Below are 57,480 nucleotides of genomic sequence, written 5' to 3'. Positions count from 1 at the left end.
ACCCGCTGGACGACGACGACCGCTGGCCCTGGCTGAACGGGATCCGCGACTGGTTCGCCAAGGAGCTCGCCGAGGGCAGGAGCGCGGTCGTGCCGTGCAGCGCCCTGCGCCGGAGCTACCGCGACCTGCTCGGGACCGCGGGCGCCGACACCGCCGGCTCCGTGCGGTTCGTGCACCTCACCGGCTCGTACGAGCTGTTGCACGAGCGCATCCAGGGGCGCGCCGGGCACTTCATGAAGCCCGAGATGCTCGACAGCCAGCTCGCCGCCCTGGAACCCCTGCAGGACGACGAGCCCGGGTTCGTCGTCGACATCACTTCGCGGCCGGACCAGATCGTCGAGGAGGCGCTCCGCCTGCTCGACCGCCCCGCCTCCACATCGAGCACCGAGCACGAGGACCACTGACGTTCCAGCCCACCGGACCGGTCGCGCCGCTGTGCGGAGCGTTCGGCCGAGGGCGCACCGTGGGCCGGGCTCGTCGAGCACGTCTCGACGAGCCCGGCCGATCAGTCGCCGGCGAGCCGCAGCAGCAGCCGGGCCAGCCGGTACCGTGCCCGCCCGTCCAGGGTCCGCGGGTCGTAGCCCAGGTCGTGCGTCAGGGCAACCAGCCGCCCCGCCGCCGCTGGCCGATCTTGCCGGGACGTAGGTCTCGACAAGCTCGACCAGCGGTGGGTGAAGCACCGCGTCAGTCGCAGGCCACCGCCGGGTAGGCGTGCTCGGTCGCGACGCCGTCCGCCGTCACCGTCACCGATCCGGCCTTCAGCCCGGCCTTGCGCGCGCTGAACGACTGGCGCCAGGTGTCACCGGCGGCCAGATCCTGGGTCGCCCGCTTTCCGAGCGAGCCGTCGATCCGCACGTCGAGCGGCTCGTCCGAGACGTTCCGCGTGCTGACCGTCAGGAACGCCCGCGGCCCGCGGCAGACCGACGCGGTGGTCACCTCGGTGACCGGCTCCACGCGGTGCGCCGCGAGCGGCGACACCGTGATCCGGTCCACGACCGGTGCCCAGCGGGACCGCAGCGGGAAGTCGGGCCAGACGTCCGAGGCGTAGGTGACGCCGTCGAAGTTCGGCGCCTCCTGCGAGCTCAGCGTGATGGTGTTCGCGCCCTCCTCCAGGTCGAGCACGACCGTCTTCTCCCAGAAGTTGTTCTCGTGGAACGAGTGGGGGAAGAGCACGGGGGCCGACGCGCCGCCGTTCACGGAGATGTCCGCCCGGCGGGCGATCGGGTCCGGGTTGTAGTGCGACGCCGGCGACTGCTCCGGGTTCGAGTACCGCAGCACGACGGCGTGCGGGCCGGCCTCGCCGGCGTCGACCCGGAACGTCAGCGTGCTGCCGTTGCCCGGGTCTCCCCCGACGTCGGTCACCGCCTTGCCGCCCTCGGCGAGCGACAGGTCGGACACCTTCGCCGAACCGGCAAGTTCGGCGTCCTCCGCCTGGTACTCCGCCGCCGCGAGCGCCCCCGTCCCGGGCGCGGTGGTCAGCCGGTCGACGACGACGCCGTCGGCCCCGCCGGTGATCACCACCTTGTTCACGCCACCGGTCAGGTGTGCGGCCACCTCGTGGGTCCGCCCTGCGCGGCCCGCTGCGAGGTCGAGGACCTCGCGGCCGTTCACCGCGAGGGTGCCGGCGCCCGCGCCCAGGGTGTCGACGCCGAGCGTCGCCTCGCCGTCGACGGCGCTGTAGACCCAGAACGTCGCGGTCTCGCCGTCGGCCAGCTCGACGCCGCCGGCCCCGGAGACCGTCGCCGGGTCGACGCCGTCGGGCGCCGCGTACAGCGTCTGTCCGCCGTCCAGGGTCGCGTGCTCCGCCTCGTACACGGCGGTCCCGGCGTCCGGGTTCGGCAGGGCCAGGGTGATCCGGTCGAGGATCGCGTCGCCCATGGTGGTGCGGCTGCCGTCGAGGCTCCGCGCGGCGAGCGAGATGGTGTGCGTGCCTGCCGTGAGCTCGACCTCCGTGTCAGCGTGGTCCCAGACCACCCACTTGTAGCCGAGCGGCAGGTGCAGCTCCTGCTCCGCGGCGCCGTCGACCCGCACGAACACGTTGGTCGGACCCTGCTCCGCCACGGCGTCGAACGTGTTGAGGCTGTTGGCGAAGACCGACAGGTCGTAGGTGCCGTCCTCGGGCACCGTGACCTCGAAGTCGAGGACGCCGTCGGAGCCGGTGCGCAGACCGCCGACGTCGTACCCGCCGGAGGTGTAGAACTTGCCCACGTCGGCCGGCGAGCCCTCGGGCCCGTTCAGGCTGTAGCCCGACCCGGTGTAGGTGGCGTCCTCCGCCTCGTAGCTGCCGTCCCAGAGCGTCGGGGCGCTGCTCGTGGCCTCACCGGCGCCCGCGGGCGTCACGACGATCTCGTACGCCGACGACTCGCGCAGCAGCGGCAGCGACTCGCCGTCGAAGTCGACGACCACCTTCCCGTCGGTGACCGGCATGGTGGTCTCGGCGATGTGGCGCGGCTGCGCGGAGTCGCCCAGCTGGCCGGTCCAGGAGATCTCGCGCACCGTGACGCGCACGTCCTCGCCGAACACCGCGTCGGGCACGTTGACGAGCTCGACCGGGGCGGCGCCGTCGGCCCCGCCGATGATGGTGCGCGACAGCGCGCGCCCGGTGTCCAGGGCAGAGACGCCCTGCAGCGTGTAGTTCTCGCCGGGGAACGGCGGCGTGACCTTGACGGTGTTCCCGCTCATCTGGGCGTACGCGTTGAACAGCCACCACTGCCCGTTGCCGCGGTCGGACTGGACGGCGGAGTCGGAGAGGTTGCCGTCGATGTTCCAGTACGCGATGTCGGCGTCGACCTTGGAGTCCTCGATGGCCGAGATCCACTGGATCATCTGGCCGGGAACCGAGGTGTGGTAGTTGAACGCGTACTCGTTGATGTTGATCGGCAGCTCGGTGCCCGCCAGCTCCGTACCGGCGAAGACCTCGGCCTCCCAGTCACGGTAGGTCGCCACGGACTCGCGGATCTTCTCCGGGTGTGACAGCTCGTGCCAGGTGATGATCTCCGGGACGGTCCCGGCCTCGACCGTGTGCTCGAGGAAGCCCTTGACCTGGCCGTACAGGATGCTGGTGTTCGGGCCGGCGATCCGCGCGTCGGGCATGCGCTCCTTGATGAGCGCGTGGACCCGGTCCCAGGCAGCAAAGTAGTCCGTGGGGTCGTCGAGCCACGACGTGCCGTCGTAGCTCCACCGGCCCGTGCCGAACATGTTGCCCTCCGGCTCGTTGAACGGCACGAAGACGACGTTGTCCTGGTACTCGGCCGGCATCTCGAGCACCTGGTCGACCTGGGTGCCTATCTTCTCCACGAAGCCGTCGAGCTTCTCCGCGGGCGTGTCGCCCGGCCACTCGTACGGGAAGCCGCGGTGGATGTCGGTCATGTAGATGTAGACGTCCCCGTCGGTGGCGTCGGCGAGCGGCCGGACCACCTCGAGCGCGTCGGCGCCCGGGTGCTGCGGCCCGTCCTGTGCCTTGGTCGAGACGGTCCGGATCCCCATGCCCTCGATGAGGTTGTCGCTCGGCAGCCCGTCGCCGTAGAGCCCGTACAGCGTGCCGGACGCCCCGCCGTGGAACGACCCGGTCTCCGCGCCGAGGTCGACCCGAAGCTCGCCCCGGTGCACGGTGACGGTCGCGGTCACCGGAGTGCCCGCCGCGTCACCCGAGACGGTGAAGTCCCCCGGCTGCGCGTACTGCGCCGGGTCGATCTCGTCCCAGACCACCGGGACGTCACGGTCGTAGCCGTCCGTGAACGAGGCACGTACCGCAGCCGGGAGATCAGGCGCCGCCGCGATCGTCGTGCGCACCTCGAAGGTCTTCCTGGTGAGCTCCACCAGTTCCGGCCGCTCCTCCACGAGCTCGGCCACCTGCTCGGTGCTCAGCGCGGCCCGATACACGCGGAAGTCGTCGATCGCACCGTCCAGGAGCGGGTCCGGGTAGAACGACCTGCCGAGGTACCCGGCGGACTGCGCGGCGGACGTGAGCAGGTCACCGGCCGCCACGGTCGACCGGGCGGTGCCGACGGCCACGCCGTCGAGATAGGTGGTGAGCCGGTCCGCCTCCGCGTCGAGCGTGACCGTGAGCGTCACCCAGTCGCCGGCGCGCAGCGGGCTGTAGCCGCTGTTCTGCGCCTCGCCGCCGCCACCGTTCGTCGTCAGCGCGGTGCGCAGGCGCCCGTCGCCGTTCGACGGCGTCGCGAACAGGTAGCGCGTGGTGTCCGTGCCGAGGTCGAAGACCCGCTGCCACGCCCCGCCCGTGCCGTCCCAGCGGACGCGCGCCGACACGGTGACGTCGGTGGCGCCCTCCAGAGCACCGCGCGGGATCGTCACGTAACCGCCGCCGGTCCCGCCGGGCAGGTCGAGCGCCGTGCCGCCGCCCTCTACGTCGACCAGGCCGGTGGTGCCGGAGATCGCGCCGTCCAGCCCGTTCCCGGAGGCATCGGGCACGACGGCGCCCGCGACGTCGTCCATCGTGTAGTGCAGGTGCGGCGCGGGCAGCTCCTGGGCCGCGTTCGTGTCGGTCGCCAGGCCGGTGCTCGCGGTGGCCGGCGCGGCGAGTGCCGCCCCCGCCGTGCTCCCGGCGAGCGCCAGGACCGCGAGCGCCGCCACGGCGGTGCGCCGAGGCCTGCGCGGTGCGGGTCCGTGTGGAGCTGGTCCGTGTGGAGCTGGTCCGGGGTGTGCGGGTCCGGAGGGTGCTGCTCCGGAACGTGCTGGTCCGCTACGCGGATCGCCGCTCGCTGAAGGTGTTGTGCTCATCGTTGAGTGCCTTCCTTCTCATCGTGGGGTGGAACGGGGTTCAGAGGAAAAACAGGGCTCGGTCGCTCCGAGCGACTGGCGTGACCTGGCGTGACTGGTCGAGATCGGTCCCTTGCTCTGAGATCGGTCCTTCAACCGACCGATCTCAGAGCAACCGACCGATCTCAGATCTGACGCGGTGCATGTGACCGAACCGAGCGAGACAGGCGCGTGACCGACCGTGCGGTGGAGCCTGTCGAACCGCGGCCAGGCGAACCGGTTCGACGATGCGCAGCCTGAGGGCACTCTGGCAGCTGAGCCCCGACGTGGGCAGTCCGCCGCGGCTCTCCCGCCGGGTCGGTGGTCGGCATCAAGATCCAACCACCGGACCAGGCGCCACCGACCCGCCGGCGGGCGCACCCGGCACCACGTGCCCGGCCACCCGCCCCGTCGTGCGGCCGACCACCTGCGGCAGCGCGCCGTCGCGCAGGAACACCGGCACGACGTCGAGCGGGGCGGCGGCGCGCACGGTGGTGCCGCCGTCGTGCACCTGGCCGGTGGCGGCGTCGGTCCAGCGGGCGCCGGCGGGGAGGTAGACGTCGCGCTCGCGCACGCCTGCCGCGAGGACGGGCGCGACCAGGACGTCCGGGCCGAGCAGGAACTGGTCGTCGACGTCCCACGCTCGCGCGTCACCGGGGAAGTCGTGGAACAGGCCGCGCATGACCGGCTGGCCGTCGGTGTGCGCGGCGCGCATGGCGTCGCGCACGTAGTCGCGCAGGGTCTCGCGCAGATGGACGTAGCGTTCCAGCACGCCGTACACCTCCTCCCCGAAGCTCCACAGCTCGTTGGGCCCGCCCGAGGGCAGGCGGGGCGAACCGTCGGCGGCGGCGACGTCCTGGCGGGGCAGCCGGTCGCCGTGCAGCCGCATCACGGGGCTGAACGCGCCGAACTGGAACCACCGCACGAGCAGCTCGTGGAACGCGGGGTCGGTGACGTCGCCCCGGTGGAAGCCGCCGATGTCGGTGGTGAACCACGGGATGCCCGCGACGCCCATGTGGATGCCCGCGGTGACCTGGCGGGCCAGGTCCTCGAACGTCGAGGAGATGTCGCCCGACCAGACGAGCGCGCCGTACCGCTGGCTGCCCGCCCACGCGCAGCGGACCAGGTTGACGACCTCGCTCTCGCCGTCGGCGACCTGGCCCTCGTAGAAGGCGCGCGCGAACGCCTGCGGGTACACGTTGCCCACGCGCAGGGCCGGGCCGAGGTGGTACCGGAAGGCGTCGTAGTCGTAGACGCCGTACTCGGGCTCGGCCTCGTCCAGCCAGAACGTGCGGATCCCGTGGGAGCCGTAGTTGCGCCGGCAGGTCTCCCAGAGCCAGCGCCGGGTCTCGGGGTTGGTCACGTCGAGGAAGGTGCTCGGGCCCTGGAACGACATGTGGACGTCGAGCCCGCGGTCGGCGCGCACCAGCAGGTTGTTCCGGCGCAGGTACGAGTCGTTCTCGGACTCGAGCGACACCTGCGGCCAGACGGAGACCATGAGCTCGGCACCGAGCTCCTTCAGCTCGTCGACCATCGCCGTCGGGTCCGGCCAGAACTCGTCCTCGAACCGGTAGTCGCCCATCTTCGGCCAGTGGAAGAAGTCCGCGACGATGACGTCGAGCGGCAGCCCGCGCCGGTGGTGCTCGCGTGCCACCTCCAGGAGCTGCTCCTGGTTCCAGTAGCGCAGCTTGCACTGCCAGAAGCCGAGCCCGCGCTCCGGCATCATCGGGGCGTGCCCCGTCGCCTCGGCGTAGGCCCGCGAGATGTCCGCGGGGGTGCGCCCAGCGGTCACCCAGTAGTCGAGCTGCTTGGTCGACTCGGCATGCCACTCGGTGCGGTTGCGCGCGAACGTCGCCCGCCCGATCGCCGGGTCGTGCCAGAGGAACCCGTACCCACCGCTCGACATGACGAACGGCACGCTGGCCTGGGAGTTGCGGTGCGCCAGCTCGAACGTGGAGCCCTTGAGGTCCAGCACGTGCTGCTGGTACTGGCCCATCCCGTACAGCTTCTCGTCCGGGTCCGACTCGAACGACGCCGTGAGCGTGTGCCCGTCGTCGCCGAGCCGCGGGCGGAAGTTCCGGGCGCGCAGCTGGAGGGAGCCGCCGCGGTCGAGCTCGCGCAGCAGCAGCCGGCCGTCGGCGTCGTAGAAGGCCAGGTCGCAGTGCGACACCTCGTAGCCGACGATCTCGCTGAACCCCGTGCTGGTGGTGAGCTCGACCCGGATGCCGCCGTTGACGAGGGTCGCGCCGTCGGCCCGGAGCTCGACGCGCGGGGCGTCGTGGGCGACGCCGTCCGCGACGGCGGGCGGCAGGAGCGCCCAGTCGGTGTCCTCGACGTCGCCCAGGACGGTCGCGCGCACGCGCACGCTGTCCCGGCCCCACGGCTCGACCACCAGGGTCTCGCCGCCGCTCCGCCAGGTCAGGCGGGCGCCGTCCGCGCGGACCGGCGAGTCGACGGCGTCCGTCGCGGGGGCCGGTGTGCCCGGCGTGGTGGGGTCGGTCATCGGGTCTCCTCGTGTCGGGCCGTCGGAACAAAGACGCGCATGGTCGACGGGCCGCGCTCGGCCCAGCGGTGGTAGGGCACCAGGGTCAGGTCGAACGCGGGTGCACCGGCGTCGGGCGTCGGCGCGAAGGCGCTTCCCGGACCGCCGGAGCCGAACGGCGGGGTGCCCGCCCCGCCCTCGAGCAGGGGCACGGTGACGGCGCGGACCACCGCGCCGTCGCCCTGCGCACGGGGCGCGACCCCGGCATCGAGACGCACCTGGTCGAGCTGCACACCGTCGGGCAGGTCCACCGACTCCAGCGCGAGCACGAGCGGGCCGCGCTCGACGGCCGCGGTCCCGCGCACGGCGTCGACCCGCGGGTCGGGCCAGGTCAGACGGGGGTCGACGGGCAGATCGAGCGTGACGACGTCGCCCACGGCGAGTGCGGCGCTCACCCCGGCGTCGGTGCCGGCAGCATCAGTCCCCGCGGCGCCGGCCGTCACCCAGCCCGGTCGGACGGCGGTGGTGGAGCCGTCCGGGCCGGTGAGCGTGGCGCCGTCGGCCCAGTGCGGTACGCGCAGCCGCAGGGTGACCGGCCGCTCTGGGACGGCGGTGACCTCGACGCGGATGCGACCGTCGTGCGGGTACTCGGTGGTCACCCGCAGGACGAGCTCGCCGTCCGGCGCCGAGCCTGCCGAGGAGCGGTCCAGCGCCACACGCAGCTCACCCGCGGCGTACTGGGCGAGCGACACGACGACGCCGCCGTCGGACACCGCCTCGCGCGCACCATCGGACAAACCCTCGGGCGGCTCCTCGACGAACGCCGCGTACGCCTGCCACGAGGCGAGCGTGCGTGCCACGTTGGTCGGGCAGCACGACACGTCGAACCACGGCGCTCGCACCCCGCCCTCGGCGCGCGGGTTGACGGCGTCGGGCCGCACGTCGGCGCCGGGCTCGCGCTGCTGCAGCGGGTTGGCGTAGAAGAACGCGCGCCCGTCGGTCCGGGGCGAGGTCGCCACCACGTTGTAGAGCGTGCGCTCGATGAGATCGGCGTAGCGGACGTCGCCCGTGGCGAGCAGGAGGCGCCACGAGACCATGACCGAGGCGACCCCGGCACAGGTCTCGCAGTACGCACGGTCGGGCGGCAGCTCCCAGTCGTCGCCGAAACCCTCGTCCTGGTGCCGCGAGCCCATGCCGCCGGTGAGGTAGGTGCGGCGCTCCACGGAGCGCGCCCACTGCCGTTCGACGGCGGCGCGCAGGCCGGCGTCCTGCGTGTCCACGGCGACGTCGACCGCACCGGCCGCGAGGTACAGGGCGCGCACGGCGTGGCCGCGCCAGACGTCGGCGTCGCGCACCGGTACGTCGTCCTGGAAGTACGCGGGGCTGAGCAGCGCGATCGGCGCGAGCGTGCCGTGCCCGCGGCGCTCGACGAAGAGCCGGGCCTGCTCGGTGTAGCGGGGCTCGTCGAGCGCGCGGCCGAGCTCGGCGAGGCCGAGCTCGATCTCGGGATGGCCGCAGATGCCGTCCCGGCCGTCGCCGCCCCGGCCGTCGGCGCCGAACTCGCGGCACACGTGGTCGGCGGCGCGGCGGGCGACCTCGACCAGGAGGTCCTCGTCCGTGCCCCCGGGCGTGCCCGTGGTCCGCACCCGTGCGACCGCCGCCTGCAGCAGGTGGCCGGTGCAGTACAGCTCGTGGCCCGTCGAGAGGTCGCTGTACCGGCCGGCCTGTCCGGCGTGGCCGAAGCATGTGTTGAGGTAGCCGTCCTCGTCCTGCGCGGCGGCCACCCGGTCCACCACCTTGCGCAGGAGCGCATCGACCGCCGGGTCGCCCGTGCGGCCGTGCTCCCAGGCCAGCGCCTCCAGCAGCTTGTAGACCTCGGAGTCGGAGAACTGCCAGCCCGGCCGTCCCCCGCCCGTGGTGCCCTCGGCGACCCGGTCGAAGTTGCCGATCCAGCCGAGCTGCTCCATCCAGTCCAGGCAGTGCTGCAGCGTGGCGCGCGCGTTCGTCTCCTGGAGCGCGCCCCAGAATCCGCCGTCGAGCCGCAGCTCGCCGACGCCGAGACCGCGGCGCGGGCCGCGCGGCACGACCGGGCGCGCCCGGGCCGCCTGGCGCTGCGACGCGGTCGTGCGCGTCGAGTGGTGCTGTGTCACAGGTTTCCTTCGTCTCTCTGGTCCATCGGCGTCAGTCGGTGCACGTCAGTCGGTGCGTCAGTCCTTGACCGCACCGGCCGTGACGCCCGCCGCCACGTAGCGCTGCGCCACGACCAGCAGGATCGCCGCGGGCACCGACGCGACGACGGCGGTCGCCATGATGGCGTTCCACTGCGTCGTGTTGTTGCCGATGTAGTTGTAGATGCCGAGCGTGATCGGGATGAGCTCGCCGTTGCGGTTCAGGGTCGACGCGAAGATGAAGTCCGACCATGCCCACAGGAAGGCGAACAGCGAGACCGTGAGCGTGGAGTTGCGGCTCACCGGCAGCACCACGGACCGGAACGTGCGCCAGGCGCCCGCCCCGTCCACGCGCGCGGCCTGCAGCAGCTCGCGCGGGATGCCCGACATGAACGCGGTGTACAGCAGTACGCCGAACGGCACGGCGACCGTCGAGTCGGCGATGATCAGGCCGCCGACGGTGTTGAGCAGGCCCAGGCTGTTGTAGACCGCGTAGAACCCCATGGCCATGACCACCGCCGGGATCATCTGCGCGACCAGCAGCAGGAAGTTCAGCGTGCGCCCGCCACGCAGGTTGAGCAGCGCGAGCGCGTACCCCGCCGGTGCGGCGATCACGACGGTGAGCGCCACGCAGCCGAGCCCGACCAGCAGGCTCGTCCCGAGAGCCGGGAGCTGCTGCTGGAACACGGCCGTGTACCCCTCGAACGTGGGGTGCAGAGGGAACCAGTGCGGCGGGTCCGACCGCAGGTCGCTGGTCTGCGTGAGCGAGACGTTCACCATCCAGTAGACGGGGAACAGCATGAAGGCGGTGAGGACGAGGCCGAGGGCGGTCTTCCACCACGGCTTCTGCGCGAGACGACGGCCGGTCATGAGTCCTCCTGACGGCGCTGGAGCTGCAGGTGCAGGAATCCGAAGACGAGGGCGATGAGGATGAGCAGGTTGCCGACCGCGGCGGCGGGCGAGAAGTCCGGCTGGCCGGTCCCGAAGGCCTCCCGGTAGGACCAGATGGCGAGCGTCGTCGACGCGTCGCCGGGCCCGCCGGTGGTCATGATCCAGATGACGTCCACGACCTTCAGCGTGTAGATCAGCCCGAGCAGGAGCGTGATGGCGGACACCGGGCGCAGCAGCGGGAACGTGATGCTCCAGAACTGCTTCCACGGGCCGGCGCCGTCGAGCGATGCCGCCTCGTACACCTCGCCCGGGATGTTCTGCAGCCCGGAGTACAGGATCACGAGGTTGAACGGGATGCCCAGCCAGATGTTCGCGATCGTCACCGACAGGAGGGCGGTGTCCGGGGAGGTGAGCCAGTTGATCTGCTCCGCGCCGAACGCCGCGAGCACCGAGTTCACGATGCCGTTGTCGCTGTTGAGCATCCACGACCAGGTCGACGCCGACACGATGAGCGGCAGCAGCCACGGCACGAGGAACATCGCCCGCAGCAGGCCGGACAACCGGAACCCCGAGCGGAAGAACACCGCCAGCGCCAGGCCGATCGCGTACTGGAACACGATGGAGACGACGGTGAAGACCGCGGTGTTCCACAGTGCCGTCGGGAACGTCGACGAGCTGAACACCTCGGCGTACTTCTCGAACCCGACGAACTCGGCGTTGCCCTGGACGAACGCGCGGATCGTGTAGTCGTGCACGCTGAGGTCGATGTTGCGCCACAGCGGGTAGACGTAGAAGAGGATCAGGTACACGAGCAGCGGCGCGGCGAAGCCGACGGCGGCCCACTGGGAGACCGCGGGGCCGCGCCTGCGGCGCGGTGTCGGCGGCTGCCGGTCGGCGCCCGGTGGTGCGCCCGCCGTGGCCGGCGCCTCGGTGGTGGTCATCAAAGCGTCCTCAAGTCTTTCAAGTTGAGTGCTGGGTATTTGTTGCCCGAGAGGTGCTTACGGCGCAAATACCCAGCACTCAACGACGGCGGGTGGTTAGCTGGTGGCCGTTTCGGCTTCTGTCTGGGCCGTCGTGAGGGCCTCTTCCGGCGTCGCCGCGCCCGAGAGGGCGTTCTGGACCGCCGTCCAGAGGGCCTCGGAGATCATCGGGTAGTCGGCGCCGAGGTCGTCGCTCGTGCGGCCCTTGGCGTTGCGCACGGCCTCGACCCAGGGCTCGAGCTCCGGCTTCTCCTCGATGAGCGCAGCCTGGCCGTCCGCCGTCGGCGGCACGTAGTAGGCGAACGTGTTCGCCGTCTCGACGAAGCCCTCGGGCGTCGTCATGCACTCGACGATCTGCCGGGTGACGTCATAGCGCTCGGTGTCCTCCTGCACGGGCGCCATGATGAACTCGCCGCCCGTCGGTGCCGGCGCGACGCCGCCGTCGCGCGCGGGCAGCTGGACGGTGCCGGCCTCGAAGTCGGCCCCGGCCGCGCTGTCGACCTGCCAGGTGCCGTTCACGGCGAAGCCGAAGTCCCCGGTGAGGAACTCCTCCCACACGGTGTTCTGCGAGTTGTTGATCACCGAGTTCGGCGCGTAGCCCTCGTCGAGCCAGCCCGTCCACAGCTCGAGCGCGGCGACGGCCTCCGGCGAGTCGAGGTCACGCAGGTCGGCGCCGGCGCCCCAGAACCAGGGCAGGAACTGGAACGAGCCCTCCTCGGTGCCGATGCCGGCGAAGGTGATGCCCTTGTCGCCGTTGTCCGTGACCGCCTTGAGGGCCGCGGTGAGCGAGTCCCAGTCGGTGATCGAGGCCGGGTCCACGCCCGCGGCCTCGAGGACCTCGGCGTTGTAGTAGAGCGACAGCGTGTTGGCGCCGATCGGGATGCCGTACGTCTCCCCGCCGACGACGCCCGCCGCGAGCAGGTTCTCGTCGATCGCGGACGTGTCCAGGCCGAACTCGTCGACCGTGGTGAGCATGCCGGTGTCCGCGAGCGTGGAGACGGCCGGGTTGTCCAGCAGGATGACGTCGGGGGACGTGCCCTCCTGCGCGGCGAGCAGCGCCTGGTTGGTCAGCGCCGTCGTGTCGTAGGCGGTGCGCTCGATGGCGACGCCGGCCTCCTCGCCACAGGCCTGGACGCGGCCCGCCCAGTCCGACGAGTCGTCGTGCTGGGGGTACGGGTCCCACCAGGTGTAGGTCGCGTCGTCGCCGCCTCCGGTCTCGCCGCCCGCGGCGGCACCGCCGGACGAGCAGGCGCTGAGCACGCCGACGAGGGTGAGCGCGCCGACCGCCGCGAGGGTGGTGGGCTTGCGCCGGGAGTGGTGCATGGTTCCTCCTTGAACGGGTCCGGGCGACGACGCCGTCGTCCGGCTGGGGGGTGCTTGCTTGCTGGGGGGTGCTGGGGGGTGCTGCTGAAGGGCTGGTCCGTGGTGGCGAACGGTCAGGCCGGCCGCGGCACGCCGGTGCTGCCGCGGTCGACCAGCTCCGGTGTCACGAACCGCACGACGTGCGGCTCGTCGGCCGCCACGTCGCCCTCGATGCGGCGCACGAGCTGGCGCACGGCCATGCGGCCGAGCCGGTCGGGTGCGCTCTCGATCGAGGAGTAGGGCAGCGAGAAGGTGCGGGCGAACTCGTCCGAGTACCGGCCCACGACCGACAGGTCGCTGGGCGCGGTCAGCCCGCGCTGGTGCAGGACCGTCGGCAGGGCGGCGGCCGCCGCCTCGTTGTTGATCAGCAGCCCGGTCACGCCGGGGCGTGCGTCGAGCAGGGCGTTCAGGTCCTGCCCGACGTCGGGCTGGTGGGACGACGCCGACACGGTGTGCAGCGTGATACCGCGCGCCCTGGCCGCCTCGAGGGCGGCGTTCTGCAGGCGCCACACGTAGGCGCCACCGCGCTCGATCACGTGCTCCGGCTGCGACACGAGCGCCACCTCGCGATGCCCGAGGCGGTGGAGGTGGTCGACCATGAGGCGGCCCGCCTCCTCGAAGTCGAGGTCGAAGACGTCGACGCCGGTGCAGTCGGCGGGCAGGCCGACGAGCGCACCGGGCTGTGCGGCGGAGCGGAGAATGGGCAGACGTTCGTCCCGCTCGGCCACGTTGAGCAGCACGATGCCGTCGACCATGCGCGAGTCCGTGATGCGGCGCAGGGCGCGCGTGCCGTCGGCATCGGACACCAGGAGGATGTCGTAGCCGAGCTCGCGGGCCGTGTTGGAGACGCCCAGCATGTACTGGAGCATCGCGGGAGCGAACTCGTCCTCGAGGAACTGGGCGAGCAGCCCGATCACCATCGTCTGCGACGTGGCGAGCGCCCGTGCCCCGGCGTTCGGCGTGTAGCCGAGCTCCCGGACGGCGTCCTCGACCCGGCGGCGGACCTCCGCCGAGATCGCCCGCTTGCCCGACAGCGCGTATGACGCCGTGCTGCGCGACACCCCTGCCGCCTGGGCAACATCCCCGATGGTGGCCACTTCGCCTCCTGTGCTGCTGCTCGTCCTTGCGCTGCTGCCCTGCTTGGTCGCGTCTGTTGCGAACCGGTTCGACTCTAACCACACGGATCCGGTGATCGCAAGATCGAATTTTTTAGCCTCTTGCGGCGGACGGCGTTCGAAACTAGCGTCCTGGCAGGCGGGAACGTCGAACCGGTTCGCAACTTCCGCCGCGGAAGTCACCCGTGATCTCAATGAGGAGATGCCATGAAAATCGCTCTGCGACAAGCCCGGCCCCAACGCGCCCTGTCCCGTCTCAGCGTCCTCGCCCTGGTCGTGGGCGTCACGCTGGTCTCCCCCGCCGGCCCGGCGCAGGCGGCGGGCAACACCCTCACGGTCGACGTCGGCTCCGTCGTCCGGCCGGTGACCCACGTCGGGTCGGGCGGCCTGTACGGCGTCGGCTCGAACACCAAGCCCACCACCGACCAGCTCCTGCCCCTGAGCCCGAACGGGTTCACCCAGCCCGCGCCGGGCACCACCCACCTCGGCAACGGCGCCACCGAGCCGTGCTGCGACGCCCTCCACGTCGCGGACAACATCACGCGCGCCGGAGCGCAGCAGCTCATCCGGATGCCGGACATCTACCCGACGTTCCCCTACCGGTGGCAGGGCTGGACCGACTGGGAGCAGAAGGTCCGCAAGATGGTCCAGGACCGCCTCGCGGCCACGTCGACGACGAACATCCGGGGCTGGGAGCTGTGGAACGAGCCCGACTGGACGTGGGACACCGCCGCCGCGGGGTCGTTCAACGCGGGCTGGACCCGCACGCACCGCCTGATCCGGTCGCTCGACACGGTGACGCCGATCGTCGGCCCCAGCGACTCGTACTACAGCCACGACCGGATGCTGTCGTTCCTGCGGAACGCGCGGGACACCAACACCCTGCCCGACGTCATCGTCTGGCACGAGCTCACCGACATGGACTGGGACAACTTCGACGACCACGTCGCCGACTACCGGGCCATCGAGCGCTCGCTCGGCATCAGCCCGCGCCCGATCGCCATCAACGAGTACAACTCGCTGAGCCAGATGGACATACCGAGCGTCGCCGTGCACTGGATCTCGGTGCTCGAGCGGCACGGTGCCCGTGAGGCGCACCGGGCGTACTGGTACGAGGCAGGCACGTTCGACGGCCTGTTCACGCTCCAGGGCCAGCCGACCGCCTCGTACTGGGCCTACCGCTGGTACGGCGCGATGGCCGGCAACGTCGTACGGACCACGCCGCAGAGCTGGCTCGACGGCGTCGCGGCGTACGACTCGAGCCGCAAGATCGTCAACGTCGTGCTCGGCGGGGACAGCGGCAACAACAGCGTGCGGGTCAACGGCCTGGGCTCGTTCGGCTCGTCCGTCCGGGTGACGGTGAACGCGGTCCCCGGCAGCGGGCGGCACACCCACGTGGCGGCGCCGACCGTGCTGTCGACGTCGACCGTGCCCGTCTCGAACGGCTCGGTGACCGTCCCGGTCAACGGGATGACGGCGGAGGGCGCCTACCAGGTGGTCGTCACACCGGCCGGCGGTCCGACGTCGACCTGGCAGCAGGTCTACGAGGCCGAGAACGCGAACGTCGTGAACGCGCAGACCCGGGCCGCGTCCGGTGCGTCGAACGGTTCGTACGTCGGCAACATCGACGGCACCGCCGACATGCGCTCGCAGAGCTTCGTGGACTTCACGGTCAACGTCCCGACGGCCCGCACCTACACGATGGCCGTGCGGTACGCGAACGGCACCGGGGCGACGTCGACCCACGGGCTGGCCTACAACGGCGGCGCCTTCTCCACGGTCTCCTACCCGCCGACGGCGGGCTGGGGCCAGTTCGCGACGACGAACGTGACGGTGTCGCTCCGGGCCGGCTACAACGTCATCCGGCTGGCGAAGGGCTCGCCGAACTTCCAGGGCGGCACCGGCTACGCGGAGCTGGACAGCATCACCCTCTCCTGACGGGCCCGGCCGGCCCGCCTACCCACTGACGCCTACCCAGGGATTCGGCCCGAACTCACCACGAGTTCGGGCCGAATCGCTGGGTGCCGGCACACCGCCGGACACGACCCCGGAGCAAGGCCAGCCGCACACCGCCGGTGTGAGACGGGGCTTGACTACGTAGTCAGGCCGTGGTGTGCTCTCCGACGTTTGACTACGTAGTCAAACCTCAGCGAAGGAGCTGCAGATGGGCGCCACCCCCCGGGTGTCGATGACCGACGTCGCACGCCGGGCCGGCGTGTCGCAGAAGACCGTCTCGCGCGTCGTCAACGGCGAGCCCCACGTCGCCGACGCGATCCGGGCGAAGGTTCAGGAAGTCATCGACGAGCTGGGCTTCCGCCCGAACGCCGCGGCCCGCGCACTGGTGACCCGCCGCAACCAGCGCATCGGCATGGTCACGCTGAGCACGTCGCTGTACGGGCCTGCGGCGATCCTGGAGGGCGTCGACGACGCGCTGCGCGGCTCCGGCTACTACCTCAGCGTCGCGCGCACGCAGGGCAACAGCGTCGCCGACCTGCAGGCAGCGATCGACGAGCTCGTCACCCAGGACATCGCCGGCCTGGTGCTCTCCGAGCCGATCGACCTGGGCCACCCCGACCTGCGCATCCCGCACGGGCTGCCGGTGCTCAGCTTCGACTCCCCCGCCGCCCCGACCGCCGAGGAGCGTCCCGACCAGCTGGTGATGGGCGCCGACGAGACGGCCGGGGCCAGGTCCGCCACCGACCACCTGCTCGCCCGCGGGCACCGCACCGTGCACCACCTCGGGGGCACCGAGGGGTGGGCGGCCACCGCGCGGCGGGTCGAGGGCTGGCGCGGCGCCCTGGCCGACGCCGGGGCCAAGGCGCCTGCCGTCGTGCACGGCGACTGGACTCCCCGGTCCGGCTACGAGGCGGCCTCCGAGCTGCTGCGCCGCGGCGGCGTCACCGCCATCTTCGCCGCCAACGACCACATGGCCATCGGCGCCATCCGGGCGGTGGAGAAGGCCGGTCTGCGGGTCCCGCAGGACGTCAGCGTCGTGGGGTTCGACGACGCCCCCGAGGCCGAGTACCTCTCCACCGCCCTGACCACCGTCCGCCAGGACTTCGCCGAGGTCACCCGCCTGGCGATGCACCGGCTGGTCCGCACCATCGAGGGCCGACCGCCCGCGGAGCGGCACCGGCTGATCCCGGCCCAGCTCGTCGTCCGGGAGAGCGCGGCGCCGCCGCCGGCGCGAACCGCGCCGGCACCGCGCTGAACCGACCCGCGCTGAACCGACCCGCGCTGAACCGATCCCCGGCGCGACCGACACGCACCGACCGTCCACGCTGAGGAGCGCTCGATGAAGAGAACCCTGACCAGCAGAACTCCTCCTGCTGCGCAAGCAGCTCCTGGACGGGCTCTCGGCGGGTGCCGTGAAGGGCTGACCCACGACCGCACGACCACCAGATCTCCTGACCACCCTTCTGAGAGGACAGCATGAGCGCACTGCACCACCTGACCGACGGGGTCCTGTTCGGCGCCGCCTACTACTACGAGTACCACCGCCCGGAGGACCGGCGCACGGGCCGCCTGGACCGGGACCTGGACCTGATGGTCGAGGCGGGCTTCTCGGTGATCCGGGTCGGCGAGTCGGTCTGGTCGACCTGGGAGCCGGAGAACGGCCGCTTCGACCTCGACTGGCTGCAGCCGGTGCTCGACGGCGCGCACGAGCGGGGCATCAAGGTCGTGCTCGGCACACCGACCTACGCGGTGCCGATGTGGCTGGCGCGGCTGTACCCGGAGATCAACGTCGTCCGCGAGGACGGCACCGCCATGGGCTGGGGCGCGCGCCAGGAGATCGACTACACCCACCCGGCCTTCCTGTTCCACGCCGAGCGGATCATCCGCGCCGTCGTGGCCCGGTACGCGCAGCACCCCGCCGTCGTCGGGTTCCAGGTGGACAACGAGCCCGGGAACGAGATCTTCCACAACCGGCAGGTCTTCGAGCGGTTCGTGGACCACCTCCGCACCCGGTACGGCACGGTGGAGCGGCTGAACGACGAGTGGGGCCTGACGTACTGGTCCCACCGGCTCTCGACCTGGGCGGACCTCTGGACACCGTCGGGCAACGCGCAGCCCCAGTACGCCCTGGCGTGGCGCAGGTTCCAGGCGCAGCTCACCACGGACTTCATCGGCTGGCAGGCGGAGGTCGTCCGCGAGTACGCGCGTGACGACCAGTTCGTGACCACCTGCATCTCCTACGAGCGACCCACCGTGCAGGACGACGCGCTCACCCGCGAGCTGGACGTGACCGCCGGCAACCCGTACTACCGCATGCGCGACCACCTGGCCCTGCCCCCGAGCGCGGACGCGAACAACACCTGGATGACGGCGGGCACGTGGTCGCTGTACGCGTCGGCGGACCGCATGTACTCCTCGAAGCAGGCTCCCTTCCTGGTCACCGAGACCAATGCGCAGGCGATCGGCCACCCGTGGCTGAACGAGCCCGCCTACGACGGCCAGTGGCGCCAGGCCGCCTGGGCGCTCATCTCCCGTGGCGCCACGATGATCGAGTACTGGCACTGGCACACGCTGCCCTACGGCACCGAGACGTACTGGGGCGGCGTGCTGCCCCACTCGCTCGAGCCCGGTCGGACGTACCAGCAGCTGGCGGCCCTCGGCGGCGAGCTGCGCACGGCCGGCGCGACGGTCGCGAACCTGACCCCGGACGCCGACGTCGCGCTCGTCTACTCCAGCGCGAGCAAGTGGTCGCTCGCGGAGTTTCCTCAGATCGGCGGTGGCGCGGGCCCGGACGAGCGGGGCTACCACCGGATCTTCGACAGCTTCTACCGAGGTGCCTTCGACGCCGGCCTCCAGTCACGGCTGGTGCACGACGCCCAGCTGACCGACAGCAGCCCGGAGGAGTTCACGGACGTGCACCCGGTGCTCGTCGCCGCCGGTGTCACCATCGCCGACGACACCTGGCTCCAGTGGCTGGAGCGGTACGCGGCCGCCGGTGGTCACCTCGTGCTGGGCATCCGTACCGGTTACGAGGACGAGGAGGCCCGCGCGCGGGCCGAGCGCAAGCCCGCGCACCTGAGCGACGCGGCCGGCATCTTCTACGACGAGTTCGCGAGCATCGACACGCCGCTCGCCGTGCACGGCGCCGAGGGCTTCGACGTCCCGGCGGACGCCCGAGCGACCAGCTGGGTGGACAGCCTCCAGATGCTCGACGCCGACGTGCTGGTCCGCTACGACCATCCGCACTTCGGCCGCTGGCCCGCCGTGACCACCCGCGCGCACGGTTCCGGCCGGGTGACCACGGTGGGCACCATCCCCGATCCGGCACTGGCCCGTGCGGTGCTGTCCTGGGCTGTCGGGCACCACGGGCCGGTCACCGACGGGCCGCAGTGGCGGCCTCAGGGACCCTCGCAGACCGTCACCGGTGCGACCAACCCAGCCGGCGAGCGCGTGCGGTTCGTCCACTCGTGGTCCTGGGAGCCGAGCACGTTCGTGCTGCCCGCCGCGGTGCGCGACGTGATCAGTGGCGCCGAGATCGCCGCCGGAACCGAGCTCGAGCTGGGCCCGTGGGACGTGCGGGTGCTGCTGGAGGTGTGACGCCGGCCGCCGACTCCGAGCCTGCTTGCACGGACCTGCACCGACCGGCGTGCGCGCTCAGCCGTGGTCCGAGATCGGGTCCGAGATCGGGTCCGGGTGGTCCGTGTCCTGGTCCGTACCCGCCAGGTCGTCGAGGAAGCGGGTCACGATCGCTCGTTCCTCGGCGGAGAGCCGTGCCGCGGCGTCGAACCGGCGGGCGTGGCTGCGTCCGACGGACTCCCGCGCGGCGCGGCGCGTCTCCTCGGTGACCTCGATCGCGAGGCTGCGCCGGTCGGAGGGGTGCGGGAACCGCCGCACGTGGTTCCCCGCGGCCAGCCGGTCGATCAGCTTCGTGGTCGACGCCGTCGTGATGGCCAGGTGCTCGGCGATCGCGCCCGGCGTCACCACACGACCGTGGTTCTGCATGGCGATGATGAAGCGCAGCGCACGCATATCGGTGTCGCCGAGCTTCATGTAGCGCCGCGAGGCCTCGCTCATGCGCCGCTCGGTCTCACGCCAGCGGCGCAGCGCCTCCAGGACGCCCACGACCTGGTCGACGTCGGCGTCGTCCATGCCCGCGCGCCGCACGATCTCCTGGTGTGGATCCATCACGCGCGGATCCATCATCGACGGCTCGGCGTCCTGGCGGGTATCGGGATCCACGATGGGATGCTACCCCTTCGACTTATTGCTTCATTTGCTTGAATGTAGCCTGGCTAGCTAAATTGGCACCCACACGGCCGGGACCGACCCGGCCGACATCGAAGGAGGTGCGGGCACATGCGGCTCTGGTCGTTGGATCCGGCCATGCTCGACCGGCAGGGTCTCATCGCGTGCTGGCGCGAGGCACTGCTCGCGCAGGCCGTGCTGCTGGGCCGCACCAAGGGCTACACGCAGCACCCGCAGCTCGAACGCTTCCGCGAGCACCCGCAGCCCGCCGTCGCCATCTCTGCCTACCTCCATGGCCTCCGTGACGAGGCGACGCGGCGCGGTTACAAGTTCGACCCCCAGCGGATCTCGCAGCCTCTCGACGAGCACACCGGCAGCGCCGCCCGGATCGCTGTGACCGCCGGACAGCTCGATCTCGAGTGGCAGCACCTCCTCCACAAGCTCGCGGTCCGCTCCCCCGTGCACCGCGCCGACGTCGTCTCGACCGAGCCGCCGTCCCCGCACCCGCTGTTCGTGGTCGTCCCCGGCCCCGTGGCGAGCTGGGAGCGTGCCTCGTGACCACCGGTTCGCGCGTACCGCGCTGGCTACGGGTGACCTTGCCGGCCGTGCTCATCCTGGTGTGGCTCGTCGGTGCGGCGATCGGCGGGCCGTACTTCGGGCGCGTCGACGAGGTCTCCTCCAACGACCGAACGGCCTACCTGCCCGCTACCGCCGAGGCGACCGAGGTGCAGGAACGGCTCTCCGGCTTCACCGAGGGTGACGCGGTGCCCGCGATCGTCGTCTTCGTCGCCGCGGAAGGCTCGTCGGACACCCCCGCGGGCGGCTCGGACACCAACAGCGGCGAGCTCACCGACGACGACCTCGCCGCGATCGGCGAGACGCTGACGGCGGTCGGCGAGCTGGACGTGGTCGACGGCGAGGTCTCGCCGCCGATCCCCGCCGAGGACGGCGCGGCAGCCCAGGCCTTCGTGCCGCTGTCCGGGTCCGCCGACCTGGGGGAAGCCACGACGGAGCTGCGGGACACGCTGAGTGCCGGCCTGCCGGACGGCGTCGACCTGTACGTCACGGGACCCGCCGGCTTCTCCAGCGACCTGACGACCGCGTTCGCCGGGATCGACGGGCTGCTGCTCGGCGTCGCCCTCGCGGCGGTGCTGGTCATCCTCGTGGTCGTCTACCGTTCGCTGCTGCTCCCGCTGGCCGTGCTCGCGACGAGCATGTTCGCGCTGTGCCTCGCGCTGCTGACGGTCTGGCACCTGGCCCGGTCGGGGGTGCTGCTCCTCAGCGGGCAGACCCAGGGCATCCTGTTCATCCTCGTCATCGGTGCGGCGACCGACTACGCGCTCCTGTACGTCGCCCGCTTCCGTGAGGAGCTGGTGCACACCCCGGACCGGTGGACCGCCACGTGGCGCGCGCTGCGCGGCTCGTTCGAGCCGATCCTCGCGTCGGGCGGCACGGTCATCGCGGGCCTGCTCTGCCTGCTGCTGAGCGAGCTGCGCTCCAACAGCACGCTCGGACCGGTCGCCGCCGTCGGCATCGTCTTCGCGATGCTCGCCGCGCTCACCCTGCTCCCGGCGCTGCTGCTGGTGCTCGGCCGCGCGGCCTTCTGGCCCCGGCGGCCCGCCTACGACCCGGCCGCCGGCCAGGCGGAAACCGCGGGTGGCGCGGAGCGTGGCCTGTGGGGGCGGGTCTCCCGCGCCGTCCGGACGCGGCCACGCACCATCTGGATCACGACGGCGGCGGTCCTCGCGCTCGGCTGCGTGGGCATCACGCAGCTCCAGGCCTCCGGGGTACCGCAGTCGGAGCTGGTCCTCGGCGCGTCCGAGGCACGGACCGGACAGGAGCGGCTCGCCGAGCACTTCCCCGCGGGTTCCGGGACCCCGGTCTACGTCGTCACGCCCGAGGACCAGCTGCAGCAGGCGGCCGACGTCCTGCTCCAGGAGGACGGCATAGCCCAGGTCGCCATCTCTGCGGACACCCCGAGCGGTACGGCCCCGGTGACCGCCGACGGCATCCAGGCCGGCCCGCCAGGTGGCCCGGGCGCGCAGGGCGAGCCACCTGCCGAGGCAGGTGGACCGCCGGCCGAGGCAGCCGGCGAAGCTGCCGCACCGCCCGTACCCGAGCCGGTCGTCTCCGACGGCGCGGTGCTCCTCCAGGGCACGCTGGACGACGCCGCGGACTCCGCCGCTGCCGAACAGACGGTGCGCGACCTGCGCGCCGCCTATGCCGACACGGTTCCCGATGCGCTCGTGGGCGGCGAGTCCGCCACCGACCTGGACACCAACGAGGCGTCGATCCGCGACCGGACCCTGATCGTCCCGATCGTGCTCGTCGTGATCCTGCTGATCCTCATGCTGCTGCTGCGCGCCGTGCTCGCGCCCGTGCTGCTGGTCCTCACCACCGTGCTGTCGTTCGGGACCGCCATGGGTGTGGCCGCCCTGGTGTTCAACAACGTGCTGGGGTTCCCGGGCGCCGATCCGGCGGTGCCGCTGTTCGGCTTCGTCTTCCTCGTCGCGCTGGGGATCGACTACAACATCTTCCTCATGACCCGGGTCCGGGAGGAGTCGCTCGCGCACGGCACGCGCGAAGGTGTGCTGCGCGGGCTGCGGCTGACCGGCGGCATCATCACGTCGGCAGGCCTGGTGCTGGCCGCGACCTTCACGGCGCTGGCGGTCATCCCCGTGCTGTTCCTCGCGCAGCTCGCCTTCATCGTCGCGTTCGGCGTTCTGCTCGACACCTTCGCGGTGCGGTCCTTCCTCGTTCCGGCCCTGAGCTACGACATCGGCCGGGCGATCTGGTGGCCCTCCCGGCTGGCCCGCGGACGGCGGTAGCCGGCTCACGGGTGGTCGTCGGACGAGGTGAGCCCGGCGATCACCCGGACCAGCCCGTCGCGGAACCAGGTGTCGACGTCCGCGTCGAAGGTGGCCGGGAGCCTGCCACCGCTCGCGGCGTCGAGCCAGGGGTGACGCCGGCGGGCGCCGGTGCGGTCGAGCCGCCGCGCTTCCTCGGCCCACCACGCCCGGTAGGCCGTCCCGGAACGGCCCGCCTGCTCGTGCTCCGCCAAGAGCATGAGGGCCATGCCCTGGACGTACCCGCTCAGCGCGATGTACCTCGCGAGGGCCGACGGCGGGTCGAGCCCGAGCTGCTCGAACGCCTCGGTGCTCGCCCGCGCGGCGTCGAGGACGGCCGGGACGAGCGGCGGCCGGCTGCTGGCGAGCACGGACACGAGCCACGGGTGCTCCCGGTAGGTCGCCCATTCCTCCTCGGCGAGCCGGGTGAGGGTCCGGACCGGGCTGTCCGACGGCGGTGCCCCGCCGCGACGTCGCACCAGGAGCTGCTGGACCAGCGTCGCCACGAGGCGGTCGCGGCCCCCGAACGCCCGGCGCGCCTCCGACAGCGCGACACCGGCGTGACGAGCAGCCGCGCGCAGCGTCACCGTGCCGAGCCCGTGGGCGTCGGCCAGGCCGATGGCTGCACGGACCAGGTCAGCGCGCGCGTCGCCGGTACCGGACCCGGAACCGGACCCGGCCTCGCCGCTCCGATCGACAGCGGCCTGCGGCGCCGACGCCGCGAGGCGTCCCTCGTCCCGGCGGCGCCGGTACGCCCGCGACTGACACGACCGGGAGCAGTAGCGCCGCGGTCGCCCGGTACCCGAGGGCAGGCCGAGAGCTCGCCCGCACTCCACGCACGTCATGCCTCGCCCTTTCGTCGCACAGCTTCGTGAGACGAAACTACTTCGACGTCGGCCTCCCGTGCACGAGGCTGGATCCATGTCGATGCCTCACCTGATCGTCCGGCCGTCCGTGCCCTCGGAGTTCACCTCTGTGCTCCGGGTCTGCGTCGAGGCCTTCGCCGACGAGGCGGTGTCCGCCTGGGTCGAGCCCGACCCGACGCGGCGGCACGAACACACCCGGGAGCTCTTCGAGTCCTCGCTGCGGGCAGCCGTCGACGCCGGGCAGCTGCTCGTCGCGTTCCTGCCCGGCGGGGATCCTGTCGCCGCATCGGTCTGGGCCGACCTCGACGGCGCTCCCCCGGAGCCCGAGCTTCCCGACGGCGACCGCCCGGCCGGCCGCCGTCTCGCCGACGTCCTGTCGGCCACGAGCGCCCGGCACCCGGACGTGCCCCACGTATACCTGTCGGCGATGGCCGCGCTCCCCCGCCGTCGCGGCCTGGGCGCAGGCACCGCCCTGCTGCGGCACGGCCTCGAGCGGGCGCAGGGTCTCGGCCTGCCGGTCTACCTGGAGGCCTCGACACCGCAGAACCGCAAGCTCTACGCGCGGCACGGCTTCCAGGACCACGGCGAGCCCATCCCGCTGCCCGACGGCGGTCCCGTCCTCCAGCCCATGTGGCGCGGAGTCGACGGCCGCTGACGGACCGGCCTCAGCCCGCGGCCGGTCCGAACCGCTCGGTCCGGACGCGGGCCGGGTCGTGCCCCTGGGCCACGACCATGCGCGAGACCGCCTCGACGAATCCCGTGGGCCCACAGATGTACACCCGCGGTTCCAGCTCGGCCGGCCAGCCCCACGAGGCCAGCTCGGAGTCGGTCAGGCGCCGGGGGCCACGCAGAGCGGTGAGCGAGACGGCCCTGGTGAAGATCGTGCTGGCGTCGAAGCCGTCGCCACGGGCGGCGAGCCGCTCCAGCTCGTCCGTGTACAGCCGGTCCTCCGGCGTACGCACCGAGTAGATCAGCCGGAACGGCGTGCGGTCACCGGCCTCTCGGCGCGCCCGGACCATCGCCATCACCGGGACCAGTCCCGACCCACCGGCCACGAGCAGCACGGGTGTGCCGGCGTCACGCACGGGGTCCCAGACGAACCATCCGCCGATCGGGCCACGCACCTCGATCGCCGAGCCGAGCGGGAACTGGTCGACGAGGTACGGGGACACCTCACCGTCGCGGACCCGCTGGACCGTGACCTCGACCCGACCGGTACCGGGCTCCGCCGGACCGCTCGCGAGGGAGTACGACCGCTCGGCCCTGTAGCCGTCGGGTGCGGTGAGGCGCAGGTCGAGGTGCTGACCGGCCAGGTGGCCGGGCCAGCCCTGGACATCAAGCACGAGCGTCGCCGCGGACGCGCTCTCCGCCCGCCGACCCACCAGCGTGGCGACCTGCCAGCCGGAGGGGACGGCGTACCGGTCGCCGAGCCGCGCGCCCCGGGCCTCGGCCTCAGTCACCCTGGTACCTCTGCTCGCGCCACGGGTCGCCCAGGTCGTGGTAGCCGAGCTTCTCCCAGAAGCCCGGCCGGTCCGTCGGCATGAGGGTGAGCGAGCGCACCCACTTGGCCGACTTCCAGAAGTACAGGTGCGGCACGAGCAGCCGGGCCGGACCGCCGTGCTCGGGGTGCAGCGGCGCGCCGTCGAAGGTGTGCGCGATCCATGCCTTGCCGCCCAGGAGGTCCGCCACCGGGAGGTTGGTGGTGTAGCCGCCGTAGGAACCGACCATCGCGAAGTCCGCGGTGGACTCCACCTCGGCGAGCAGTACGTCGAGGGAGACGCCGCGCCAGCGGGTGCCGAACTTGGACCAGCGCGTGACGCAATGGATGTCCACGGTCGGCGCCTCCTGGGGCAGCGCCATCAGCTCCGCCCAGGTCCAGGACTTCGTGGCGCCCGCCTCGTTGGTGACGGCAAAGCTCCAGGTCGCCGGGCTGACGTTCGGCGTGGGGCCCGCGGAGAGCACAGGAAATCCCTCCTCCGCGTACTGCCCGGGAGGGAGAGTCACGCCCTCCGGGCGGGCCCGGCCCCGGAAGCCGGGCGTGAGAGTGGCGCCGGGGTCTTGGTCGAGTTCGGCAGGATCAGAGCCGCCCGGTACGGGCGGGGTCGCGCTGGTCATGCCTCAAGGTAGCGCCGCGCCTACGTGGTCGCCCTCATTGCCCGAGGCATGGCACGCCCATAGCATCCACGTGCCCTGTTTTTCACCCGCACAGGACACAGGAGAGCCAGTCATGGACCGTCCGAGGTCTCACCGAGTCTCGCGCCACACCTCACGGCGCACGTCGGCCCGGCTCGCGGCCACCGCCGCGCTCGTCGCCCTCGCTCTGACCGTGCCGGCGACCGTCGCGCACGCCGACCCTCCGCCGAACCTCCCGCAGAACGCCTCCGGCATCGAGCAGTCGTTCTCCCCCGCCTACGACTACGACGGCGACGGCTGCTACGCCACGCCCGCCATCGGCCCGGACGGCACGATCGCGCCCGGGCTGAACATCGGCGGCGCCGTCAACGGGAACTGCCGCGATCAGTCCGACCTCGACAACTCGCAGACGTACTCGCGCGAGAAGTGCAACAACGGCTGGTGCGCCGTGATGTACGCGAGCTACTTCGAGAAGGACCAGACCATGGCCGGGTCGATCGCGATCGGCAGCCACAAGCACGACTGGGAGCACGTGGTCGTGTGGGTCGATCAGGGCTCGAACCAGGTCGAGCACGTCTCGATCACCGAGCACAGCGGATCGGCCACCTACCCCCGGTCGGACGTCCTGTTCGAGGGGTCGCACCCCAAGATCGTCTTCCACAAGGACGGGCCGAGCACCCACCTGTTCCGGCTGGCGAACGGCAACGACGACCCGCCCGAGAACCACTACGGCGACTGGCGCTACCCGCCGATCGTGGACTGGGACGGCTGGCCCAGCACGTCGCTGCGCGACCGTCTCATGACCGCCGACTTCGGCGGGGCGACCATCAAGATCGACGACGGCGACTTCGCGTCATGGCTGGCGCGGATGAAGCCGGCCGGGATCCCGTTCGACCCGGCCGCATAGCACCCGGCCGGACGCCCCCAGCGGCAACCGTTGCTCCGGAGAGTGTGTTGCTGTGAGTGGACTGAGTGGACAAAAGGTCTACTCACAGCAACACCTCCCGCCAGCGAGGTCTTTCTCCTGCTCCGACACCGAGGTCGCGGCGACGACGCCCACCCGCCGCGCGATGTGACCACCACCACGTCACATCTCGCGGCGCTGCGTTGTCGATCAGGTAAGACCACCAGGAGGTTGTCATGGAGAAGATCCTGATCGTCGGCGGCGGCTACGCCGGCTTCTACACCGCGTGGGGGCTGGAGAAGAAGCTCCGCCGGGGCGAGGCGGACGTAACCCTCGTCGACCCGCACGGTTACATGACCTACCAGCCGTTCCTGCCGGAGGTCACCGCCGGTTCGATCGAGGCGCGGCACGTCATGGTGTCGCTCCGCAGGCACCTGCGCCGCACGACCATCGTCGCCGGCCACACGACGTCGATCGACCACGCGCACCGCACGGCGACCGTCCGGACGAACGACGGCACGCTGCGCGAGATCGCGTACGACACGATCGTCGTGACCGCCGGCGCGGTGACCCGCACGTTCCCCGTCCCGGGGATCGAGCAGGAGGCGATAGGCCTCAAGCACGTCGAGGAGGCGGTGGCGATCCGCGACCAGCTCCTGACCGCGTTCGACCGGGCCGCCCTCCTGCCCCCGGGCCCCGCGCGCCGCAGGCTGCTGACGGTCACCGTCGTGGGCGGCGGGTTCACCGGGGTCGAGGTGTTCGGCGAGCTGCTGTCCCTGGCCACGAGCCTGCTGCGGTCCTACCCGGAGCTCGACCGCGACGACCTGGCCTTCCACCTCGTCGACGCGAACAAGCGCATCCTGCCCGAGGTCACCGACGAGCCCGGCCGCTGGGTCGTGGAGCACCTGAAGCGCCGAGGGGCACGCGTCCACCTCGGTACCCAGGTCGTCTCGGCGGCAGACGGCCGGATCATGCTGTCCACCGGCGAGTCGTACGGCAACGGGCTGCTGATCTGGGCGGCGGGCAACGGCAGCAACCCCGTCGTCGCGCGGAACACGGACCTGCCGGTCGACGAGCGCGGCCTCGTCCGCGTCCGGGCCGACCTCCGGGTCGGCACCGACGACGCGCCCGTCCCCCACGCGTGGGCCGCGGGCGACAACGCCGCCGTGCCCGACCTGGCCTCCCCCGTCCCCGGCGCGCGGACGGTGCCCAACGCACAGCACGCGGTACGCCAGGGCAAGCTGCTGGCGAAGAACCTCGTCGCGGACCTCCGGGGCAAGCAGCCGCGGCAGTACCTCCACCACAGCCTTGGCACGGTCGCCACCCTCGGCATCGGGCAGGGCATCTTCCAGTACCGCCGCCTGGTCATCAAGGGGTTCCTGGCCTGGCTCATGCACCGCGGGTACCACGTCCTGGCCGTCCCCACCTGGGAACGCAAGGTGCGCGTGCTGTTGGTCTGGGTCTCGGCGGTGTTCTTCGGCCGCGACATCATCCCGCTCGCCACGGTGCAGCGGCCGCGGGCGGCCTTCCTCGCGGGCGGCGATCCGTTCGCCGAGGCCGACGCCGGCCGCCCCGAGCTGAGGGTGGTGCGCGATGCGGGCTGACCGCGACCGCCGTCGGGCCGCCTTCCTCACGCGGCTCGGTCAGCACCGGGTACAGCTGCGCTGGTCGAACCTGTTCGGCGTCGTGACGTTCGCCTGCCTGCTCGTCCTCGCCGTGACGGGGGTGCTCCTGGCATTCTGGTACACGCCGTCGAACGAGCTGGTCACCTACGACGGCCCGTACGGGCCGCTGCGGGGTGCGACGGTGACCGAGGCCTTCGACTCGACGATGCGCATCTCCTTCGAGCAGACCGGCGGCCTGCTGGTGCGCCAGACGCACCACTGGGCGGGGCTCGTCATGCCGGCGTCGATGATCCTGCAGCTCCTCGTCACGTTCTTCACCGGCGGGTTCCGCCGTCCGCGGCAGCTGAGCTGGGTGCTGCTGGTCGTGGCCTTCCTCCTGGTGCTCCTGGCCGGCTGGAGCGGGTACGCGCTCCCCGACGACATGCTGTCCGGAACCGGCCTGCGGATCGTGGAGGGCGTCGTCCTCAGCATCCCGTTCATCGGCACCTGGGTGGCGCTCTGGATGTTCGGAGGGCCGTTCCCGGGGCAGATCATCGAGAACCTGTACCCCGTCCACGCCGTCGTCGCACCGGGGCTGCTCGTGCTGGTCATGGTCGTGCGCGGCGTGCTCAGCCTGCGTCACGGGCAGGCGGTGCACCCGCAGCCCGCCCCGACCGCTTCGCTCGGCCTGCGCCTCTGGCCCGACGCCGCCCTGCGGGCCGCCGGGATGACCGGGATGACCGCCGCGGTGCTGGTCCTGCTCGGCGCGACGTCGACGGTCAGCCCGGTCTGGTCCTACGGGCCGGCATCCGGGGGCGAGGTCGGTGCGGGAAGCCAGCCCGACTGGTACATGGGCTTCCTCGACGGCGCGCTACGGCTCGTCCCCGTCGGCTGGGAGGCCGAGTGGATGGGCTGGACCATCACCTTCGCGACGCTGGTGCCCCTGGTCGTGATCGCCGGCTACTTCGCGCTCCTAATCGTCTACCCGTACCTCGAGGCCTGGGTCGACCAGGACCGCGAGCCGAAACATGTGCTCGACCGGCCGCGGAACGTCCCGGTCCGTACGGGCATCGGCGTCGCCGGCGCGCTCTTCTACGGGATCCTGTGGGGCGCCGCGAGCGCCGACATCGTCTCCACGGAGTTCGGCATCCCGTTCGAGACCATCATCACGACGCTGCAGGTGGCTCTGCTCGCCGGGCCCGCGCTGGCGTTCGAGACGACCCGGCGCATCTGCGTCGGGCTGCAGCGCAAGGACCGTGGGATCGCGCTGCACGGGCACGAGACGGGTCGGGTCGTCCGGATGCCGAACGGCGGGTACGCGGAGATCCACCAGCCGGCCGACGACGCGGAGCTGGCCCTGCTGACGGTCGCCCCGGTCCCGGCGGTGCCGGGGCGGCCGGACCACGACGGCCGGCTCAGCGGGCGGGAGCGGCTGCGCGGTGCGCTGTCGCGGCGGTTCGGCACGGGACACGTCGTCCCGGTACTGGAGCGCGACCGGGTCCTGGTGGCGGGTCGGGTGGGCCAGGTGGGGCATGCCGACCAGCCGGCGGGGGCGGGGAGCCGCGACACGGGCAGTGATACGGGCAGCGGTCCGGGCAGCGGCACGGAGCTGACCCGGTCCGGGTGAGCCGGCCCAGCGCCGTCGGGCAGCCGCGCCCGGTTATCCGCCGAGCGGACCGGCCTCGTGCCGGGCGCGGCGCAGCATGTCGACGAGCCGGGCACGCTCGGCTCCGACGCCCTCCGACAGGCGCGCCGCGCCGTGCACCACCAGCCAGGGCTCGACGTCCCGCAGCGGGCCGCGCGCACCGCGGGCGTACGCCCGTGCGTAGGCGCGCGTGAACGCCGCGCGCCCGGCCGCCATCAGGCCCCGCGTCGCCGGTCGGGTGCTGGGATCGGCGTCGGCCCAGCGCAGCAGCAGGAGGGAGCGCGCGTGGTCGGCCTCCGGCACGCCGCGGGCGGCGTTGGGCCAATCGATGACGACCACCCGGCCGCCGTCGACCATGACGTTGCCGGGGTGGTAGTCGCCGTGGCACAGGCGGTCGCCGGACGGCAGCCCGTCGAGCACCCGCAGCGCGAAGCCCTGCAGCTCCCGCGGCAGGGGCGCCGACTCGATGCGCGCGGCCAGGACCTGCCGGACGTCGGGCAGCTCCGCGGGCCCCTGGGCGTCATGGACGGCGAGATGGGACTGCGCCAGCGTGCGGGCGAGGGCTGGCATCCGCCACGGCCGACGTCGCAGCTGGTCCAGCAGGTCGCTGCCGGCGACGCGCTCCAGCACGAGTCCTTGCCGGCCGCCGTGCTCCACGACGTCGACCAGGTCCGGGGCGATGTCGCGGCCCGCGAGGCCGGCCAGCGCCGCGGCCTCCGCATGATGGCCGGCGTAGCCGGGGCGGTACAGCTTCAGCACCGCGTCGACGCCCCACGCATACACCTCGGCCTCACGGCCTGCGCCCAGCCGGGGCCCGATCCCGGCGTCCTCGCCGGTCGTCGAGTAAGTCATCCGGACAGTGTGGTGCGTCCGCCGGGGCCGTCGCCACCTCCTTGTGGCGACACCGCGCTCGTGCGCGACGCGGCGACGGCGTAGCCCGGCGGCAGCACCTCGCACGACGAGATCTCCGGGCAGAATCGGGAGGCATGACACGAGACCTCGAGTCCCGCGCCCCGCACGGCACCTCCGCGCCAGGCGCGACGGCGTCCGGCACGAGGCCGTCCGGCACCGTGCCGGACGACGCGTGGCAGATCCTGGAGCAGTCGCTCGACGGTGAGGTCCTCCGGCCCGAGGACGCCGGGTATCCCGCAGCGAGCCGGCTGTTCAACCGGAGGTTCGACGACCTCCGGCCGGCTGCCGTCGTGTTCGTGCACTCGGCCGACGACGTCGCCGAGTCCCTGCGGTTCGCCCGGGCGCACGGCGTGCCGGTGGCGGTCCGGAGCGGCGGCCACTCCTACGCCGGCTGGTCCAGCGGGCACGGCCGGCTGGTCATCGACGTGCGGCGGATGAACCACGTCACGGTCCACCCGGGCACGGCGCTCGTGGGCGCAGGCGCCCGCCTCGGCGACGTCTACGCGGCGCTCGACGAGCACGGCGTCACGATCTCGGGCGGCACCTGCCCGTCCGTCGGCGTGTCGGGCCTGACGCTCGGTGGCGGGCACGGCCTGCTGTCGCGCGCCTACGGCCTCTCGTGCGACAACCTCGTCGAGGCGACGGTCGTCACGGCGGACGGCATGGTCCGGGCCTGCGGCGCGGAGACTGAACCGGACCTGTTCTGGGCCCTGCGCGGCGGGGGGAACGGCAGTTTCGGCGTCGTCACGGAGCTGCGCCTGCGGACCCACGCCGTCCACGAGTCCTCGTCCGCGGACCTGGCGTGGCCGTGGTCGCGAGCAGCGGAGGTGCTGGCCGCCTGGCAGGACTGGGCACCCGACCTGCCCGACGAGATGTGGTCGGCCCTCCGCCTGCACAAGGACGCGAACGGCCCCTCGGTCTCCGTCGTCGCCTTCGCTCTCGGTGGCCACGACGCCCTCGCCGAACGCCTGCGTGAGCTGCCCGGCGAGCGCACCGTCGACACGATCCGCACCGAGCCGCACCTCGACACGGTCCGGAGGTTCGCCGGGGACACCGCCGGCCCGGCCGATCGGCCGTGCTACGACGTCCGGAGCGGGTTCTTCGCCCGGTCGCTCTCCGCCGAGGCGATCGGCGCGGCGATCACCACCGTCGAGAACGCCCCCGCCGGCATCGACGTCTCGATGGCGGCCGTCGCGATGGGCGGCGCCGTGAACCGCCGGCCCCCGCACGAGACGGCATTCGTCCATCGCCACCACCGCTTTCTCGGGCAGTACGAGGCGAGCTGGGACCCCGGCGGCGAGCGTCCGGCGTCCGCAGCCGACGCCGACGCCGACGCCGCAGCCGCCGCCGCTGCCGAGCAGTGGCTGGGCGCCATCTACTCCGCCCTGTGGCCGCACTCGTCCGGGGAGGCGTACCAGAACGACGTCGATCCGCGCCTCCCGGACTGGCGCCACTCGTACTACGGGTCCGCGACCGGCCGGCTCGAAGAGCTCAAGCGACGGTACGACCCGGACCGGATGTTCGACTTCCCGCAGGCGCTCTGACCGCGTCGCCCGCCCGGAACGTCGCGCCGACGGCGGGCCACCGGCCCACGGTCCGCACCAGGACGACGTCGGCCCGTGCGCCCGCCGCGAGTGAACCGCGGTCGGTGAGTCCGGCTGCCCGCGCCGGGCCCGATATGACCGGCCCGACGGCGCGCGGCAGCCTCCTGCTCGAGCGGCTCGGCTGGCAGGACGGCGTGATCGACGCCGTCGTCTGCACCGACGACGTGCCCGCGGGGCGCCCGGCGCCCTACCTGGTCCACCGTGCGATGGAGCGCACCCGGTGCGCACGGCCGACGTCCTCACCGTCGGTGGCCGACCTGCCGGAGGTGCTGGCCCGGCTCGGCGACGAGCCTTCCTGACCGCATCGGCGCCGCGACCGGCTCAGCGCGGCGTCCCCGCCTGCGGCACGTCGCGGCCGACCGAAGGGGTTTGGCGGTACTGTCCGGCAGTCGCCACCGCGCACCGCCCCGGCTCCGAAGGACCTCACGTGCCGTTCACGCTCTCCCATCCCGCTGCCGTGCTGCCCCTCCTGCGGCACCCCTTCAGCGCTGCGGCACTGGTGGCCGGGGCGGTGGCCCCCGACATGCCGTACTTCGCTCGCAGCACGCCGATCGTGGTGACCGCCCAGTCCTGGTACGAGCCCTACCTGAACGCCACGACGTCGCACGGCCTGCTCGGGGCGATGACCGTCAGCCTGCCCTACGCGATAACGCTGTGGGGCCTGTTCCTGGTGGCCCGTCGCCCGGTCGGCAGCCTGCTCCCTGCGCCCGCCGGCGCGCCGCGGCCCGTGCCCGGCTCCGAGGCGAGCGCGCGGCTCCGGCGTGGCGGCTGGGTGCTCCTGTCCCTGCTGATCGGCATCGCCACGCACCTGGTCTGGGACTCGCTCACGCACAGCGACGGCTACGTCGTCATGCACGCGCCGTTCCTGAGCATGCCGCTGGCCGGCGACCTCACGTGGGCCCGAGCACTGCAGCACCTCAGCACCGTCGGCGGGCTGGTCGTCATCGCCGTCTTCCTGTGGCGCCGCCGATTCCGCCTGCTGCCCCAGGCTGTGGCCGGACGGCGGAGCGCCTGGCGGCTCCTCTGGATCGGCGTCGGCGTGGCCGCCGTCGGCGCCGTCGCCGGAACTCTCGGGTGGTGGAGCGGCGCTTCCGGGCTCAGCACGCGGGACATGGTCGAGACCGTGCTTTCGGACGCCGCGACAGGCGCCGGCGCGGCGCTCATCGCCACGCTGTTCCTTTACGTCGCAGCGTGGTGGGCGGTCCGGGGCATCCGGGCGGTGCGTCAGTCGCGCTGACAGGCACGCTCGTCGTCGGTCGGTCAGCTCGGGCTCGGGCATCTCTCAGAAGGGTGGTTCGTCGGGGTCGGGTTGGCCGGTCGTGCTGGTCGGGCTGGTCGGGCTGGTCGGGCTGGTCGAGCCGGTCGAGCCGGTCTGCTCGGTCTCCTCGGTCGCGCTGGTCGGTCGGGTCCGTATCGCTCCGGGTTCGGTCGTGGTGTAGGGCCGGGGTAGGCGCTGGCCCGTCAGTCCTCGAAGGGTGAGGTCGGTGCTGGTGTCGGGATCGATGTCGTCAATGTCGACGTGGGTGTCCAGGACGGTGGGTGGCCGCGTGTGGGTGCGGCCGGTGGGAGTGGTCCAGATCGTGATCCCCGTGTCAGGGTCGCGGACGATGTCCCAGCCGGCGTGCGTCTTGAGCAGGTGGTGCCTGCGGCACAGGGCGTGCAGGTTGTGGGCGCGCGTCTGCCCGGGTCGGCGATCGGTTCCTGCGTTCTTGTCTCGGTTCCTGGACCCGCCTGGTGGCCCGCTCGTTGTTTCGCGTGCGCTCCGGACCGTTGTCCCGCGCGGACGATTCTCGGTGTGGAGCTTCTTGGAGTCGTGGCCGTCCTCGTCGGAGTGCTGGCCGCGATGGTGGTCGAAGGGTTCGATGTGGTCGAGGTCGCAGCGGATCGCCGGAGTCTCGCAGCCCGGGAACGTACAGGTCTCGTCGCGGCTCTGGACCGCGGTGCGTAGCGTCTTGCCGGGTTGGTAGGTGGTGGTGGAGTAGTCGGTCAGGATCCCGGTGACGGGGTCGGTCAGCAGGCGTTGCCAGGTCGCGTCGACCGCGATGGTCCGGGCGGTCTCGGCGGGGATGGGCCCGTAACCGTCCAGGAGTCCGGGGGCGTGGTCCAGGCCGAGTAGAGCGCTGGCCGGGATGGTGACCCGGACCACGGGACGGCTCGGTGTGACCCGCACCGGCCGCACCACCTCCTGCACGACCCGCTGGACGGGCGCCCGGCCACCACACGTACACACCGGCACCTGCCCGCTCGTAACTGCCACGGCGTCGGCCTCAATGTCGGTATCAGGGTTGGTGTCGGTATCAGGGTTGGTGTCGGTGTCGGTGTCGGTGAACCGGCCCGCGGGCAGAAGGCGACCGGTGACGATCCCGGTCAGGCAGTCCGCGCGCAGCTGTCCCAGGGTCCGCTCCTCGCCAGCGGTGTGCCGCAGCTGGTGGGCCAGGTCGTCGACCACACCCCACACCGCCGCCGCATCCACCGCGGGCAGATACGCGGACAACCAGCCCATGTCGTTCTCCGCCCGGTCCACCTGCACGCTTCGGCGTTGCGCCTCGGCCCGGGCAGTGGCCGCAGCACCGTGCAAGTTCTTCGCGAACGCCAGCATCCTCTCCTGCAACCACTTCCACGTCCGTCGCGGCGCCTGCGGCAGGAACAGGTCGATCGCCTCCGCCCGCTGCGCCACGGTCAACTGAGACGCCGACCGCAGCAGGGTGTGTGCCTTACGCGTATCGATCCGACCCGCGATCAACGCCGCGATCACCGACGGATGCTGCGTACCGGACTCGGCACGGGTCACCACCTCGACGGCTTCACGTTCGGTGACCACCAGCTCGCTGGTGACCTGCCCCACCAGGCTGTTGTGCGCCAACGGGTGCGTCTCCCTCGCGGCACGTTCGGCCACCACTCGGGCCTGAACACCCGCCACCCACGACTGCAACCGCCCACACGCCATCACGAGATCACCGAGCACGTCATCAGAGAGACCAGCCAGAACACCCGAACCAGCTGCACCACCTCCACCCGGGGCTACATCCGATCCCCCAGCGGCGGGCACACCACCATCCACGGTCCCAGTCAGGCCACCAGCCAGACCCTCGTCCAGGTTCCCGTCCAGGTCGATCGCCTCCGCGACCACCCGCGCCAACCGCACGTCCGGCGCACCGGACAACGCCTCACGCAGGAGATCCTCCGGCCACAACACCACCGGCACAGCGTCCGGCGGCCAGTCCGGCGGCCAATCCGTCGGCATGTCCGTCGGCATGTCCGTCGGCATGTCCGGGGGCATGTCCGGGGGCATGTCCGGGGGCGTGGCCGGGGGCATCTCGACGGTCGCGCCCTCATCCAGGAGGGCACCGGACACGCGGTCGTCATACGCTCCCTGGTGCATGCCGGCTCACCTCCCCACGTGGTTCATCACTCAAAAAGAGTAGTTGACGCCCGCCATTGATTCGGACGTTTGTTCGACTCTAGGCCGAGCCACTGACACCCGCGCGTTCTTCTGCCCGCTGCGTAAGAACGCGCGAGCACCGCCGCCCGCCCGTACGCAAGCACCCGTGCGGACCGGTTGAACCACCGGCAGGCATCACCGATCCCCGGCCCGCACATCCCGTCGCCGGGTCATCGCCGCACCGTCACTCTGTGTCGCGGTGTGGTGGGTGTTCCGGGGAGTGCGTGTGGTGCACCCGGCCCGCAGAACCGGCGCCCATGCCACGTGCCGAGGCTCAGTCGTAGGCCGTCCAGGGGTCCGCCCGGACGCGCTCGTCGACGGCTGCCGCGTCGTCCCCGACGATGACGCGCCACTCACCACGCTCCACCGCTCTCAGGATGGTGTCCGCGGCTGATGAGCTCGACACGGGCTCGTAGTCGGCGAAGAGCGAGCCGAGGGCACGTCGCCAGGTGCGCGGCGGTGCGGGCATCCTCGTACGGACGTGACCGGCGAGCACCAGGACGGCGGACAGGTGTGGAGCGTTCCTCTGGAAATCGACAACGAGGGACTCCGTGAACCCGCGCACCGCGAACTTCGCCGAGGAGTACGCCGAGTGCGGAGTGCGTGAGCCAAGGCTCGCCCAGAGCGCGTTCACCGAGGCGGTGTTCACCACCGCTCCCTGGTCCGCGGTCAGCATCATCGGCAGGAACTCGCGCGTGCAGTTGTAGGTGCCGTGCCAGGACACCGCGAACGTGCGCTCCCACTCCTCCGCCGGTGAGTTGACGAAGGACATTCCGCCGACGGCGCCGGCGTTGTTGAACAGGAGATGGACGGTCTCGGTCTCGTGGGCCCTCGAGACCTCCTGCTGGAGCCGGCCCACCGCAGCACGGTCGGCCACGTCATGTACGTGCGCGGTGACCCGGACGGCTGGGTTGATGCCGTGCGCCTTGCGTACGGCAGCGTCGAGCCTGGCTCCGTCCAGGTCGCACGCCGCGACGTGAGCGCCCTGGCGCACCAGCTCGAACAGGAGGTCACGCCCGATACCCGACGCTGCCCCGGTCACCACGGCGCGACGGTCCCGGAAGCTGTCGAGAAGGGCCATGCGGCCCACGCTACCGGGGGCGTAACCGGCAGCGGGAGCGACCGTGCGAGGTACCGCTCAGAACGCCCGGTAGTCGGCGATCGGCAACTTCGGCCCCCGGCGCGGTGCCTTGTGGCGCCCGTCGATCATGAGCAGCCGGACCACCCGGTGCCGGTGCGGGGCGTAGGGCGCCAGCAGCCGCAGCATGCCGTCGTCGTCCGTGCGCTCGCCGGACAGCGCCCAGCCGACGGCCGCGGGCAGGTGGAAGTCACCCACGGAGACGGCGTCCGGGTCGCCGAACGCGCGCTGCGCCACCTCCGCCGACGTCCACACCCCGACGCCCTGCACCTTCTCCAGCCGCGCGCGGGCCTCGGCCGGCGCCATCGCACAGGCCTCCTCGAGGCGCGGCGCCACCAGGGCGCAGCGCGCCACGGTGCGGGCGCGTCCGGGGTCGACACCGGCGCGGTGCCAGTCCCACACCGGCACCCGGGTCCACGTGCCCGCGTCGGGGACGACCCGCAGCCCGCCCCGCACACCGTCCGGCGTCGGACCCGGTGCCGGCGTGCCGTACCGCCGGACGAGCCACTGCCACGCCCGGTGCGCCGTCACGGTCTGCACGCGCTGCTCCAGCACGGCAGGCACGAGGGCCTCCAGCACGCGGCCGCTGCGTGCCATCCGCATCCCCGCGGCACGGCGGTGGGCGTCGCGCACCTCGGGCGGTGGCGTGAAACCGGTGACGTCGTCGTCCTCGCCGAGCAGCGCCGGCAGCGCCTCGGCGGCCTCCCTGGCGCCGTCGCCCCACAGGTGCACCACCACCTCGTGCGGGCCGGCCGGCACGAAGCGCTGCGTCACCGGCCCCGTGGGCAGGAGCGACGTCCGCCAGACCGTGCCGTCCGCCGCCCGGCGGAACGTCGGGTCCGCGGGACCGTGCCCCAGCGGCCCCAGCGTCAGGGCGACGTCGAGCCGGCGGGGCGAGCCGTGACGGACGGTGAGCACCTTCCCAGTTCACCACGCGGGAGCCGGCGATCCGGAATCCCGGGCCGTTTTTTTCGGCCAGGACCGCGGACCAGGAGCACGCGCACGCGCACGCGCACGCGCACGCGATCAGAGGACCGTGTGCTCGGCCTCCACCCGCGCCACCTCGCGCACGACGGTGTCGACGAGCAAGGGGTGACCGAGCGGCCGGAAGTGGCCGGACAGCGGGAGCTCGACGTTCCGCGCGCCCGTCAGGTGGCCGGTCTCGGGAATGTGCGGGTCGAAGCGGGGGTAGACGGCGGTGATGCGCTCGTTGACGAGCAGCTCGCCCGCGAGCGCCAGCAGCACCGGGTCGCGCGGGTCGAACGACCGCAGCGCCCGCGAGACCATGTACCGCGCCCAGCGGGAGCCGGTGAACGGCGTGGCGATCGCCACCATGCCGAGCACCTGGTCGCTCGCCGCAGAGAGCAGCACCCGCTTGCCGATGAGCCCGCCCTTGCTGTGCGCCACGAGGACGGCGTCGCACAGCCTGGTCCGTTCGAGGTGCTCGATCACCCTCTCCGCCGACTCCGGGACGGGCCGCGCGTTGTACCCCAGGCCGGGGACGGCGTGCACGGGGTGGCCCGCGCGGGCGAGCGCCGTCGCCACGGGTCCCAGGAACTCCCACGTCTCGTAGATGCCGGGCAGGAGCACGACGGGCGCCCGCTCACCAGAGCTGTCCCCCGCCGCGGCGCCCGCGCCGGCCCCTGCCGCGGGCAGCGCCGGGCGTCGGACGAGGTGGCGCAGCTGCCGGTCGGTGGCCCACGCGTAGTCGGCGGCCCAGGCGCCGAGGCGCGCGAGCGTACCGCCGGGCGAGCGACGTCGTTCGGTCACGCGATGCCCCGTCCCGCCGACCGCCAGGTCTCGAGCACGATCTGCGCCACGCCATCGGGATCGGCGTCCATGGCGTGGTGCCGGCCTCGTACCGTGCGCTGCTGCCCGAACGGTGCCGCGGCCGCGAGCTCCTCGGCCCAGCGCTGGGACGCCACCCCGTCGCGGGCGCCGCGGACCACCACCACCGGGACGGTGGAGCGGGGCAGCACGTCCTCCAGACGGTAGCCGATGACGTTGCGCAGCTGCCAGAGGTAGTAGGGGATGCTGCAGCGCACGAGGGCGTCGACGAGCAGCACCCCGATGGTCCGCGGCGATTCCCCGACGGCGTCGGCGGCCAGGCGTGCCGCCTGGCGCGGGATGGTCCGCGCGCCGGGTTCCGCCGTCGGGCCGATCAGGACACCGGCGGACGCCGCGTCCGGGTGGTCCGCGAGCAGCTGACCCACGACCTGTGCCCCCATGGAGTGCCCGACGACGACGGGTGCCGGCAGCCCGGCGTCGAGCACGTGCTCCCGTACGTACCGGGCGACGGCGCCTGCGTGCTCGGGGATCGTGACATCGCGGCGCAGGTGGGGTGATGAACCGAATCCCGGCAGGTCGACGGCGTGCACCGCGCCGTGCGCCACGAGGTGGTCGGCGAGCCGCTGGTAGGCCCGCGACGACGAGCCCACACCGTGCACGAGCACCACTGCCCGGTCGGCCTCGCGCGACGTGCGGACGTAGCCGACGATCGTGAGATCGCCGTCGCTCGACCGTTTCATACAGTGGACACTAGCGTCGGGCATACCGCCAGCATGGGTGCACGCGCCGCCGCCCGCACGGTCTCGCCCGCACGGTCAGGCGCCGGATGCGAGCGACCGGGCCGGGTGCGACTGTAACTCCATGCGGGTAGTCGTCGTCGGAGCCACAGGGAACGCCGGGACCGCGCTCGTGCGGGCCCTGCACCAGGAGCCGCAGGTCACGTCGGTGCTGGGCATCGCGCGGCGGCTGCCCGACCGGAGCGCCGAACCGTACCGGCATGCCGAGTGGGCACCGGTCGATGTAGCGGCCGAGGAGACCGAGGCGGTGGTCGCGCGACTCGCCGAGCTGTTCGCGGGCGCGGACGCCGTCGTCCACCTCGCATGGCTGGTCCAGCCGAACCGCGAGCGCGACCTGCTGCGCCGCACCAACGTGGAGGGGACCCGTCGGGTGGGCGAGGCGGTGGTCCGCGCGGGTGTGCCACACCTGGTCGCCGCATCGTCGGTGGGTGCGTACTCCCCCGTCGACGACGACGAGCCGAGGCGCGAGGACTGGCCCACCCAGGGGATCGAGACGTCGCACTACAGCGTGGACAAGGCGGCGCAGGAGCGCGTGCTCGACGAGCTGGAGGCCGCGCACCCCGAGCTGGCAGTGGCACGCCTGCGCCCGTCGCTGATCTTCCAGGCGGACGCCGCACAGTCGGTGGTGCGGTACTTCCTGGGGCCGCTCGTGCCGGCGCAGCTCTTGCGCCAGGGTCGGCTGCCCGCGCTGCCGCTGCCCGCGGGGCTGAGACTGCAGGCCACCCATGCCGACGACGTCGCGGACGCCTATCGGCGCGTGGTCGTCGAGCGGGCCAGCGGCGCGTTCAACGTGGCCGCGGACGGCCTGCTCCGTGGCGCCGACCTGGCGCGCATCGTCGGACACGGCCGGCTGGTCGAGGTGCCGCCCGCCGCCGTCCGAGCGGCACTGGTGGCCGCGTACGACGGCCGTCTGGTGCGGGCGGACCCGGGCTGGCTCGACATGGCGATGAGCGTCCCGGTGCTCGACGCCACGCGAGTCAGGACGGAGCTCGGATGGGCGCCGCGCCACACCGCCGCGCAGGCGGTCGAGGAGCTGCTGGCCGGGATGGCGGTCGGCCAGGGCGCGCGGTCGGCTCCGCTGCGCCCCGCGATGCCCCGCCCGCCCGGCGGGTCCGTCATGCCGCTGCGGCACCGCGGCGCCCTGCGCATCCCCGACTCGATGGACCGGGAGCTCTTCTCGCTGTACCTCTCCGACCACCTCACCGGCACGACGGCGGGGCTGGAGCGCATGGAGCTCATGACCCGCAGCCACCGCGACACGCCCTTCCACGCCGAGCTGGCCGAGGCGACCGAGCAGCTGCGGGGCGAGCGCGAGCTGTACCGCGACCTGATGGACCGGCTCGGTGTGCCGTTCCGTCGGCACCGGCAGCTCGCCGCGTGGCTCGCCGAGAAGGCCGGCCGGCTCAAGCTGAACGGCCGGGTCACCCGCCGGTCGCCGATGTCGCCGGTCCTCGAGGCGGAGCTCATGCGGTCCGCGGTGCTGGGCAGGATCAGTGGCTGGCAGACCCTGCGCGAGCACGCCGACGAGATCGGGCTGGATCCCGTGCAGCTCGACGGGCTCATCGACCTCGACCACCGGCAGCTCGAGCTGTTCGACCGGTTCCACGCGTACCTGCGTCAGCGGGCGTTCCGTGGGCGGCCGCTCGGTCAGCCGCCGCTCGGTCAGCCCTCCGGTCAGTCGTCGGAGCGGTAACCGTTCACCTTGTGCGTCCCGTCGCACCAGGGTGCGATCGCGGTACCTCCGCAGCGGCACAGCGCCACGGTGGCCCGACGGCGGGGGACGGGCTCGCCGTCCGGCCCCAGGATCGTCGCCGGACCGCGCACCAGCAGCGGCCCGTCGGGGCACGCCGTGACGGTGATGTCTGGTTGAGCGGTCCGTGTGTCGTCCGACGTCGTCATGCCGGCTCCCTCCAGGTTCGGTCAGGTTCTTCGGTCTTGCCGTCGGGTCGGGCGCCGTACCCGGGCCCAGGCCCGCTCAGGCTCGGTGGTCGGCCCGGCTGCCCGTGCGGTCCTCGGCTTGCGTGCGCTCGCCGACGGCCCGCTCCCCGTCGATCGTGCGCTCGTCGGCGGCCCTCTCGTCGGCCGTCCGCTCGTCGTCACCGGTCCGCTCGTCGCCCGTCGCCCGCTGGGCCGCGAGTCGGAGCTCCCGGCCACGCTCGACCTCCTTGAGGCGCTTCGCCTCCCGCTTCTCGCTCGCGCGGGCGTCCTTGGGCGGCAGCTGCACCGTCTCCTCGGCGGCGATGCCACCCTGGAGCTCGCGGCCCCGCTCGAGCTCTGCGTCCAGCTCCGCGCCGAACAGCAGCGCGAGGTTCGTGATCCACAGCCACAGGAGGAACACGATGATTCCGGCCAGCGAGCCGTACGTCGCGTCGTAGCTCGAGAACGTCGCGACGTACAAGCCGAACGCGGCGGACGCGAGGATCCAGACCAGGATCGCGACGAACGCGCCCACGCTGAGCCAGCGCATCTTGGGCTGCCGCACGTTCGGGGTGACGTGGTAGAGGATCGCCACGAGCACCACGACCAGCAGCAGCACCACCGGCCACTTGGCGATGCTCCAGACCGTCACCGCGGTCGACCCGAGGCCGACGGCGTCACCGACCGCCTGCGCGACCGGCCCGCTGAGCGCGAGCGCCGCCACGATGAGCGCCGCTATGACGACGGCCACGAGGGTGACCAGCAGCATCACGGGGCGGAGCTTCCAGACGGGTCGGCCCTCCTCGATCTCGTAGATGCGGTTCATCGCGCGCCCGAACGCGCCGACGTACCCGGACGCCGACCACAGGGCCAACGCGACACCGAGGATGAGGGCGAACCCTGCCTTACCGCCGCCACCGGCGGCGTTCTCGATGAGCGGTCGGACCACTGACAGCACGTCGGGCGGCAGCACGCCGTCCATCGTGCCGATCACCCGCTCCACGGCCTGGCCTCCGTTGCTGACCAGGCCGAGCACCGAGACCAGCGCGAGGAGTGCGGGCGCCGCGGCGAGCACCGCGTAGTAGGTCAGCGCTGCGGCCAGGTCGGTGCACTGGTCGCGCGAGAACTGCCGCACGCTGTTGCGCAGAACGTAGGTCCAGGTCCTGCCGTGCAGTGCCGGCGGAGAGTCCGGCTTCCGCCGGTCGTCGGGGGCGGGGGCGTCACCGCGCTCCGCTGTCTCGGTGCGCTGCGGGGTGTCGCGTCGAGATACCGCGTCGTTGCTGTCGCTCATGTCATCTCCCAGGACGAGGTCGGCCGGTGCCGGCCGGCGGCACCGGCCGACACCGACCTACGGCAGGATCAGCCGTTACCGGTCGCTTGCGATCGGACGTCGGAGGCTGCCTCGCGGCCGTGCTGGCCGACCTGCTGTGCCGCGTCCTTCGCGGCATCGCGGACCGCCTCCATGCTCTCCTTCGCCGGCTCCTGGAGGTCGTGCGCGACGTCGCTCGCCGTCGACTTGATGTCGTCGACGAGCGGCGCGGCCTTCTCCTTCGCCGCCGTGGCCGCACGCTGCTCGGCGCGGGTCGACGGCATGAGGGACGCGAGCGCGAGCCCGACGCCGAAGGCGACCAGGCCGACGGCGAGCGGGTTGCCCTCCGTCCGCTCCCGCACCACGCGCGGGGCCGAGCGGACGGAGTCCGCCGCGGACGAGGCGGTGTGCCGGGCCGAGTCGGCGACCGAGGCCGCCTTCTCGCGCCCCTTGTCCGCCATGTCGTGCGTCGTGCTGCCCGCCGAGTCGGTCGTGTGATGCACCGAGCCCATCACCCGCTCCTTGACCTCGGACACGCGGGACTTCACCTTCTCCTTCTGCCGCTCCGCGATGTGGCTGGGAGTCACGCGGTCGCCGAGCGTGTCGACGTCATGGCTCAGCTCCTCGCGCGTGCGCTCGATGTTCTCCCGGATCTCGTTGGGATCGCTGGTGCTCATGGGTTCCTCTCCTCGTGTCCTCGCAGTGCGTCGGGGATCTTCTTGACCGAGTCAGCGGTCTGCGGCAGACCCTCGACCGACTTGAGCTCGCTGCGCCCGCGCATCGCGAGCACCGCGGCGATCACGGCCCAGACACCGGCCACGACCAGTCCCGACCAGCCACCGCCCATGACGGTGCCGAGCGCCCACCACAGGGCGAGCGACAGGAACAGCAGGACCATGTGGCCCGCCACGCCGGCGCCGCCGAACATGCCGGCGCCCTTCCCCGCGCGCTTGGCGGACTGCGTGGCCTCGGCCTTCGCGAGCTCGACCTCCTGCCGGATCAGCGTCGAGAGGTCCCGACTGACCTCGCCGACGAGCTCCCCGACGCTTCTGTCGTCGCGGCCGGTCGTCCCCGGTGTTGCGTTGGACGGCGCTGCGCTGGAAGCAGCGAACGGGTCACGGGTGCTCGACATCGCGCTCACCTCCGGTCTGCGGGCGGACACCGTCAGCCGTCGGGGGCGGGAACGTCGGCGGCGTCTCGCCCGCGGACGTCGGGACCTGCGGGTCCTGCGGCAGGTTGCTGTTCGCGAGGGCCGGGAACGCGCCGCTGCGGCCGATGTCCGGCTCACCGCCCTGCGCACCCGATCCGACCGCGCCGGCGCCCGTACCGCTCAGGCCGCCCGCGTTCGTGGGACCGCCCGTGCTCGTGGCACCGCCCGTGCTCGTGGGCCCGGACCGGTCGACGTCACGCCGGACATCGCCGTCGCCACTCCCGTCACCGCTGCTGGGGGCATCCTTCGCGCCCCGCAGGAGCCGCCCGACGAGCAGGCCGGCACCCGCCGCCATCAGGATGAACATGCCCGGCCGACGCCTGGCGAAGTCCTCGACTTCGTGCAGGACGTCGCTCGGCTCCCTCTCCTCGAACCACTGCGCGACCTGGCCGGTGGCCGCCCCGGCGCGCTGGACCAGGTCGGTCGCGTAGCCCGGGTCCTCGCTGCCGCTGGACATCTGGCCCAGCTCGTCGCCCAGGGCGCGCAGCCCGCCCGCGAGGTGCTGCTGCTGCGACGCCACCTGAGTGCTCAGCTCGGTCCGCGTACGGTCGACCAGACCGCGAGTGCGGTCGGTCGCCTCGTGGGCGACGTCGCGCGCACGCTCCTTCGCCTCATGCATCGTCTCGCGGCCCGCGTCGCCCACCTGTGACGCCGCCGCGCTGGCGCGTTCCTTGACGCCGGTCGTCTCCGAACCGCCGCCGCTCTCCTCACGGCCGGGTGACCAGGATCGCGAACCGGCCCCTGTGCCGTACGGATTGTCCGTTCCACTCATGTCGGACTCCTGTCGTCGTCCTCCCCGCCCGGAGTCGTTCCGGGCGAGGCGAGCACGAGCCACGGTGGCCCGTGCTCCACCGGTGCGGCCTCTTCCTGACCTCGGCCCCAACGTAAGACGGCGAGTGGCACTCGCAACCCGTGGCACAAACCGCCGTGCGTCCCGGCACCCGTCCGGCACCCGTCCGGCACCGTCCGGCACGTGCCCCTGCGACGCACGCCTCGCGAGTCAGCCGCTTCCGGAGCACGATGGGCGCGGCGTCGAGGAGAGGCGCGGCCGGTGCACGATCAGGAGCCTCCACATGACTACGACCCCAGTGCGGGACCACACGTCCACGAACGACGCCGGTCGGCGTGCCACGCGCAGCGGCGTCCGCCTACCGCTTCCCCGTCCGCGGGGCCCGGTGAGCTCGGCGCTGCTCGCCGCGCTCACGGCGGGGCCGCCCTCTGACGACACGCCCGCCCGGCTCGCACCGCTGCGGGCGGCGGTCGCCGACGCCCTGCAGCCCGACGACACCCTGCAGTCCGACGGCATCCTGCACGACGGGGACCTGCAGCTCGCCCTGACGATCCTGTACGAGCTGCACCACCGCGGCGTGGACCGCGTCGACGACGCCTGGGAGTGGGAGCCGTCGCTCCTGGCCGTACGCCAGTCGCTCGAGGTTCCGTTCGAGGCCGCGGTCCGGGCTCGGGCCGGCCGGCCGGAGTGCGACGCGACCGACGCCGCCGGCATCGCGCGGCGGCTGTTCGAGCTGGCCGAGGCCGACGACAGCCCCAGCATGGCGCGGTACGTCGCGAAGCGCGCCGACGCCGAGCAGGCCCGCGAGTTCCTGGCCCTGCGCTCGATCTACCAGCTGATGGAGGCCGACCCCCACACCTGGGCGATCCCGCGCCTGTACGGCGCACCCAAGGCCGCCCTGGTCGAGATCCAGGCCGACGAGTACGGCGGCGGCCGGTCCGGCTACCTGCACTCCGAGCTCTTCGCGGCCACCATGCGCCGCGCCGGACTCGACGACACCTACGGCAGGTACCTCGACGCCGTACCGACGCCGGCGCTGGTGTCGCTGAACACCATGTCCCTGTTCGCGGTGCACCGCCGGCTCCGGGGTGCGATCGTCGGCCACCTGGCCGCGTACGAGATCACGTCGTCGGTCCCCAGCCGCCTGTACGGGAACGGCTTCCGGCGTCTCGGGCACGACGCCGACACCACGCGGTACTTCGACGAGCACGTGGAGGCCGACTCGGTCCACGAGCAGATCGCGGCGCGCGACCTCGCGGGCCGGCTCGTCGAGCAGGAGCCGGGGCTCCGCGACGACGTCCTCCTCGGTGCCGCCGCGTGCCTGGCCATCGAGGGCGACGTCGGCGCGTACGCGCTCAGCCGCTGGAAGCAGGGCGCCACAGCACTGCTCGAACCGCTCGACAAGGCCCCTGAGCAGGGACGACGCGAGCCGGAATAACGGCGATCTCGAGTTTCGACTGTCCGAATCGTCCCTGCCGTTCTATAGTCGGAGACTCGGAGTCATGAAGCGGCTCCCGGTCCGAATCGGATCTGGGAGGTTCACATGTCAGTCCTCACACAAGCCCAAGCAGCACTCGCGGACGGCGTCGGAGGCGACGGCGAAGCCCCATCACCCGGGTTCTCTGCAGCGGATCTGTCCCGCGCCCTCGGTCTCGGGACCAACCTCCTCGTCGGTCGGTACAGCGTCGAGCTGGCCTCCGGCAGCTGGTGGTGGTCCGACGAGGTCTACACCATGCACGGCTGGAAGCGGGACGAGGTCGAGCCCGGCCTCGAGGCGCTCCGCTCGCGCAAGCACCCGGACGACCGCAGCCGCGTGGTCCGGGCGGCCGGCGAGGCCCTCCGGCTCGGCAGGCCCTTCGCCTGCGCACACCGGATCGTGGACCGCAGCGGCCGCACCCGGTCGGTCGTCGTGACCGGGCAGGGCTCGCAGAGCGCCCGGGACCAGTCGCCCCAGCTGGTCGGCTACGTCGTCGACGTGACGCCGGTCCAGAAGGAGGCGCTGGAGCGCAAGTCGGACGGCGCGGTCAACCGAGCCTTCGTCAGCCAGGCCGTGATCGAGCAGGCCAAGGGCGTCATCGTCGCGGTACGCGGCGTGGACGAGACGGCGGCCACCGAACTCCTGGTCGCCGCGGCCAAGGGCGCCGGAATCTCCCTCCGGCTGGCGGCCGACCAGGTGATGGCGGCGCTCCATGCCCGGGAGGACGGCACCGTCGTCACCCCGGACGCACTGTCGCAGGCGCTGGAAGGCGTCAAGCCCGTCGGCCGACCGCGGGGTCACGACCCCCTGCTGACCCGGCGGCCGCGCAAGCGCGTGCAGAACTGACCACCCTCCACTGGTCGGGCTCGTCGGGACAGGTCCCGGCGAGCCCGGCCGCTCTCTCAGCCCAGCGGGATCTGGTCCTTGTGGACCGTCAGCCAGTCCTCGAACGACACCAGGTCCGGGTGGAGCTCTCGCCGGACCAGGTCGATGTCGCGGACCCCGACGAAGTAGTCGGCGGCCTCCGCGTAGAACTGGTACATGTTGCCGATCTCGTCGGCACCCGGGAAGCCCGCGGACCGCATCTGGTCGTGGGTCAGCGGGCGGTACTCGACGCGCTCCCCCAGCACCCTGGTGAACGTCTCGGCGAGCTGGACGCCGGTCAGGTGGTCACCGGCGAGGCCGACGGTGCGGCCCACGTACCGGGCGCCCGCGCGGAAGATCCCGTAGGCGGTGCGGCCGATGTCCTCCGCCGCGACGACGGCGAGAGCCGAGTCACCCATCGGGTTGGTCAGGGCGAGACGGCCGTCCTCGTCCCGGCGCGGGCCCTGTCCGACGAGGAACGCCTCGTAGAACATGGTCGTCAGCAGGAAGGTGGTCGGCACACCGAGGCTGGTGAAGAGGTTGTCCGCCTCGCCCTTGGCGTCGAAGTGCGGCACCTTGTAGCGGTCCAGCAACGTGGGCAGCTCGCTGCCGAGGTGCTCGAAGTGCGGCCGGGTGTCCTCCAGCGTGGACCAGATCACGTGCTTGAGCCCCGCGGCCTTCGCCGCCCGCGCCGCGACGCCCGCCTGGTCGAGCTCCATCTGCGGCCGGGTACGTGCGGCCTCCTCCTCGGGGGTCCGCTCGGCCCAGAAGTTGGTCACGACGAAGGCGCCGTAGGCACCCTCGAACGCCCGCAGCATGCTCGCCTCGTCGTCCAGGTCCGCATGGACGACGTCGGCTCCGCGTGCCGCGAGCTCGCGGGCCGCCGCCGAGTCCGTGCGGCGGGTCAGGACACGCAGTGCGAACGGGCCCTGCGGGTCGCCGAGGATCGCCCGGGCGAGGCCGCCGCCCTGCTGCCCGGTCGCGCCCACGACGGCGATGATCTTCTTGCCGGTCCCCATGCTGCCGACCTCCGTGCTGCTCGTGCTGCTGCGCGTGCTGCTGGCCTCTGTGGTGATGTCTGTGCTGGTCATGGCGCTGTTCGTCTCGCTCATGCCGTCATCGTGCGCCCGGCCGTCAGGCGGCACCAGACCCTGCCGTGGGTACCCACGGCAGGGGATGTCTCGGGTGGAGATCGGGTATGGCCCCTCCGGGCAGGCGGGTGGACCATTGGCGCATGACCGAACATCGGAACACCGAGCTCGCGGGTTTCCTGCGCTCTCGCCGGGAGGCCCTGACCCCCGCCGTCGCCGGGGTCGAGACGTACGGCGAGCAGCGCCGCGTGCCGGGCCTGCGGCGCGAGGAGGTCGCGCGGCTCGCCGGAATGAGCGTGAACTACTACACGCGCATCGAGCAGGGCGAGAGCCACCAGATCTCCGACGCCGTGCTGGATTCCATAGCGAACGCGCTCCGGCTCGACGAGGACGAGCGCCTGCACCTGCTCCGGCTGGCCTGGCCGGCGCAGGTCGTGCGGCGCGAGCTCGGTCCCGAGCGGTTGCGGGACACCGTTCAGCTCCTCGCCGAGAGCATGACGGAGCAGGCGGTGGTCGTCGTCGGACGGCGCACGGACCTGCTCGGTGGCAACCCGCTGGGCTTCGCCCTCCTGGGCATCGAGCGCGACCAACGGCCGAACCTGGCCCGCCGGATGTTCCTCGACCCCGCGCCGCGGGAGCTCTTCGTGGACTGGGAGCTCGAGGCCACGTATGTCGCGTCCTACCTGCGGATGGCCTCGGGCGACCAGCCGGACGACCCGGCCCTGAACGAGCTCGTCGGGGAGCTGAGCATCAAGAGCCCCGACTTCGTCCGGATCTGGTCGGCGCACCCGGTCGCCGAGTGCACGCACTCCGTCCAGGAGTACGAGCACCCGCTGGTCGGCAGGATGACGCTCAACACCGAGAGCTTCCACCTGCCCGACGCCCCCTCGCAGCGCATCGTCTTCGTCGGTGCGACGCCCGGCTCGGACTCCGCCGAACGGCTCAGGCTGCTCGGCTCGCTCGCCTCCAGCTGACCGCCGGCGACAGGACCCGCGAGAGGGCCAGCGACAGCGCCACCAGGAGGAGCCCGGCCAGCGGCGCCAGCAGGAGCGCCGCCGACGCATCCCACGTGTCGGCGGCGCGCCCCGCCAGTGCCGCCGCGAGCGCCGACCCGGCCGCGCCCGCGGAGTTGTTCCAGGTGAAGGCCTGGGTGAGTGCCGCGGACCGGACGGCCTTCTCGGTGAGCACGGTCAGCAGCACGAGGGTCGGCGGGATCGCGGCCTCCGTGAGGACCACGCCGACGCCGAGCCAGACGGCGGACGGTGCGAGGGGAAGCAGTGCCGCGGTCGCCGTCAGGTAGGTGGTGGCGAGGACGAGCTGGCGGCGGGCCGGGGTGGGATGCTTCCGCAGTCCGTAGAGCCAGCCGGCGAGCAGACCGCTGAGGCTGGCGGCGGCGATGATCGGCGTCGCCACGGCGGGGGCGCCCTGGCCGACGGCGAATGCGGTGACCGCCACACCCATGGTGCCGAAGTAGAGGCCGATCGCGAGGTTGAGCAGCGCGAGGAGCAGGAAGGCAGGCCGCAGCAGGGAGGACCGTTCGCGCGGTGCGCCGGCGACGCGCCGTTCGGCCGGGGGCGGTGCCGTGTGGCGCTGGGCGGTCAGCGCGGCGCCCCCACCGAGGATGAGGGCCGCGGCGATCGCGGTCGCCAGGGCCGGGTGGCCGGCGGCGCCGAGCACGGTGACCAGCACCGGTCCGAGGAGGAAGGCGGTGGCGTTGGCCAGCGACTCCAGGGAGAAGGCGGTGGGCAGCTCGTCGGCACGTCCGCGTCGGAGCAGGTGCGCCCAGCGGGCGGCGGACAGGGCGCCGAGCTGGGGTACGGCCGCGCCCGCACAGGTGGCGGCGGCGACGGCGGCGGCCGGCGTGGTCGACACGAGCAGGCCGACGACGGCGGCCCCGTGCCCGAGCAGGTAGAACGGCAGGACGCGGGTCTGGCCGAACCGGTCGACCAGGCGGGCGACGTGCGGCCCGACGAGGGCCTCGGCCAGGGCGAACCCCGCGGCGGCGAGGCCCGCCGTCGCGTAGGAGCCGGTGCGGTCGTGCAGCAGCCAGACGAGGCCGAGGCCCGTCATGGCGATGCCGGTGCGGCCGAGGGCAGCGGTGGCATAGAAGGCGGCGGCGCCGGGGGTGCGCAGCAGGGGGCCGTAGCCGGTGGCGGCTCGGGGCATGAGGTGTCCTCATCGCCGCGCGGCGGGACGGGCCACCCGGGGTCGCCGGCGCCTGACTGCTACGTCCCGCGTGCTGCGGGAAGGGGTGCGACCCGTGGCCCGCCTGGGGACATCCAGGACTGCGGTGGGGCGGGGCACGCGCCCCCTCCGCCGCCCCCGTCACCGGGCGGAACAGCTCTGCGGTCCAGGACAAGGCGGACCTGGACGACTGCGACGAAGATAGCAGGGCTTCCGTCAGCCGCGCCGCCGCGAGATGGTCCGCCCCAGCCAGACCAGCGGGTCGTAGCGCCGGTCGGCGACGCGCTCCTTCATCGGGATCAGCGCGTTGTCGGTGATCTTGATGCCTTCCGGGCACACGTCGGTGCAGCACTTGGTGATGTTGCACCGGCCGAGGCCGTGCTCCTCCTGTGCGGCGGGCACCCGGTCCGCGACGTCGAGCGGATGCATCTCCAGCTCGGCGATCCGCATGAGGAACCGCGGGCCGGCGAACGACTCCTTGTTCTCCTCGTGGTCGCGCACCACGTGGCAGGTGTCCTGGCACAGGTAGCACTCGATGCACTTGCGGAACTCCTGCGACCGGTTGACGTCGACCTGCGCCATCCGGTACTCCCCCGGTGCCAGGTCGGCCGGAGGGGTGAATGACGGGATCTCGCGGGCCTTCGCGTAGTTGAACGACACGTCGGTCACCAGGTCGCGGATCACCGGGAACGTCCGCATCGGGGTCACGGTCACGACGTCGTCGCGCTCGAACACGGACATCCGTGTCATGCACAGCAGGCGTGGCTTGCCGTTGATCTCCGCCGAGCACGACCCGCACTTACCGGCCTTGCAGTTCCACCGCACCGCCAGGTCGGGGGCTTGCGTGGCCTGCAGCCGGTGCAGGACGTCGAGCACCACCTCGCCCTCGTTGACCTCCACCCGGAAGTCGGCCAGCGCACCGCCGTCGGCGTCCCCGCGCCAGATCCGGAACGTGCCCGTGTAGCTCATGCGGTTCCTCCCACTGGATCGGCCGGTCGCCCGGGATCTGCCGGTCGCCCGGGATGCTCCGCCAGCTCGGCGTCCGTGTAGTACTTCTCGAGCTCGGTGAGATCGAACAGCGCGAGCAGGTCCGCGCGCATCGGCACCCGCTCGGCGGGCTCGACGACGACGCGCGGCACCACCTGTTCGGACTCCGCGCCGTCCGTGCTGTCCGCGCCGTCGCGGGCGCGGCGCGTCACCAGCACCCGGTGGCGCCACTCGGGGTCGAGCCCCGGGTGATCCTCGCGGGTGTGCCCGCCGCGGCTCTCCGTGCGCAGCAGGGCCGACGCCGCCACCGCCTCGCTGACCATGAGCATGTTGCGCAGGTCCAGCGCCAGGTGCCAGCCGGGGTTGTACTGGCGGTGCCCCTCGACGAACACGTGCCCCACCCGTGCGCGGAGCTCGCCGAGGCGCCGCTGCGCCTCGGCGACCTCGGTCTCCGTGCGGATGATGCCGACCAGGTCGTTCATCATCCGCTGCAGCTCGGCGTGCAGGGTATACGGGTTCTCGGCGTCGTCCGGTCCGCCGTGCGCCGGCGCGTCGAACGGGGCGAGCGTGAGCACGGCGGCCGCGTCGACGTCCGCGGCCTGCACGGCGGGACGGCGCTCCAGGCCGACGACGTAGTCGGCCGCGCCGAGCCCCGCGCGCCGGCCGAACACCAGCAGGTCGGAGAGCGAGTTGCCGCCGAGGCGGTTCGAGCCGTGCATCCCGCCCGCGCACTCCCCCGCCGCGAACAGCCCTGGAACCCGGGACTGGCCGGTGTCCGGGTCCACCTGGATGCCGCCCATCACGTAGTGGCACGTGGGGCCGACCTCCATCGGCTCGGCGGTGATGTCGACGTCGGCCAGCTCCTTGAACTGGTGGTACATCGACGGCAGGCGCCGCTTGATCTCCTCGGCAGGCATGCGGCTCGCGATGTCGAGGTACACGCCGCCGTGCGGGGAGCCGCGCCCCTCCTTGACCTCGGTGTTGATCGCGCGGGCCACCTCGTCGCGGGGCAGCAGGTCGGGCGTGCGGCGGTTGCTCTCCTGGTCGTCGTACCAGCGGTCCGCCTCGTCCTCGGTCTGGGCGTACTGCCCCTTGAAGACGTCGGGCACGTAGTCGAACATGAAGCGTTTGCCGTCCGAGTTCTTCAGCACCCCGCCGTCCCCCCGCACGCCCTCCGTGACGAGGATGCCCTTGACGCTGGGCGGCCAGACCATGCCGGTCGGGTGGAACTGGACGAACTCCATGTCCACCAGATCGGCACCGACGCGGAGCGCGAGGGCGTGGCCGTCCCCCGTGTACTCCCACGAGTTCGACGTGACCTGGAACGACTTGCCGATCCCGCCCGTGGCCAGCACCACCGCGGGCGCCGAGAAGACGACGAGCCGGCCCGACTCGCGCCAGTAGCCGAGTGCCCCGGCGATGGCGCCGTCGGGGCCCACGGCGGGATCCTTCAGGAGCTCCGTGACCGTGCACTCGGCGAACACGCGCAGCCGGGCCTCGTAGTCACCCGTCTCGGCGAAGTCGTCCTGCTGCAGCGCGACGATGCGCTGCTGCATGGTCCGGAGCAGCTCCAGCCCGGTCCGGTCGCCGACGTGCGCGAGGCGCGGGTAGGTGTGCCCCCCGAAGTGGCGCTGACTGATCCGGCCGTCCTTCGTGCGGTCGAACAGCGCGCCGTACGTCTCCAGCTCCCAGACCCGGTCGGGTGCCTCCTTGGCGTGCAGCTCCGCCATCCGCCAGTTGTTCAGGAACTTCCCGCCGCGCATGGTGTCGCGGAAGTGCACCTGCCACGAGTCGTTCTCGTTGACGTTGCCCATGGCCGCGGCGCACCCGCCCTCCGCCATCACCGTGTGCGCCTTGCCGAACAGCGACTTGCAGACGATCGCCGTCCTCAGCCCGCGTTCGCGCGCCTCGATGGCGGCCCGCAGCCCGGCACCCCCGGCGCCGATGACGAGGACGTCGTAGTCGTGCCGTTCGATCTCCGTCAAGGCTGGGCTCCAGTCCGGTTATCCGACCAGGCGCAGGTCGGTGATGGTCCCGCTCGCGACGAGCGCGACGTAGAGGTCGGTCAGGATCAGCGTGCCGAGCGTGGTCCACGCGAACGTCGCGTGCCGCGTGTTGAGCGCGGACACCCAGGTCCACAGCCGGTAGCGCACGGGATGCTTCGAGAAGTGCGTGAGGCGGCCGCCCATCACGTGCCGGCACGAGTGGCACGACGCCGTGTAGCACCACAACAGCACGACGTTCACGAGCAGCACGAGGTTGCCCACGCCGACGACGAGACCGTCGGTGGGATGCCGGAACGCGACGATGGCGTCGTACGTGTTGATGATCGAGATGACCACCGCGACGTAGAAGAAGTACCGGTGGACGTTCTGCAGGACCAGCGGGAAGCGGGTCTCGCCGGTGTACGTCGCGTGGGGCTCCGGCACGGCGCACGCCGCGGGGGCGAGGGCGAACGACCGGTAGTACGCCTTGCGGTAGTAGTAGCAGGTCAGCCGGAACAGCAGCAGGAACGGCAGGCTGAGCGCCGCGTACGGGATCAGCGGGTGGTCCGGCAGGAACATCCCGAAGTGTGCGGCGCCCGGCTCGGACGCGCACCCGAGCGAGACGCACGGCGAGTAGAACGGCGTCAAGTAGCGCTCGTCCGCGAAGAAGTACTTCTGCTGGAACGTCCGCACCGTCGCGTACCCGATGAAGATCAGCAGACCGACGGTCGTCGCCAGCGGTGGCAGCCACCACCGGTCCGACCGCAGGGTCCGCGCACCGATCGCGGCACGACCCGGGCTGTCGACGCCTCGCCCGCCGACGCCGCGCCCCCCGGCGTCACGCGCGGTCGTCGTCACGACCGGTCGCCGTGGTAGCCGCCGAGCCCTTCGTCGTCGGCATCGGTGAACATCGCCTCGTCCAGCGGGGTGTCGGGCACGACGACGTGCTCCGGCACGCGGCCCGGCGTCCGCAGCTGCCGCAAGGGCTCCGCCGACGCGAGCTCTGCCGCGTCGATCTCCAGCCGCTCGAGGTCGTTCACGAGCCGGCGCACCTCCGGTGCGTCACCGAAGGCGCTGCGCACCCCGGACACGCTCTGGCGCAGCTGCTCGATCGAACGGCGCAGCGTCACAAATTCGGTGTTCGTCATGGGCACCTCCTTTGACGACGCCCCTCACGACGGTGTGAGGTGCGTCACCCCAGACTCTGCCCTGAATGCCGCGGTGAGGCAAGGGCGACTCGCGCACTACCGGTACTCGAGCCACCGATCGCCGTCGGGGGCGTCGGGTGGGCCCGGGGCCCAGCCCGTCGCGGCGATGACGTCGCGCGCGACAGCCGTGACGGCGCGCCCGCCGGTCGGAACCCGGATGACCGACGCCGGCGCCGTCGCCTCCAGGTGCCGGGCCATCGAGCCGCTGCGCGCCACGTGGGCGTCGAGCTGGCTCCCGATCTCGCGCGTCCCGAGGCGCCGCCGTGCGGTCTCGTCGTCGGCGGTCAGGAGCACGGCGACGATCCGGGGCGCACCACCCATGGCCCGGGCGATCAGGTCGGGCTCCAGGACGGAGACGGTGTTCGTGTAGACCAGCCTGCGATATCCGAGGGCGGCGTAGTTGCCCCAGACCGCCGCGAGGTTGGCCTCGGTCATCGCGGAGCGGTGCGGGTCGCCGGGCGGAGCGGGGAACGCCTGGTCGAGGTTGTCGCCCTCGACCAGGCAGTGGGCGACTCGCGCGGCCTGCAGCTGCGCGGAGACCTCCCAGCCGACAGTGGTCTTGCCGACACCTGAGCGGCCACCGATCAGCAGTGCCTCGAAGACGGAATCGGTCTGGATGAGCGGTCTCCTTGGCGGTCTCCTTGAGGGCGAGCTGTCTGTCGCCGGATGCTGCCACGTGGCCCCGGGCCGGCGCCAGGGGATTTGCAGGGCACGACCGCGACCAGCTCGCTGTCTCCCTCGGGCAGGGCGAGACGCGCCTGCCCGACGGCGTCGTTCCGCCACAGCGGCCGGTGGCGCCGTCGTCCCCCGTGAGAGGGTGGTCGCGGCTCCTGCCGCGGTGCCCGCCGAAGCGGCGGCACGAGACGCGGGCGCCCGGACGGAGGCAGAGCGTGCAGAGCCCTGACATGTCCCGCGCCGCGCGGCTCGCCGCCTACGGTGCCGCCTCCAGCGCGCTGTCGCTGTGCGGCGATCACACGCTGCGCGAGCTCGTGGACGCCGCCACGCCGATCGGTACCGGCATAGGCGGCAGGACGGTCCTGCTGGAGGTCGAAGGGACCCCGGTCTTCGTCAAGCAGGTGCGCCTCACCGATCTTGAGCGCCGGCCCGAGAACGTCCGCTCCACGGCGAACCTGTTCGGGCTGCCGGACTTCTGCCACTACGGCGTCGGCACCATCGGCGGCCCCGGGTTCGGCGCCTGGCGGGAGCTGGCCGCGCAGATCATGACGACGGGCTGGGTGATCGCGGGAGAACACGAGGGCTTCCCCCTGCTGTACCACTGGCGGGTGCTGCCGGACGCCGGCCAGCCGCTCCCCGAGGAGCTGGCCGACGTGGAACGGGCGGTCACCTACTGGGGTGGCGGTCCAGAGGTACGTCGCCGGATCGACGAGCTGCGGCAGTCCACGGCGAGCATCATGCTGTTCCTGGAGTACATCCCCCAGAACCTGCACGACTGGCTGAGCGTCGAGGTCGAGGCCGGTGGCGAGGCCGCCGAGCGGGCCTGCGCCATGGTCGACCGCGAGCTGGCAGCCGGCATCTCGTTCATGAACTCCCGCGGGATGCTGCACTTCGACACCCACTTCCAGAACATCCTGACCGACGGCAGGCGGCTCTTCTTCGCCGACTACGGCCTCGCGATCTCCACCCGCTTCGAGCTCGCCGAGGACGAGACCGCCTTCTTCGACGCCCACCGCGGCTACGACCGGCACTACGCCGCGACCTACCTGGTGAACTGGCTGGCCGTCGCTCTGTACGGGTACGGGCCGGTAGAACGCAGGGAGTTCGTGCGCTCCTGCGCGCAGGGTGCGGTACCGGAGGGCGCTCCTGCGGTCCTCGCGGCAGCTCTGGTCCGTGATGCGCCGGTCGCCGCGGTGATGGGGGACTTCTACCGCGAGTTCCAGCAGGTGAGCCGGGCCGCCCCGTACCCACTGAAGGCGATCCAGCGGAGCGCGCAGCGGGAAAGCTCGCCGCTCGTCACCTGAGCGGTGCGCGGCCCCGGTGCGCACGCTGACGCCCACTGCCACGGCCTCGACGACCGGCTCGGCCTCGCACCGTTCCACCGGCACCGGCCGCACCTCCGAACCACACCCACAGAACCCGGCGTACGGCTCGGAGCCGCCGAGCACCAGGTCGGCGACGTGCATGGTCGTGCCGACCAGATACCCCAGGACCCAGACCACCTGGATGACCCGGAGGCGCGGCGGCGGCGATGTGGCGGCGAGCACGCCGCAGGCTACGTCGTGGGAACATCGGCACGACAGGACCATCGAGACGCCACGACGACCACGGGGAGGGAACATGACGGACGATCCTCAGCACGTGAGCCGGCCCGACGGCGGGGACGCGGCCTGCTGGCTGTCCGAGGTCTGCCCGGACTGCGGGGCGCTCAACGAGGGCCCGGCCGGACGGTGCTGGCGCTGCGGCGCCGACCGCACCGAGGACGACGCCCGCCCCGCCCACGGCGGTTGACCACAGCAGTCACTGGCAGAGCAGGCCCGTTCGGCAGCACCTGCTGTGGTCAACCGCCGTGCTGTGTCAACGCGGGTCACGGGTGGCCGCGGGTGGTCGGATGGCGCGGTCCGTCGGGGTGGCAGGAGTCGACGGGGGCGGGTTGGCACCACGGGCGGCCAGCGCCGCGACGACGAGCAGGGCGGCGACCACGAGCATCGCCTGGCGCAGTCCCGCGTGCTCGCCGAGGAAGCCGAGCAGCGGCGGGCCGACGAGGAAGGCCAGGTAGCCGCTCGTCGCGACAGCGCTGACCCGCTCGGCGCCCCGCTCGGGGTCGTCGCCGGCCGCGGAGATCGCCACGGGAAACCCGAGCGAGG

At 72.4% G+C, this 57,480-nt stretch carries 48 protein-coding genes and 1 pseudogene (2 of these 49 cut by a window edge); 19 read left to right on the top strand and 30 right to left on the bottom strand.

The genetic code is table 11. From position 1 onward, the window contains the following. Positions 1-404, top strand: partial view of a gluconokinase gene (locus tag LUU90_RS10670; RefSeq protein WP_425596218.1) — the 3' portion only. It extends 223 nt beyond the left edge of the window; the window shows 404 of its 627 coding nt (coding positions 224-627); its start codon lies beyond the left edge, outside the window; its stop codon occupies positions 402-404. A gap of 280 nt (positions 405-684) precedes the next feature. Here LUU90_RS10670 and LUU90_RS10665 read toward each other — a convergent pair whose 3' ends face one another. From LUU90_RS10665 to LUU90_RS10635, 7 genes are all read right to left on the bottom strand, one after another. Further along, a complete protein-coding gene (locus LUU90_RS10665; protein WP_275003401.1) occupies positions 685-4,593 on the bottom strand; it encodes a LamG-like jellyroll fold domain-containing protein in 3,909 nt (1,302 codons plus the stop codon). 496 nt (positions 4,594-5,089) lie between these two features. Beyond that, positions 5,090-7,261 (bottom strand): glycoside hydrolase family 31 protein, encoded by a 2,172-nt coding sequence (locus tag LUU90_RS10660; RefSeq protein ID WP_275003400.1) that lies wholly within the window; start codon positions 7,259-7,261, stop codon positions 5,090-5,092. Beyond that, positions 7,258-9,390, bottom strand: a complete 2,133-nt coding sequence (locus LUU90_RS10655; protein WP_275003399.1) for a glycoside hydrolase family 127 protein — start codon at positions 9,388-9,390, stop codon at positions 7,258-7,260. Before LUU90_RS10655 ends, LUU90_RS10660 begins: the two co-directional genes overlap by 4 nt. A 57-nt stretch (positions 9,391-9,447) precedes the next feature. Next, positions 9,448-10,278, bottom strand: a complete 831-nt coding sequence (locus LUU90_RS10650) for a carbohydrate ABC transporter permease (RefSeq protein ID WP_275003398.1) — start codon at positions 10,276-10,278, stop codon at positions 9,448-9,450. After that, a complete protein-coding gene (locus LUU90_RS10645; RefSeq protein ID WP_275003397.1) occupies positions 10,275-11,240 on the bottom strand; it encodes a carbohydrate ABC transporter permease in 966 nt (321 codons plus the stop codon). The genes LUU90_RS10650 and LUU90_RS10645 overlap by 4 nt, the downstream gene beginning before the upstream one ends. A gap of 96 nt (positions 11,241-11,336) precedes the next feature. Continuing rightward, the gene (locus LUU90_RS10640) at positions 11,337-12,602 is read right to left on the bottom strand and encodes a sugar ABC transporter substrate-binding protein (protein WP_275003396.1); all 1,266 of its coding nucleotides are present in this window, start codon (positions 12,600-12,602) and stop codon (positions 11,337-11,339) included. Between the two features lie 113 nt (positions 12,603-12,715). After that, entirely contained in the window at positions 12,716-13,738 is a 1,023-nt protein-coding gene (locus LUU90_RS10635; RefSeq protein ID WP_275003395.1) for a LacI family DNA-binding transcriptional regulator, read from the bottom strand. A 225-nt stretch (positions 13,739-13,963) separates the two neighbouring features. On the opposite strand from LUU90_RS10635, the gene LUU90_RS10630 reads away from it, so the two are divergent. The 3 genes from LUU90_RS10630 (at position 13,964) to LUU90_RS10620 (ending at position 19,309) form a co-directional block, all read left to right on the top strand. Beyond that, entirely contained in the window at positions 13,964-15,694 is a 1,731-nt protein-coding gene (locus tag LUU90_RS10630) for a CBM35 domain-containing protein (RefSeq protein WP_275003394.1), read from the top strand. A gap of 226 nt (positions 15,695-15,920) precedes the next feature. After that, entirely contained in the window at positions 15,921-16,967 is a 1,047-nt protein-coding gene (locus LUU90_RS10625) for a LacI family DNA-binding transcriptional regulator (protein ID WP_275003393.1), read from the top strand. Positions 16,968-17,188: 221 nt separating this feature from the next. Continuing rightward, a complete protein-coding gene (locus LUU90_RS10620; protein ID WP_275003392.1) occupies positions 17,189-19,309 on the top strand; it encodes a beta-galactosidase in 2,121 nt (706 codons plus the stop codon). A gap of 57 nt (positions 19,310-19,366) precedes the next feature. Here LUU90_RS10620 and LUU90_RS10615 read toward each other — a convergent pair whose 3' ends face one another. Beyond that, the gene (locus LUU90_RS10615; protein ID WP_275003391.1) at positions 19,367-19,951 is read right to left on the bottom strand and encodes a MarR family winged helix-turn-helix transcriptional regulator; all 585 of its coding nucleotides are present in this window, start codon (positions 19,949-19,951) and stop codon (positions 19,367-19,369) included. 117 nt (positions 19,952-20,068) lie between these two features. Between LUU90_RS10615 and LUU90_RS10610 the strand changes: the two genes are divergently transcribed. Further along, positions 20,069-20,515 carry a pyrimidine dimer DNA glycosylase/endonuclease V gene (locus LUU90_RS10610; RefSeq protein ID WP_275003390.1) on the top strand — a complete coding sequence of 149 codons (447 nt, stop codon included), beginning with the start codon at positions 20,069-20,071 and terminating at the stop codon, positions 20,513-20,515. Then, entirely contained in the window at positions 20,512-22,785 is a 2,274-nt protein-coding gene (locus LUU90_RS10605) for an MMPL family transporter (protein ID WP_275003389.1), read from the top strand. Before LUU90_RS10610 ends, LUU90_RS10605 begins: the two co-directional genes overlap by 4 nt. A 5-nt stretch (positions 22,786-22,790) precedes the next feature. On the opposite strand, the gene LUU90_RS10600 is transcribed toward LUU90_RS10605, so the two are convergent. Next, positions 22,791-23,648, bottom strand: coding sequence for a TetR/AcrR family transcriptional regulator (locus LUU90_RS10600; protein WP_275003388.1), 858 nt, complete (start codon positions 23,646-23,648; stop codon positions 22,791-22,793). 76 nt (positions 23,649-23,724) lie between these two features. On the opposite strand from LUU90_RS10600, the gene LUU90_RS10595 reads away from it, so the two are divergent. Next, a complete protein-coding gene (locus LUU90_RS10595; protein ID WP_275003387.1) occupies positions 23,725-24,324 on the top strand; it encodes a GNAT family N-acetyltransferase in 600 nt (199 codons plus the stop codon). A gap of 10 nt (positions 24,325-24,334) precedes the next feature. Here the strand turns inward: LUU90_RS10595 and LUU90_RS10590 are convergent, their stop codons facing one another. Both LUU90_RS10590 and LUU90_RS10585 read right to left on the bottom strand, forming a co-directional pair. Further along, entirely contained in the window at positions 24,335-25,129 is a 795-nt protein-coding gene (locus tag LUU90_RS10590; RefSeq protein WP_275003386.1) for a ferredoxin reductase, read from the bottom strand. Then, entirely contained in the window at positions 25,122-25,784 is a 663-nt protein-coding gene (locus LUU90_RS10585) for a sulfite oxidase-like oxidoreductase (RefSeq protein ID WP_275003385.1), read from the bottom strand. The genes LUU90_RS10590 and LUU90_RS10585 overlap by 8 nt, the downstream gene beginning before the upstream one ends. Positions 25,785-25,896: 112 nt before the next feature. Between LUU90_RS10585 and LUU90_RS10580 the strand changes: the two genes are divergently transcribed. The 3 genes from LUU90_RS10580 (at position 25,897) to LUU90_RS10570 (ending at position 29,937) form a co-directional block, all read left to right on the top strand. After that, on the top strand, positions 25,897-26,709 hold the full coding sequence (locus tag LUU90_RS10580) for an NPP1 family protein (protein ID WP_275003384.1): 813 nt from the start codon (positions 25,897-25,899) through the stop codon (positions 26,707-26,709). Positions 26,710-26,942: 233 nt separating this feature from the next. Beyond that, positions 26,943-28,310, top strand: coding sequence for an NAD(P)/FAD-dependent oxidoreductase (locus LUU90_RS10575; protein WP_275003383.1), 1,368 nt, complete (start codon positions 26,943-26,945; stop codon positions 28,308-28,310). Next, a complete protein-coding gene (locus LUU90_RS10570; protein ID WP_275003382.1) occupies positions 28,300-29,937 on the top strand; it encodes a cytochrome b in 1,638 nt (545 codons plus the stop codon). The genes LUU90_RS10575 and LUU90_RS10570 overlap by 11 nt, the downstream gene beginning before the upstream one ends. Positions 29,938-29,970: 33 nt before the next feature. Here LUU90_RS10570 and LUU90_RS10565 read toward each other — a convergent pair whose 3' ends face one another. Beyond that, positions 29,971-30,807 carry a phosphotransferase gene (locus tag LUU90_RS10565; protein WP_275003381.1) on the bottom strand — a complete coding sequence of 279 codons (837 nt, stop codon included), beginning with the start codon at positions 30,805-30,807 and terminating at the stop codon, positions 29,971-29,973. 134 nt (positions 30,808-30,941) lie between these two features. Between LUU90_RS10565 and LUU90_RS10560 the strand changes: the two genes are divergently transcribed. From LUU90_RS10560 to LUU90_RS10550, 3 genes and pseudogenes are all read left to right on the top strand, one after another. After that, on the top strand, positions 30,942-32,411 hold the full coding sequence (locus LUU90_RS10560; protein ID WP_275003380.1) for an FAD-dependent oxidoreductase: 1,470 nt from the start codon (positions 30,942-30,944) through the stop codon (positions 32,409-32,411). 134 nt (positions 32,412-32,545) lie between these two features. Next, positions 32,546-32,770, top strand: a complete 225-nt coding sequence (locus tag LUU90_RS10555) for a hypothetical protein (protein ID WP_275003379.1) — start codon at positions 32,546-32,548, stop codon at positions 32,768-32,770. Positions 32,771-32,958: 188 nt separating this feature from the next. Next, a pseudogene (locus LUU90_RS10550) lies at positions 32,959-33,708 on the top strand (DUF4184 family protein); the annotation flags it as partial. Positions 33,709-33,753: 45 nt separating this feature from the next. On the opposite strand, the gene LUU90_RS10545 reads toward LUU90_RS10550, so the two are convergent. From LUU90_RS10545 to LUU90_RS10525, 5 genes are all read right to left on the bottom strand, one after another. Then, positions 33,754-35,853, bottom strand: coding sequence for a DUF222 domain-containing protein (locus LUU90_RS10545; protein WP_275003377.1), 2,100 nt, complete (start codon positions 35,851-35,853; stop codon positions 33,754-33,756). 334 nt (positions 35,854-36,187) lie between these two features. Continuing rightward, entirely contained in the window at positions 36,188-36,994 is an 807-nt protein-coding gene (locus tag LUU90_RS10540) for an SDR family NAD(P)-dependent oxidoreductase (RefSeq protein ID WP_275003376.1), read from the bottom strand. 57 nt (positions 36,995-37,051) lie between these two features. Further along, complete coding sequence (locus LUU90_RS10535; RefSeq protein ID WP_275003375.1) at positions 37,052-37,969, bottom strand: DNA-3-methyladenine glycosylase family protein; 918 nt, start codon at positions 37,967-37,969, stop codon at positions 37,052-37,054. 108 nt (positions 37,970-38,077) lie between these two features. Next, the gene (locus LUU90_RS10530) at positions 38,078-38,821 is read right to left on the bottom strand and encodes an esterase/lipase family protein (RefSeq protein ID WP_275003374.1); all 744 of its coding nucleotides are present in this window, start codon (positions 38,819-38,821) and stop codon (positions 38,078-38,080) included. After that, a complete protein-coding gene (locus tag LUU90_RS10525; RefSeq protein ID WP_275003373.1) occupies positions 38,818-39,579 on the bottom strand; it encodes an alpha/beta fold hydrolase in 762 nt (253 codons plus the stop codon). Before LUU90_RS10525 ends, LUU90_RS10530 begins: the two co-directional genes overlap by 4 nt. Before the next feature lie 121 nt (positions 39,580-39,700). Between LUU90_RS10525 and LUU90_RS10520 the strand changes: the two genes are divergently transcribed. Next, complete coding sequence (locus LUU90_RS10520) at positions 39,701-41,329, top strand: NAD-dependent epimerase/dehydratase family protein (protein WP_275003372.1); 1,629 nt, start codon at positions 39,701-39,703, stop codon at positions 41,327-41,329. Here the strand turns inward: LUU90_RS10520 and LUU90_RS10515 are convergent. The 5 genes from LUU90_RS10515 to LUU90_RS10495 all read right to left on the bottom strand — a co-directional run bounded on the left by LUU90_RS10515 (position 41,311) and on the right by LUU90_RS10495 (position 44,844). Then, entirely contained in the window at positions 41,311-41,535 is a 225-nt protein-coding gene (locus LUU90_RS10515; protein WP_275003371.1) for a CDGSH iron-sulfur domain-containing protein, read from the bottom strand. The two genes, LUU90_RS10520 and LUU90_RS10515, sit on opposite strands and share 19 nt — an antisense overlap. Positions 41,536-41,611: 76 nt before the next feature. Further along, positions 41,612-42,844 (bottom strand): YihY/virulence factor BrkB family protein, encoded by a 1,233-nt coding sequence (locus tag LUU90_RS10510; RefSeq protein ID WP_275003370.1) that lies wholly within the window; start codon positions 42,842-42,844, stop codon positions 41,612-41,614. Between the two features lie 68 nt (positions 42,845-42,912). Next, a complete protein-coding gene (locus LUU90_RS10505) occupies positions 42,913-43,539 on the bottom strand; it encodes a DUF3618 domain-containing protein (protein WP_275003369.1) in 627 nt (208 codons plus the stop codon). Next, complete coding sequence (locus LUU90_RS10500; RefSeq protein ID WP_275003368.1) at positions 43,536-43,994, bottom strand: phage holin family protein; 459 nt, start codon at positions 43,992-43,994, stop codon at positions 43,536-43,538. Before LUU90_RS10500 ends, LUU90_RS10505 begins: the two co-directional genes overlap by 4 nt. After that, a complete protein-coding gene (locus LUU90_RS10495) occupies positions 43,978-44,844 on the bottom strand; it encodes a hypothetical protein (RefSeq protein ID WP_275003367.1) in 867 nt (288 codons plus the stop codon). Before LUU90_RS10495 ends, LUU90_RS10500 begins: the two co-directional genes overlap by 17 nt. A 301-nt stretch (positions 44,845-45,145) precedes the next feature. Here LUU90_RS10495 and LUU90_RS10490 point away from each other — a divergent pair, with 301 nt between their 5' ends. Together LUU90_RS10490 and LUU90_RS10485 are read left to right on the top strand one after the other, a co-directional pair. Continuing rightward, positions 45,146-46,300, top strand: a complete 1,155-nt coding sequence (locus LUU90_RS10490) for an iron-containing redox enzyme family protein (protein ID WP_275003366.1) — start codon at positions 45,146-45,148, stop codon at positions 46,298-46,300. Between the two features lie 105 nt (positions 46,301-46,405). Beyond that, positions 46,406-47,185 (top strand): PAS and ANTAR domain-containing protein, encoded by a 780-nt coding sequence (locus LUU90_RS10485; protein WP_275003365.1) that lies wholly within the window; start codon positions 46,406-46,408, stop codon positions 47,183-47,185. Positions 47,186-47,241: 56 nt separating this feature from the next. On the opposite strand, the gene LUU90_RS10480 is transcribed toward LUU90_RS10485, so the two are convergent. Then, positions 47,242-48,315, bottom strand: a complete 1,074-nt coding sequence (locus LUU90_RS10480; protein WP_275003364.1) for an NmrA/HSCARG family protein — start codon at positions 48,313-48,315, stop codon at positions 47,242-47,244. A gap of 122 nt (positions 48,316-48,437) precedes the next feature. On the opposite strand from LUU90_RS10480, the gene LUU90_RS10475 reads away from it, so the two are divergent. Continuing rightward, entirely contained in the window at positions 48,438-49,268 is an 831-nt protein-coding gene (locus LUU90_RS10475; RefSeq protein ID WP_275003363.1) for a helix-turn-helix transcriptional regulator, read from the top strand. Here LUU90_RS10475 and LUU90_RS10470 read toward each other — a convergent pair. From LUU90_RS10470 to LUU90_RS10445, 6 genes are all read right to left on the bottom strand, one after another. Next, the gene (locus LUU90_RS10470) at positions 49,237-50,460 is read right to left on the bottom strand and encodes an MFS transporter (RefSeq protein WP_275003362.1); all 1,224 of its coding nucleotides are present in this window, start codon (positions 50,458-50,460) and stop codon (positions 49,237-49,239) included. The two genes, LUU90_RS10475 and LUU90_RS10470, sit on opposite strands and share 32 nt — an antisense overlap. A 234-nt stretch (positions 50,461-50,694) precedes the next feature. Beyond that, complete coding sequence (locus LUU90_RS10465) at positions 50,695-51,447, bottom strand: succinate dehydrogenase/fumarate reductase iron-sulfur subunit (RefSeq protein WP_275003361.1); 753 nt, start codon at positions 51,445-51,447, stop codon at positions 50,695-50,697. Then, positions 51,444-53,450: a fumarate reductase/succinate dehydrogenase flavoprotein subunit gene (locus tag LUU90_RS10460; protein ID WP_275003360.1), complete on the bottom strand. Its 2,007-nt coding sequence runs from the start codon at positions 53,448-53,450 to the stop codon at positions 51,444-51,446. Before LUU90_RS10460 ends, LUU90_RS10465 begins: the two co-directional genes overlap by 4 nt. 18 nt (positions 53,451-53,468) lie before the next feature. After that, the gene (locus LUU90_RS10455; protein ID WP_275003359.1) at positions 53,469-54,308 is read right to left on the bottom strand and encodes a hypothetical protein; all 840 of its coding nucleotides are present in this window, start codon (positions 54,306-54,308) and stop codon (positions 53,469-53,471) included. Continuing rightward, entirely contained in the window at positions 54,305-54,598 is a 294-nt protein-coding gene (locus LUU90_RS10450; protein WP_275003358.1) for a hypothetical protein, read from the bottom strand. The genes LUU90_RS10455 and LUU90_RS10450 overlap by 4 nt, the downstream gene beginning before the upstream one ends. 96 nt (positions 54,599-54,694) lie before the next feature. Next, positions 54,695-55,093, bottom strand: a complete 399-nt coding sequence (locus LUU90_RS10445; RefSeq protein ID WP_275003357.1) for a hypothetical protein — start codon at positions 55,091-55,093, stop codon at positions 54,695-54,697. 455 nt (positions 55,094-55,548) lie between these two features. Between LUU90_RS10445 and LUU90_RS10440 the strand changes: the two genes are divergently transcribed. Together LUU90_RS10440 and LUU90_RS10435 are read left to right on the top strand one after the other, a co-directional pair. Beyond that, complete coding sequence (locus LUU90_RS10440; RefSeq protein WP_275003356.1) at positions 55,549-56,637, top strand: protein kinase family protein; 1,089 nt, start codon at positions 55,549-55,551, stop codon at positions 56,635-56,637. Between the two features lie 316 nt (positions 56,638-56,953). Beyond that, positions 56,954-57,124, top strand: coding sequence for a hypothetical protein (locus tag LUU90_RS10435; RefSeq protein WP_275003355.1), 171 nt, complete (start codon positions 56,954-56,956; stop codon positions 57,122-57,124). A 66-nt stretch (positions 57,125-57,190) separates the two neighbouring features. Here the strand turns inward: LUU90_RS10435 and LUU90_RS10430 are convergent, their stop codons facing one another. Then, positions 57,191-57,480, bottom strand: partial view of an MFS transporter gene (locus LUU90_RS10430; RefSeq protein ID WP_275003354.1) — the end only. Its footprint extends 955 nt past the window's final position; the window shows 290 of its 1,245 coding nt (coding positions 956-1,245); its start codon lies beyond the right edge, outside the window; the stop codon is at positions 57,191-57,193.

It is taken from the genome of Promicromonospora iranensis, from assembly GCF_028994775.1.
Classification (GTDB): domain Bacteria; phylum Actinomycetota; class Actinomycetes; order Actinomycetales; family Cellulomonadaceae; genus Promicromonospora; species Promicromonospora iranensis_A.
Note: the sequence above shows the minus strand (reverse complement) of the source record. Positions and strands in the feature narration are given on the sequence as shown.

Coding starts and splice junctions, on each gene's coding strand:
- LUU90_RS10660 (WP_275003400.1), bottom strand. CDS start 7,261: ATGACCGACCCCACCACGCCGGGCACACCGGCCCCCGCGACGGACGCC.
- LUU90_RS10650 (WP_275003398.1), bottom strand. CDS start 10,278: ATGACCGGCCGTCGTCTCGCGCAGAAGCCGTGGTGGAAGACCGCCCTC.
- LUU90_RS10645 (WP_275003397.1), bottom strand. CDS start 11,240: ATGACCACCACCGAGGCGCCGGCCACGGCGGGCGCACCACCGGGCGCC.
- LUU90_RS10640 (WP_275003396.1), bottom strand. CDS start 12,602: ATGCACCACTCCCGGCGCAAGCCCACCACCCTCGCGGCGGTCGGCGCG.
- LUU90_RS10630 (WP_275003394.1), top strand. CDS start 13,964: ATGAAAATCGCTCTGCGACAAGCCCGGCCCCAACGCGCCCTGTCCCGT.
- LUU90_RS10625 (WP_275003393.1), top strand. CDS start 15,921: ATGGGCGCCACCCCCCGGGTGTCGATGACCGACGTCGCACGCCGGGCC.
- LUU90_RS10620 (WP_275003392.1), top strand. CDS start 17,189: ATGAGCGCACTGCACCACCTGACCGACGGGGTCCTGTTCGGCGCCGCC.
- LUU90_RS10610 (WP_275003390.1), top strand. CDS start 20,069: ATGCGGCTCTGGTCGTTGGATCCGGCCATGCTCGACCGGCAGGGTCTC.
- LUU90_RS10600 (WP_275003388.1), bottom strand. CDS start 23,648: ATGACGTGCGTGGAGTGCGGGCGAGCTCTCGGCCTGCCCTCGGGTACC.
- LUU90_RS10595 (WP_275003387.1), top strand. CDS start 23,725: ATGTCGATGCCTCACCTGATCGTCCGGCCGTCCGTGCCCTCGGAGTTC.
- LUU90_RS10585 (WP_275003385.1), bottom strand. CDS start 25,784: ATGACCAGCGCGACCCCGCCCGTACCGGGCGGCTCTGATCCTGCCGAA.
- LUU90_RS10580 (WP_275003384.1), top strand. CDS start 25,897: ATGGACCGTCCGAGGTCTCACCGAGTCTCGCGCCACACCTCACGGCGC.
- LUU90_RS10575 (WP_275003383.1), top strand. CDS start 26,943: ATGGAGAAGATCCTGATCGTCGGCGGCGGCTACGCCGGCTTCTACACC.
- LUU90_RS10570 (WP_275003382.1), top strand. CDS start 28,300: ATGCGGGCTGACCGCGACCGCCGTCGGGCCGCCTTCCTCACGCGGCTC.
- LUU90_RS10565 (WP_275003381.1), bottom strand. CDS start 30,807: ATGACTTACTCGACGACCGGCGAGGACGCCGGGATCGGGCCCCGGCTG.
- LUU90_RS10560 (WP_275003380.1), top strand. CDS start 30,942: ATGACACGAGACCTCGAGTCCCGCGCCCCGCACGGCACCTCCGCGCCA.
- LUU90_RS10555 (WP_275003379.1), top strand. CDS start 32,546: ATGACCGGCCCGACGGCGCGCGGCAGCCTCCTGCTCGAGCGGCTCGGC.
- LUU90_RS10545 (WP_275003377.1), bottom strand. CDS start 35,853: ATGCACCAGGGAGCGTATGACGACCGCGTGTCCGGTGCCCTCCTGGAT.
- LUU90_RS10540 (WP_275003376.1), bottom strand. CDS start 36,994: ATGGCCCTTCTCGACAGCTTCCGGGACCGTCGCGCCGTGGTGACCGGG.
- LUU90_RS10525 (WP_275003373.1), bottom strand. CDS start 39,579: ATGAAACGGTCGAGCGACGGCGATCTCACGATCGTCGGCTACGTCCGC.
- LUU90_RS10520 (WP_275003372.1), top strand. CDS start 39,701: ATGCGGGTAGTCGTCGTCGGAGCCACAGGGAACGCCGGGACCGCGCTC.
- LUU90_RS10515 (WP_275003371.1), bottom strand. CDS start 41,535: ATGACGACGTCGGACGACACACGGACCGCTCAACCAGACATCACCGTC.
- LUU90_RS10510 (WP_275003370.1), bottom strand. CDS start 42,844: ATGAGCGACAGCAACGACGCGGTATCTCGACGCGACACCCCGCAGCGC.
- LUU90_RS10505 (WP_275003369.1), bottom strand. CDS start 43,539: ATGAGCACCAGCGATCCCAACGAGATCCGGGAGAACATCGAGCGCACG.
- LUU90_RS10500 (WP_275003368.1), bottom strand. CDS start 43,994: ATGTCGAGCACCCGTGACCCGTTCGCTGCTTCCAGCGCAGCGCCGTCC.
- LUU90_RS10495 (WP_275003367.1), bottom strand. CDS start 44,844: ATGAGTGGAACGGACAATCCGTACGGCACAGGGGCCGGTTCGCGATCC.
- LUU90_RS10490 (WP_275003366.1), top strand. CDS start 45,146: ATGACTACGACCCCAGTGCGGGACCACACGTCCACGAACGACGCCGGT.
- LUU90_RS10485 (WP_275003365.1), top strand. CDS start 46,406: ATGTCAGTCCTCACACAAGCCCAAGCAGCACTCGCGGACGGCGTCGGA.
- LUU90_RS10480 (WP_275003364.1), bottom strand. CDS start 48,315: ATGAGCGAGACGAACAGCGCCATGACCAGCACAGACATCACCACAGAG.
- LUU90_RS10475 (WP_275003363.1), top strand. CDS start 48,438: ATGACCGAACATCGGAACACCGAGCTCGCGGGTTTCCTGCGCTCTCGC.
- LUU90_RS10470 (WP_275003362.1), bottom strand. CDS start 50,460: ATGCCCCGAGCCGCCACCGGCTACGGCCCCCTGCTGCGCACCCCCGGC.
- LUU90_RS10465 (WP_275003361.1), bottom strand. CDS start 51,447: ATGAGCTACACGGGCACGTTCCGGATCTGGCGCGGGGACGCCGACGGC.
- LUU90_RS10450 (WP_275003358.1), bottom strand. CDS start 54,598: ATGACGAACACCGAATTTGTGACGCTGCGCCGTTCGATCGAGCAGCTG.
- LUU90_RS10445 (WP_275003357.1), bottom strand. CDS start 55,093: ATGACCGAGGCCAACCTCGCGGCGGTCTGGGGCAACTACGCCGCCCTC.
- LUU90_RS10435 (WP_275003355.1), top strand. CDS start 56,954: ATGACGGACGATCCTCAGCACGTGAGCCGGCCCGACGGCGGGGACGCG.